This window comes from Sphingobium sp., from assembly GCF_032153725.1.
GTDB lineage: Bacteria > Pseudomonadota > Alphaproteobacteria > Sphingomonadales > Sphingomonadaceae > Sphingobium.
Map to the genome: position 1 here is coordinate 1 of NZ_JALDYQ010000040.1, position 46,175 is coordinate 46,175.

A 46,175-nucleotide genomic window follows, 5' to 3' on the forward strand; every position below is an offset into this window, starting at 1 on the left:
GCGGGATCCCGGATCAAGTCCGGGATGACGAAGCTGTAATGGCAAGAAGCCACCCCTATCTGCCGCCAAGCCAAAGCGTTTCGGGCCTTCCTTGCCAGGCTCGCGGCTTCACTCCGCCGTGTGACGGGGATAGTCGGTATAGCCCTTGTCCTCGCCCACATAGGCATAATCGAAATCCGCCTGTGCCAGCGGATAGCCATGGCGCAGGCGGCTCACCAGATCGGGATTGGCGATATAGGGGCGGCCAAAGGAAATGGCGTCGGCCTTGCCGGACGCGATGGTGGATGCCGCCGTCTCCGCGTCGAAACTGCCATTCTGGATGATCGTACCAGCGAACACGGCGCGCAGATGATCCATGACGGGATAATCGGGCTTTTCCATGAAGCCTGAGGCGATCGGTTCGATCAGATGGATATAGGCCAGGCCATGATCCTGCGCCAAAGCGCCGATCGCTTCGGTGAGGGCGGCGGGGTTGTCGTCGCCCATGCCCTTGCGTTCGCTGGTCGGACTGACCCGCAGGCCGATGCGGCCGGGTTCGACCTCGCCGGCGACGGCTTCTATGATTTCTCCGAGCAGGCGCACGCGATTTGCGATGCTGCCGCCATAGGCGTCGGTGCGACGGTTGGTCTTCGATTGCAGGAACTGGTCGATGATATAGCCATTGGCGCCGTGGATCTCGACACCATCGAAGCCCGCGGCCATGGCGTTGCGCGCGCCCATACCATAGGCGGCAACCACCCCTTCAATGTCAGCCTGGGTCATCTCGCGCGGCACGACATAGGGCTTCATCGGCAGGAAATGGCTTGTGTCCCCTTCGGGGCGCGGCGCGAAAGTTTCGCCTTCGCCCGCGATCGGTGAGGGGCCGATCGGTAGCTGTCCCCCGATATAGTCGGGCAGGACGAGTCGGCCCATATGCCAAAGCTGCGCATAGATGCGGCCGCCCGCTGCGTGCACGGCCTCTGTCACCGCTCGCCAGCCCGCCACCATCTCGGCATTCCATATGCCGGGCGCGCGATACCAGCCCATGCCCATCGGATGAACGGCTGTTGCCTCCGACACGATCAGACCGGCATCGGCCCGCTGGGCGTAATAGACTAGCTGAACAGGTGTCGGGACATGCTGCTCCGTCGCGCGCGCGCGCGTCAGGGGCGCCATGATCACGCGGTTGGGAAGGTCTAATGTGCCGACCTTCAGCGGCTGGAACAGGGCGTCGACGGACATTGCAACCTCTGACGGGGTTTGAAACATGGCATGGCGGGAGGGGGTCTGCATGCCCCCTCCCACGGATCGATCAGGGATCGAGCCATTCGCCGGGATTGATGCCGGCATTATGGCGCGCGAACTTCAGGATTTTCGAGACGCGCTCGCCCAAGACGGTGGGGTCCTTGGAAGCCTCGCAACCCGGCCCATGCTGCCAGCTTTCCGCAACAGTGATGCCATAGCCCCAGACTTCGAAGACGCGGCCGCTGACATGGCTGGACTCCGCGCTGGCAAGCCAGGCGACGAAACCGGCGATCCATTCGGGATCACGGCGTTCCAGCTGCTCTGGCGTCCATTCACGCAATCCTGCGGTCATGCGCGTTTCGGCGCGCGGAGCGAGTGCGTTGACGGTGACGCCAATCCGCTGCAACTCCCGCGCGGCCACCTGGCTGAAGCTGGCGATACCACCCTTGGCCGCCGCATAATTGGCCTGCCCGATATTGGCGAACAGCGCGGAGTGGGAGGTGGTGTTGATGACGCGTGCATCCGGCTGACGCCCGGCCTTGCTCTCCATGCGCCAGTAATTGGCGGCATGATGGGTCGGTGCGAAGGTGCCCTTCAGGTGAACCTTGACGACGATATCCCATTCTTCCTCGGTCATGTTGACCAGCATGCGGTCGCGCAGGATGCCCGCATTGTTGACCAGAATGTCGAGCCGGCCGAAGGTGTCGACCGCCTGCTGCACCATGTCCCTGGCATTGTCGAAGTTGGACACGTCGCCGCCATTGACGACGGCCTCGCCGCCCAGCGCCCTGATCTCGTTCACCACTTCCTGCGCCGGGGTCGTGTCGGCCCCGCCGCCGGCAGCGTCGCCGCCCAGATCGTTGACTACGACCTTTGCGCCATGTTCGGCCAGTTTCAGCGCATAGGTGCGACCGACGCCGCGGCCCCCGCCGGTGACGATGGCCACCCTCCCTTCAAGCAAACTCATGATCTTCCCTCACTTTCAAAATAGGTGATCCGTTCAAAGAGTGATGCGCGTGCCAGAGGCCGCCGAGCGCTCGATCGCATCGATCAGCCGATGCCGCCGCACCGCATCGTCAAATGTAGGGCATGTCGATGTGCCGTCGCGCAGATCGTCGGCCAGCCGGGCATAGGCCTGGGCGACATTCTCCGCGAAGGGGGGCACATCGGGCACCCATTTATAGCTGTCGGGAACCGGAAGCGGCGACAGCGACTGTTCGTCACCCCGCGCGCCGGACAATGTGAGCGGGAACATTTGCGCGTGACCGGCATCTGCGGTGGCCACGATGTCACCTTCCGTTCCGTTGATCTCCCAGCGGAAATTGGTGCCCCTCGACAGGCCGCCACGATAATGGACCGCTGCCGTCGCACCATTGTCGAGTTCGCCGGTGACGATGACCTGATCGGGCGCCGTCATCGGCTGTTCAATGCCGTCCGGGACCAGCGTAAAGCTCTTGCGGCGATTGGCGAGCAGAGCGTTGACGCTCCTGAATTCGCCAAGGCACATCGCAACGGCATCGATGGTGTGACCGAAGGGAATGGTCAGCAGCGTCGCCCCATTCGCGTTGTCGGCGGTATAGGCGTTGGGCTGGTTGATGAACGCGCCCCAGTTCATGCCCGAACCGACCAGAGTGGTGGAAAGGACGGTGCCGACATAGCCGTCGGCGATCAGGTCGCGCACATAATTGAAGCTGGGCGCGGACCGGGCCTGCATGCCCACGGCGCCGATGACATTTTTCGCGCGCGCGAGCTTCGCCATCTGCTCGGCTTCGGCCAGTCCGTTCCCCAGCGGCCATTCGCAATAGACATGTTTGCCCGCGTTCAGGGCGGCCGTGACCAGTTCCCGATGATGCGGCACCTTCACGGTGACGACGACCAGATCGACGGCGGGATCGTTCACCAGGGAATGATGATTGTCATAGGCGGCAGGCACGCCGAATTCGGCCGCGGCGGCGGATGCGCTTTCCTGGCGCGTGGTGCTCAGCGCCACGATGTCATAGGCAGGAAGCGCGCGAAGCGCGGGAATGTGCGAGAGCGCTGCCCAGCTCCGTCCCGGCGCCACCCCGATGATACCTACGCCAATCGTCATCCCGGCTTCCTTATTTGATCGCTATAATGTGATCTGCATGCATACTATATGCTTTAGAGCTATTTTGCAATGGGCAGATTGATCTGCCCTCCGTTCAGCCAATGGCCGCCATGGCCGCCTGAAACTGCGCGGAATCGAAATAGTCGCGCCAATGCGTGATGTAGCCATCCTGCAATTCGAATATGCCCATGACCGGCATTTCCAGCCATGACCCCTTGATGCGGAAACGATCGAGGCGTTCGGTCAGGACGACTCCCTCGGCCCCCTCCGCCATATGATGCAACTGCCAGTCGATTGCCTCGGCATCGGTCACGAACATGGCGAGTCCTTGCCGGATGGCATCATGGCCGACCAGTGGCGGCCAAGGCATGTTGTGGTAGATGCAATCGGGCGCCATGACCGCCAATATCGCATCCAGATCGCGGGTTTCCCATAGTCGGATGAAGTTGCTGATACGCTCGCAATCGGGTGTCATGATCGTTTGTCCTTGCCGCTTTCGATGGGATTATTTGCCGGTCCAGCGTGGCGGTCGGCGTTCGGTGAAGGCGCGCTTTCCTTCCACGGCGTCCTCGCTCTCCATGACCCGCTGCGTCAGAGGGAAGCGGCTGATATCGAGCGCATCGGACAGGCTGGGCAGATCGAAGGAGCCATAGGCGACCTCCTTCGAGCAGCGTATGGAGAGCGGCGCACAGGTCGCCACTTCACTTGCCCAGCGTCTGGCCGCAGCCATCAGATCCTGTCGCGGCACGACTTCGCTGACGAGGCCGATGGCAAAGGCTTCATCAGCCTTCACGACCCTGCCGGTCAGGATGATGTCCATGGCCCGCTTCATTCCAACGGCACGCGGCAGGCGCTGAATGCCGCCACCCAGAGCCGCCCAGCCGACTTTCGGTTCGGGTAGCGCGAAGGTGGCGGTGTCGGCCGCGACGATGAAGTCGCACGCAAGCGCAAGCTCGAACCCACCGCCAAGGGCCAAGCCGTTCACAGCCGCGATCACGGGCAGTGGATAATCGGTTCGCGCATTGAACCCGGCAAAACCGCCGGAACCGATTTCCATCACCCCGGATTCCAGATTGTCCTTCAGGTCATAGCCCGCGCAAAAGGCGCGATCGCCGCCGCCGGTGACCACCACAACCCTAATGCCCTTCATCGACGGCAATCTGTCGAACAGGTCGGATAGTTCGTGATGCGCGGCGGGATGAAGGGCATTCATCCGATCCTGCCGTTCGATGGTCAGTACTGCAATTCCGCCCTCGACTGAGAGCGTGTAATAGCTGCCTCGTTCCACTTTGCCGACTTTCCTGCTTGGCGCAGCCGGGCACGTCCCCTTGCGCATGGCAAGGCATATGATATGCTATGTAACCATATTAATGCAAACTATATTGGGTGGGGCATGGCCGGGACGGTGTTGAAGTTTGAAGGCATAAGAGGAATCATCGCGCAGAAAATGCGCGAAAGTCTGGAAAAGACCGCGCAGCTGAGTTTTTTCTGCGACATAGACGCAAGCGGGCTGGTCCGGGCGCGGAGCGCATGGAAGGAAAGCGGTACGAAACTCGGTTATGAGGATCTGGTAGCGAAAGCGCTGGCGGCGATCGTGCCGGACTTCCCGACCTTCAATGCGATTGAAACAACGCAGGGCGTCGAGTTGCAAGGCGACGTCCATGTCGGTTGCGCGATCGCGCTTCCCGGCGCGCTTGTCGCTCCGGCCATCTTCAACGTCCAGCAGCTTGCCCTTCCCGAAATTGCGGATGCGCGCGCCGATCTGATCAGCCGCGCGAAGGCCAACAAGCTGAGCATAGCCGAACTGACCGGCGCAACCATCACCATCACCAATTTGGGGCTGACCCGCGTGGAACATTTCACGCCGATCCTCACCTATCCGCAGCAGGCGATACTCGGCTTGGGGCGGATCGCGAACAAGCCATGGGTGGATGGAGATTCGCTGGTCGTTCGGCCCGTCATGGGGGTGTCCCTGACAGTCGACCATCGCGTGATCGATGGTGGTCCGGCAGGAGATTTCCTGACCCGTCTGGCCGCCGTTCTGGAGAGCGCCGAGGGATTGGGACATGAGAAGGCAGATTAGCCCACAGGGCGCGCGCCATTTTCCGCCCCATGTGCGCTGACAGGCAGTCCATGCAATTGATGGGGATCGATGGCAAGCCGCTGCTCGCACATTCTCTGCTTGTCATTATGGTATGCTAATGTACCATAATAGGAAACAGTCATGTTGGAGAGCGTAATGCTGTTGCACGAGGATTATCCGCATACCGTCCCTGCGCGTGCCTGGCTGCGGTGGAAGGAAAATTATTTCTGGGTCTTCATGGACCCTGACCGGGATATTTGCTGCCTTGCGCATTGCACCGCCGAGCCGACCTACGATCGTGCCTTTGTCTCTTTCACGGTCCTGCACAAGGGACGAAAGCTGATCAGCGGCAAGGAAGTGCCGATGCCTTCGCCCTTCGAGCATCAGAAAATCCTTCATTATGGCGGCCTGACGTTGCGGTTTCTGAAACCACAGGCTGAATTTCAGATCGAATATGAAGATGAACATGTCGCGGCTACACTCCATTTCACGCGCCGCATGCATCTTTTCGATTTTCAGGCATGTGCGGACGTCAACCCGGACTTGTTCTCGGTTTCCGAAAATACCGCATTCGAACGCAATTCCTTCCGCCATCAGGGCCAGTGCATGAATGCAAGCGGCACCATCACTTTCAGGTCCGGGGAATGGGCGGGGACTTCAATCGACGTCGATGGTTCCGGCTATCGCGACCATAGCTGGGGAATGCGTAACGACCAGCTGACGCTCGACCATAACTGGTCCTTTTTCAATTTCCCCAGCAAGGGTTTCCACCTGATGCAGGTGCGGAACACCATCCGTCCGATGAACATGACCGCCGAAGGATATATGGCGCGGCCGGAGGGGAATGAAGTGGTGAGGGATCTGCGGATCGAAAATATCGGTCACGGGCCGGACGACATGCCCGAAACGGTGGTTTTCCATGCGACGACCTTGAGCGATGAGAAATTCACCCTGGTCGCCGACGTCGGCAACGCCTTTGCGCGTCTGCCGCTGCACTCGCAAAAGCCGGGCTCCAAGGCCTATCTCAACGTCGAGAATATGTGCCGCGTCCGCTGCGAAGAAACCGGCGAAGAGGGGCTGGCGAATGTGGAAATCGGCGCGTTGAAGGACGCCTGAGCCGGAGATCAACCGGGGGCAGCGATATCCTGTAACGGAGAGATAAGGCAAACATGTCGATATGTGAAGCCATCCGCTACGAACATGATGGTCCTGTAGCGACCATCATGTTCAATCGGGCCGACAAATTGAATGCCTTTACCCGGCCGATGGCCATGGAACTGGTGCGAATGTTCGACCGGACCGATGCCGACGATGCGGTTCGGGCTGTTATCCTGACAGGGGCGGGGCGGGCCTTCTGTGCGGGTGCCGACCTGTCGCCTGACGAATCATCTTTGTTTCACGAGGTGCCGGCCCCGGTCGAGGAAGAGGAACAGGAGCAGGATCGACATGATCCTCCCATGCGCGACTTTGGCGGTTTGATCACCCTGCGCATGTTTCGGAGCCTCAAACCGGTCATCGTTGCATTCAATGGCCCCGCCGCCGGGATGGGTGTGACCATGACGTTGGCGGCGGACTATCGGCTGGCGTCCACAACGGCGAAATTCGCCATGCCTTTCACCCGCCGCGGCATTGTTCCTGAGTCGGCTGCGAGCTGGTTTCTCCCGCGGATCGTGGGCATCGCCAAGGCGCTGGAGTGGACGATCGGCGGCTCGACCTTCTCGCCCGAAGAAGCTCTGGCGGCGGGCCTCATCGGATCGTTGCATGCGCCCGAAGCGCTGATACCCGCCGCCATGAGTATCGCTCACGACATTGCTGCTCATACTGCGCCAGTGTCCGTCGCCCTGACCCGGCAGATGCTGTGGCGCGCGTTGGGTTTTACGCACCCTATGGACGCGCATCGGATCGAGAGTCATGGCATTCGCAGCCGTGCCGGGTCAGGCGATGTGCGGGAAGGTGTGGCGAGTTTCCTGGAAAAGCGCTTGCCTCAATTTCCCGATAGAGTCCCGGATGATCTTCCGGGATTTTTCCCCTGGTGGGCGGATGACGACAGTTGGTGACGCATGGATGCTGCGACATTTGTGCGACATTTCCCCAGATTTTATGTCTGATAACCGCTTTTTGGCTAATGGCGATTGACGCCGGGCCAGCGGCGATATAAGTATGCATGTGTACCGTAAACACGAGATCGAAAATCGAATCCTAGTTTGTACATGCGGGCGGCCAGGCGTGTTTTCCTTGGCCGCACCGGCCGAGCCCTTCGGCGGTTAACGAACAAAACACAAAACAGAACATCTGCATATTGGTAATTCTCGGTCATATTCTTGGGGAGGATAAGGTGTTGAATCAGATTTTGGATTCTCAGGCCCGTCGGCGTATTTTTCGTGGCAGCCTGATGATGTCCGGTGCAGCGTTCGCGGTTGCCAATCTCGGTGCCCAGGCTGTCCATGCCCAAGAGACGGGCTTGGCCGATATCATCGTGACTGCGCAGAAAAGCGCTCAGAATGTGCAGGATATTCCCCTTTCGGTCACCGCTGTAACCGGCGACACGCTTCAGTCGAAGGGTATCGCCACCGTTCAGGAGCTGAACCGCATCGATCCCGCTTTGCAGATTGGCCATGCCACCGGGACTGTCACCACCTTCATCCGTGGCGTTGGCAATCCGGTTACCACGGCGGGTAATGAAGCGAGCGTTCCGGTCTATATCGATGACGTCTATTTCATCCGCGCATCGGTTCCGTTCTTCGACCTTGCCAGCATCGATCGGATCGAAGTGCTGAAAGGGCCGCAGGGAACGCTGTTCGGTCGCAATGCCAGCGGCGGCGTGATTTCCATCTTCACCAAGGACCCGAACCTTGCTTCGCCAGAACTGGAAGCACGGCTGGGCTACAGCAATTATCAGACGATGGATGCAAAGCTTTATGCCAGCGTCCCGATCACGGATACTCTGGCAGCCAATATCTCCGTCAGTTATCACAATCAGGATCAGGGCTGGGGACGGAACAAGCGTCTTGTTGATCCGCTCGATACATCCAAGGGTTATCAGCCGGGTGGGGAGGATTACTGGAAGGGGCATAGTTTCAGTACGCGCGGAAAGATACTTTGGGAACCGACGGAAACCACCAAGGTGAAGCTGATCGGCTATTACCAGAAGAGCTGGAATCAGATCGGCATCTATTCGCGTCCTTTCCCCGGCACGCAGGGAGGCACGCCCGATGGCGCGCATAATGGATTTGCCAATCTTCCAGGCGTGTTTCCGATTCCTTCGCAGGTTCTGCCGGAGCTTGGTTTCTACGATGTCGCCCTGGGCGACACTCAGAAGCAATATGACCAATCCGAAGGATATGGATTTTCGGGCCGGATCGACCAGGAACTTGGCTTTGCAGATATCGTCAGCATCACTGCCTATCGCAAAAATGATGAGCTATATGCTTCGGCCGGTAACTATTCGCCATATAACTGGACGCGTTATGACCTGAACGTCGTGGATAAGCAATTTTCGCAAGAATTTCAGTTGAAATCGAAATCGAGCTCCAAGGTCAAGTGGATCCTGGGTGCCTATTACCTGAATGCCGATGGCGGTTTTGATCCCACCACGATTTACGGCCCGGGCGTCGCAGCCAGTGGCATACAAGGCATCAACCTATATGGTCAGCAGAAGGTCAAATCTCTGGCAGGATTCGGTCAGCTGACCTATCCGGTGACCGATACGACGAACATCACCGGTGGCCTGCGTTACACGATCGACAAGGTCCGCGGGGATGGGCGCACCGACATCGTGTTCCTGCCCGGTGTATTCGGTGCGGGATCGGTAACTGTCACCGATCAGATTTTTGACGAAAACAACAATTGTTCCAATATTCTGGCCAATACCTTCTTCGGTGCTCCCCTGAACGGAACCTGCAACGCGCCCAATCCAGATGTGAAAAAGACCACCAAGAAGTGGACATGGAAGGGATCGATCGACCAGAAGATCAATGACGATGTCATGGTCTACGGAACCTACAGCCGTGGATATAAGGCAGGGACGTTCAATACGCTTCCGTTGGACTCGGCCGCACTCGATCCAGAAGTGATCGATGCCTATGAAGTCGGCTTCAAGTCGGAACTCGCGGGCCGTACCGTGCGCCTGAATGCGGCTCTTTTCTGGAACGATATCAGCAATGCCCAGGTCCAGGCGCAGCGCAATGGTCTGGTTTTCCTGCAAAATGCCGGTGTCGCGCGGACGAAGGGCGGGGAATTTGATCTGACCGTCGCTCCTGCCTCTGGCTTGACGCTGCGCTTTGCCGGGACCTATCTTGACGCGAAGTTCCGGAAGTTCGATGGGTGCGCCACTTATACATATTCGACCACGGCGCCGGGCAATCTCGATCAGTTGACGACCAACTGCGCGGGCAATCGCATGCCCTATGCGTCGAAATGGAAGTTCAGCGGCGGCCTGACCTACGAGCATGAAATGTCGGGCGCGGGCAATTTCACGTTCGACCTGAATGGCAACTATGCCACCAAGTTCAACTGGGATGCCGACAACGTCATCAAGGAGCCCGCGCATTTCCTGCTGGACGGATCGATTGCCTTCTCACCCGAAGCGGCGGAGCATCTGACGATCCGCTTGTGGATGAAGAACATCACGGGCGAAAAGTATAATGTGAACTATTATGCGCAGGCGTCTGGGTCTGCCTATTCGAGCGCGCCGGGTGCGCCCCGGACCTATGGCGGTGAGCTGGTCTTCAAATTCTGACCGACATCAAGGGATGAAAAGAAAGTGGGGCGATCGCATGGCGGTCGCCCCTTTTGTTTGAGCGGAGCAAGGTCGATGAAATTCTGGTTGCACATTCACAACACGCCGCCCGAACAGGGGATGGAACTGGCCGTCATGGCCGAGCAACTGGGTTTCGAAGGGGTCGTCAGCGACGATCACTGGTTCATGCCGGCTTCGACCGACACCCACGATCCCAATGAGCGCGCGCCCTTGCCGATGGATTATGTCTTTCCCGATATTTTCGCGTTTGGCGGCGCGGTATTGGCGCGGACCCGAACGCTGAAATTCGGTTCCTGCATCATGGTGCTCGCGAACAGGACCAATCCCTTTCTGGTCGCGAAGGCCGCAGCGACGCTGGCGCGGCTCAGTGACAATCGTTTCGTCATGGGGGTGGGCACCGGATGGATGCGGGATGAATATGATATGGCGGGCGTGCCCTGGGAAAGCCGGGTGCCGCGCACGGTCGAGATGATGGAGATATTGCGCAAATTATGGGCGGAAGGGCCGGTCGAACATCATGGTCGCTATTTCGATTTCCCACCGACCTATGCCGAGCCCCGTCCGTCGCAACCCATTCCGATCTATATGGGTTCGGTTGTGCCCGCCGCGCTGCGCCGTACCGGCATGGTGGCGGATGGATGGATGGGCATGACGTCGCGCCTGTCTGAATTGGCGGACCAGATGGCGCTGATCAATCAGGGCCGGGACGAGGCGGGGCGAGCCGACCGGCCGTTCGAGTTTATGGTCGGGCTGGCCCGCAGTGGCGACGGGTCGCTGCCCTCTGTGGATGATTATGTCCGAGCGGCGGAGCTGGGCGTGACCCAGCATCATGTGGGGCCGATCGACCATGCGCTGGGCGTGCTGCGGTCGGGTTTCGACGACAAAAAGAGGTTCATCGAGGAATTTGCGCATTGCATCATAGGCGCGGTGTGAGAGGGGAGGGGACCGCCCCCCCCGGACACAGGATCAGCGCGCCAAATCCCGGTCGATCAGTTCATGCCAGGCCTGGATCATACCTTCCTGATAGGCGCCAAGACGCGAATGGGGCGCGGCAGGATCGGCCGCTTTCAGGCCGCGTTGAACAAGGGGCAGGTTGCTCATGTCCTGATCGAAGATCATGCCCAGAAAGCCGAAGGCCGGTGCCTTTTCCGCTATGCTGTCATGCTCGCCGATCTCGATCATCTCAGCCGCTGGCGGCAGATTTTCGCCTTCGCGCCAGGGCATCAGCAGGCGGACATCGAAATAGCAATAATTGGGATCGGTTTCGTGTGGCAGGAACTGATAGACGAAGGGAACCGCCTCCGACAGCCACAGGGTGAAATGCGGATAAAGGAAGTAGAGCGAACTGTCGAGCATCACCGCATCGGGCTGATCATTGGGACGGCCATAGGCCTGCTCATAGGCTTCGCGCGTCCACTGCCCCAGTTGCGACCGCACATCCCCGTCTGGATCGATCTCGGGTAACGCTGCCTGAGGATAATGCCACATCTGCTGGACCTGCGCGAAGGCCATGCCGGCCGCCAGGGTCGTGGCCGACGAATCAGCGTGCATGCTGGGAACCGCCGAGGGCACAGCCTCACGCCCCACGGCGCCGAACGGGGTCGTGAATATGTCATATTTCGACTGGCTGTCGCCGTTGAACGGGACCCCCTCCGGGTGCGTCGCATAAAGGTGATAGGATTCCTGAAACGCCTCCTGCGTCGCCTTCCAGTTGGCGGGGACCAGCTTGCGGAAGCGAGCCTTGGTATAGCGGCGCTCGGGCGCGAACTCCCTGAAATGCTCAGCTATGGGGCCGAGCGCTTCGGTGAGCGGCGCCGCATCCTTGTCGGCATTGACGAAGATGAAGCCGCCCCAGCGGTCCAGCCGGATTTCCGGCAACGATCCGTTGAGGCGTGTGATTTCAGGAAAATCCCAGTGGCTGGGTATCTTCTTGAGGCGGCCGTCAGGGTTCCATTCCCAGGCATGATAGGGGCAACGGATGGTTTCGGCCGACTCCTTCTTCGAGCAAAGCAGGGTTCCGCGATGCAGGCAGCTGTTGTGGAAGGCCTTGAATTCATCTTCGCCGGAGCGGATGATGATGTAGGAATGGGGACCGACATTGAGGGGCACCCGGTCGCCGATCTGCGGAATATCCTCTTCGCGGCAGGCGAAAAGCCATTGCTTGCCGAATATCTTTGTCAGTTCCTGCCGGAAGAATTCCGGATCATGGTAGCGGCGATAGTCGACTTCGCGACGATTGGGCTCCATATCGCCGCGCGCCGCCATGGCGGGGGACAGGCCCTTGGAATCGCGTTCCCACAACTCGCCAAGCAATGGTCGGTCCGCGTTGCCGTATCCGCGCAATGTGTCGCGTGGGGCAGTCGCCATGATACTCTCCTTCGATCACCCGCAGGGGCGCTTCATCTTAATATAGTATGCTGGAATACATTTATCGCTTGGGGGCCTGTTTTGCAAGGCCCCCAACCGCTCATGCTTCGGCTTTGTGGATGCCGGGGATGGTCCGTTCATAGCAGCCATAGCCCTGAACCGAGCCATTGAGCGTCAGCGTGACGGATTGTTCGTCCAGCACCAGCGTCGGCCCGCCCTCGCTGGGATAGACGCCGACATATTGGTCGTTGGGCGACACCAGCGACAAATAGGAACTGCCATGATAGGCGGCCGTGTCGATCGTCAGCGTTCCCTTGGCGTAGCTGAGGACGATCCTGATCGGCTCTTCATCGCGCGCGACATCCTCGCAACGGTCGATCGCTTCGATCTTCGCCTCATAGCTCTTGTCGCCTTCATAGACGATCGCTTCGGAGAACACGACCTTGCCGTTGCTCTTGGTCTTGGCGTCGAACAGCATGAAGGAGACGCCATTTTCGAAATAGCCCTGCATCCACTGATGGCTGTGCAGGTCGACATTGTCGCGCGCACCCAGGCTATGGTCGCGGTTGACGATCGCGTCGAAGGGAAAGATCTCGCCGCCCACGCGAATGTCGCCCGTCAGGCGGCCCGGCTGCTCGATATGACCCGCGGGCAGAAAGTCCTGAAGGCTGCCGACCTTATGAAGATCCCAGATTTCGGCGTCCGATTCGAATGTCAGGTCGAATGTCATCGGCGTGCGGCGGCCGTCACCGACAATGCCGTTCAGCATTTCCCCGGCAGGAATCCGCATGACGCCGCCGTTGAAGCTGTAGGACAGTTTGCGGCCGGGTTCGAGGATGCGGATCGCAAAATGGGGGCCGCCCGGGCCGTCCTTCGCCGATCGGGCATTGCCAATGGCCCGGTGCGAGACGACCGACCCGTCGGGCAGGCGAACGATCACCATTTCGCGGAACATGGTCAGGTCATGGCGCCAGCGGCCGATATGGAACCAGAAACCGACGCCGCTTTTGGGATCGAAGCCGGCGAGGCAGAAATTCTCGCTCCAGTTGGCGATGTCCGGGAACGGCCCCTCCCAGGGGGTTTCCTTGACGGGTACCTGCATTACACTCTCCTTGGCTTGAGGCGCCTGCGGTTAAGGGCGGCGCGGTTCGATGGCGTGAAGGGATGTGAGATCCGCTATACAAAAGATGCTAGCATATGATATTCTAGCATCCTATCATGTTTTTCGCCAATGCGTTGGTCAATGGAATCGGGAGAGCAAGCGTGTCTGATACCGACTGGAACAGCAATCTGGGCGGCGGTTTCGGCCAGCATGGGACGCAGGATGAATTTTTCCACGGAACGGGCGAGCCTGTCGATTCGCTGACGGAAACCTGGTTCTGGAATTTCCATGTGCCGCAAGCGGCGATCAATTGTTTCGCTTATTGCTGGGTTCATCCCACGCTGAAGGTCGTGACGTCGGGACTGATGATCTACCAGGGTTTCAAGGCGAGCCATCTGGAATGCGAATTGTTCGAATTTCGCGACTTCATGTCGATGGACGTCATCGGTGACGGCAGCGATATCCAGTTACCCAACGGCCTGCGGGTTCAGGTCGTCACGCCGCTGGAGCATGTGCGCCTGACCTTCGCGGACGAGCAGCGCCAGACCAGCGTGGATGTGGATATCCGCGCCAGCGGCGTACCGATCATGCGGGCCAACAACAAGCATTTCGAGCAGGTGATGCATGTCACCGGCAAGCTGGTCCTGCGGGGTGAAGCGCATCAGGTCGACTGTCTGGCGGTCCGCGACCGCAGCTGGGCCGAGCCGCGCCCCGAAAACCACAATCCCGCGCCGCCCTATACCTGGGTGACGGGCGCTTTTGGCGACGATTTCGCCTTCAATGTGGGCTCCCATGACGACCCGGCGCGCAATCCCGAATGGAAGGACGTCATGCCTGCCCCGGCGCGGATTTTCAACGACGGCTGGGTCGTGGTGAACGGCGAGCAGCGGCGGGTGCGCCATGCGTCCAAGCTGACTCGCCGGCGCGGCGACCGGTTCAGCCCGATATCCCACGATTATCGTTTCGAGGATGAGGCGGGGGACAGCTATCACATCACCGGTGAGCTGGTCGCGCAGACCAATTGGGGCGGCTGGTCCAACATGACATGCCATCTGGGTCTGGTGAAGTGGGACTGGAATGGCCGGACGGGCTATGGCGAGAGTCAGGAAGTCCACTGGAACGACTATGTCTGGAAAATGGCGCAGAGCCGATCCGCCTAACTGCACGAAACGGGGGAAGAGCTGGTGAGAAGCCCGCAGATACTCAGTTGTCTGGTGATCGCGGTCATGGGATCGCTGATGATGAACATCCTGATCCATGACGGCATGGACCATGGCGTCGGATTTGACGTGTTCCTGGCGGGGGCAGGCGATCCATGGCAGCTTTTCATCAATAACGACCTCGTCACCGGCCTGTGGTTCATGTGCGGCTGGATTGTCCTGCGCGAGCGCGGCGGCCGGGTGATGGACGTCGTCGCATGGGTCTGGATGGTGCTGTGGTGGGGCAATATCATCGTCGCCGCCTATGTCCTGCGCGCAGCATGGCAGTCCGGGGGTGATTGGTCGTGTTTCTTCATGGGACGCCATGCGGGCCCGTCGCGGCAGGCGGTCCCGTCCTTCCTTGTCCGGACCGGCTCCGGTCTTGCCGCAATCGCGGTCGCGCTATGGCTCGCACGATCGATCGCCGCCGTACGCTGGGCGGGGATACCGACCACCGGCTATCTGCTGGGTTTTCTCCCGATCATCTTGACCCTGTTGCTACTTGCCTTTCCCGACAGGCCCGCAGAGCAGCGTTGAGATCGGGTTCACGCAGTAAAAAGGAGCATTGGCATGTCCGTACCCACCTTCAGCGACATACCGACAGATATTAATCGTCTGATCGCCGAGCATATCAAGCTGTACCTCACCGATCCGGCGGCCGCTCATATGTGGGACGCGCGCCCTGTGGGCCTTCCGGGAGAGGTGACGACCTTGTTGCTGACCACGATCGGACGCAAAAGCGGCGAACCCCGCCACGTCCCGTTGCTCTATGTCGAGGATGGCGATGGCTATCTGATCATGGGGTCCAAGGGCGGCAATGCCGATCATCCGCTCTGGTTTCTCAACCTTCAGGCCGATCCGGTCTGCGAAGCGCGCGTGGGTGCGCCGCCGGTCAAGGCCCGCGCCCGCATTCTGGAAGGCGATGAATATGCGCGGGCCTGGTCAAAAGTGGCCGAACGGCATGCCACCTACGCCAAATATCAGGCGCGGACGGAGCGGCGCATCCCCATCGTCCGTATCGAACCGATTGCCGCCGGCTGAGAACCGGCTTGCCTGACTAGAGCAAATTCCGATCCGATTGCATCGGCTCGGATGTTTGAACAGGTTCCTTGGGCGGCGCGCCGGGCGGGCAGCCGGACCGTGATGTATCTGTTTGAAGAATAGCGCGCGTCAGCGCGCCGACGGAAAGGCGGGTGGGCGCTTTTCCATGAAGGCGCGGACACCTTCAGCAAAATCATCGTCGCCGACGCACGCGACGATCCCGTCCGTCTCCGAATCCAACATGTCCGCAAGCGACAGTTGCGGTGATGCGTTGACCATCTTCTTGGCGAGCGCGATCGCCTTTTGCGGCGCTTTGGCAAGACGGTGAGCCATTTTCAGCGCCTTGTCCTCCAGCGTTTCGGCCGGGACGATGCGATGGAGCATGCCCAGCCGGAAGGCTTCGTGCGCGTCAACTTTAGCCGCCGTCAGCAGAAGCATCCGGGCCATGCGGACGCCGACCACGAGCGGGAGAACCGCCGTCACGCCGCCATCGGGGGAGAGTCCGACCCGCTGGTGCGCGAAGACGAACATCGCGCTTTCGTCACCGATCGCATAGTCCGCAATCAGGGGATAGAACAGGCCCGCTCCCGCAGCGGCACCCCGCACAGCCGTCACGATCGGCCTGTCGAAACCCGCAACGGCCTCGACCAGCTGTCGTGCCAGCGGAAGCCGCCGGGCAAAGTCGGCCTGGCGGGTTGCAATATCCTGCTCGATGGATTGGGCGAAACCGGCGACGTCACCCCCGGCGGAAAAGACCTTGCCTTCGCCACGGATCAGGATGCAGCGCACCGACGGGTCCTTTTGCGCGGTCTGGAACAGCGCGGTCAGCCCCGGCACAGCCGTTTTGGGAACCGCATTGCCATATTGCGGCCGGTTGAAGGACAGGCGCAATACGCCTTCCGACAGGTCAACCAGATAGCTTTGGTCTTCGGCCGATTGAATCATGCAAATTCCCCCGTCGGAACCATCCGCCGCCCGAAAAGCCGCGGCGGATGGTTCCTGTCATGTCAGGCGAGCGCGGCCTTGATGGCGGCCGCGATCGTGTCAGGCTGCGGCGCGAAGGCGGTTTCGAGCGGTTTGGAGAAAGGCACGGCGCTGAAGGCGGCGCCAACGCGTTCCACCGGGCGCTTGAGCGTGCCCCAAAGCTGTTCGGTGATGACGGAGGCGATCTCCGCGCCGATGCCGAACTGTTTGACCGCCTCATGCACGACGACCGCGCGACCGGTCTTGCGTACCGAAGCAAGCACGGTTTCACGGTCCCAGGGCGAGATGGTGCGTAGATCGACCACCTCCACCGAAATGCCTTCTGCGGCCAGCTTTTCGGCAACTGCAAGGCTGTGCGTCATCATCAGCGAATGGGCGATAACCGTGATGTCGCTGCCTTCACGGCTGACCTTGGCCTTGCCGATCGGCACGAGCTGTTTCGTGACCGGTGCCGGGGTCCAGTAGCTGGGCAGATTTTCGATGAAAAGCACCGGATCGGGATCGTCAATGGCGGCCCGCATCAGGCCGTAGGCATCGTCGGGATTGGATGGGGCGACGACCTTGATGCCGGCGGTATGCGCGAACCACGCTTCCAGATAGTCGCTGTGCTGACCGCCGGTGGAAAAGCCCGCCCCGGTCATGGTGCGGATCACCATCGGCACGCCGGTTTGCCCGCCTGACATGAAGCGCAGCTTGGCCGCATGGTTGACGATCATGTCCATCGACACGGTGATGAAGTTCATCAGCATGATTTCGGCCACCGGCTTGTAGCCGCCGACAGCCGCGCCGATGGCCGCGCCGATGATCGCCTGCTCGGAGATCGGCGTCGATTTTACCCGGTCCTCGCCATATTTGGTGGACAGGCCCTTGGTGACGCCCATGACGCCGCCTTCCTGCGGGTCAGCGACTTCTTCACCCAGGACAAGAACCTTGGGATCGGCCTCCATCGCATCGTGCAGGGCAAGATTGATGGCCTCGACCATCGTCATCTTCTGGATTTCGGCGCTGGCCGCTTCAGGAGCGAGCGCGGTGTTCGTGTCGGTCATGGCAGTCCTCTCACGCAATCTCTTGCGCGAACACGTCGCGCTTCAGTTCGGAGGCGTCGGGGAAGGGCGCTTCGAAGGCGGCAGTGACAGCCGCGTCGATCTGGGCTTCGATATCCTTCTCGATCGTCACCAATGCATCCTCGCTGGCGATCCCTTCGGAAACGAGGCGGGCGCGCAGGATCGGCATCGGATCATTGTCCTTCGCCTTCGCATAGAGATCCTTGTCCATATAATGGCCGGATTCGCCAAGCAGGTGGCCGTTGAAGCGGAAGGTCATCGCCTCGATCAGGGTCGGGCCTTCACCGGCGCGGGCACGCTCGATCGCGACCTTGGCGGCGCCGTACATCTCGTCGGGATCGTTGCCGTTCACCGTGATGCCGGGCATCCCGTATCCGGCGGCCCGATCCGAAATCTTCTCGACCACGCGCGAATAGGCAATGCTGGTATGTTCGGCGTAAAGATTGTTCTGGCACAGGAAGATCACCGGCAGCTTCCACAGCGCCGCCATGTTGAGCGATTCATGGAAGGCGCCGATATTGGCCGCGCCATCACCGAAATTAGCGACCGAGACGCGCTTCTTCCCATCCAGCTTCGCCGCCCAGCCCAGGCCCGTGGCAATCGGCATGGAGGAGCCGACGATGCCGGTCGTCACCATCATGCCCTTTTCGGGGCAGGTGAGATGCATGGGGCCGCCCTTGCCCTTGCAGGTGCCGGTCAGGCGCCCGGCCAGTTCCGCCCAGAGTTCGCCCAGTGGAAACCCCTTGGCAAGCATGTCGTGAATGCCGCGATAGATGGTGCAGATATAATCGTCGTCATCCAGGCTGACGGAGAGTGCTGAAGGAATGATCTCCTGCCCGCGGGGACTATAATAGGGCATGACGAGCTTTCCGGCCATCATCTGCTTGATGACGCGCTCATCATTCTGCTTGATCAGCGTCGCTTTCCTGTAGATTTCCAGAAGCGTTGCCGCATCGGGCTTGGGGTAATTGGACATCTAACCTCTCCTGATTGGCCGGTCAGTAGGACTTTGGCAGATCGAGTACCTTTTCCGCGATGAAGCTGAGGATCAACTGCTCGGTGATGGGAGCGATGCGCAGCAGGATGGATTCGCGGAACAGGCGTTCGACCTGATATTCTGTGGAATAGCCCATGCCGCCATGGGTCATGACCGCGCGGGTGCAGGCTTCGAAAGCGGCCCGGCCGCCAAGGAATTTCCCAGCATTGGCCTCGGCGCCGCAGGACGTGCCCTGATCATAGAGATTGGCGGCCCGCATCAGCATCCAATAGGCCGCTTCCAGATAGGTCCAGTTCTCCGCAAGCGGATGCTGAATGCCCTGATTTTCGCCGATATAGCGGCCGAACACCTTGCGTTCACGGGCATATTGCGCCGCGCGCGACAGCGCGCCGCGACCCAGGCCCACCGCCTCGACGCCGACAAGGATGCGTTCGGGATTGAGGCTGTGCAGGATATAGTGGAAGCCCTTGCCTTCCTCACCAATGCGGTCTTCATCGGGCACGAAATAATCGTCGATGAAGGTGGCGTTGGAATCGACGGCATTGCGGCCCATTTTGGGGATGCGCCGCACCTCGATCTGCGACTTGTCGAGATCGGTGTAGAACAGCGTCATGCCATCGGTCGGCTTACTGCACTGTTCCTTGGGCGTGGTGCGGGTCAGCAGCAGTATCTTGTTGGCGACCTGCCCGGACGAGGTCCAGATCTTGCGGCCGGTGACGCGATAGCCGCCGTCCACCTTGGTCGCAAAGGTCTTGATGCTGGTGGTGTCGAGGCCCGCATCGGGTTCGGTGACGCCGAAACAGGCCCGGTCCGTCCCCGCGATCAACGGCTTCAGCATCCGTTCCTTCTGTTCCGGCGTGCCATGCACCACCACCGAATGCGGTCCGAAAATATTGAGATGGATCGTGCTGGCGGCCGAATAGCCGCCTGCGCTGGCCGACACTTCATGCATCATGATGGCGGCCTCGGTCACGCCCAGATTGGCGCCGCCCAGTTCCTCTGGCATGGTGATGCCGAGCCAGCCGGCATCCGCCATCGCCTTATGGAATTCGAAGGGAAAGGTCTTTTCCTGTTCAAGCTTCGACCAATATTCATCGTCAAACTGATCGCAGATTTTGCGGACGCCATTGCGGATGGCCTCCTGCTCTTCTGACAGATTGATGTCCACGCAATCTCTCCCGTCGGGATCTGGCATAAGGCGCACTCATTTTTGCCGTGCGCTTGGTACGCATTCTTACTATATGCCTGAGTGCTAATGTCAAGGGTGCGGAAGCATGATGCTGCGAGAATCCGGCTTCACGCTACCGCGAGTGGTTTCGCCCCCCACGTATCAGGGAGTGAAGGATGACTGACTGGGAACAAAAGAACTGGTTTATCACGGGCGCTTCGGCTGGATTCGGCAAGGCTATGGCGCGGGCTATTCTGGAGAGGGGAGGACGGGTCATTGCCACTGCGCGCAATATCGATTCACTTGATGAGTTGATTGCTGTGGGCGGCGATCGGGTACTGGCTGTGCGGCTCGATGTCCGGGATAGCGCAGGGGTTGGCGATGCCGTCGGGGCGGCGGAGCGCTTTGGCGGCATCGATGTCCTGCTCAACAATGCGGGCTATGGGTTCATTGCTGGTGTCGAGGAGGCGCAGGACGAAGAGATCGCGGCCCAGTTCGACGTCAATTTCTTCGGCCCGTTGCGGTTGATCCGCGCCGCCTTGCCCGCCATGCGCCAGAGGGGAAGGGGCTATATCGTCAACATGTCGTCAATCGGGGGCATGCGCGGCCTGATGGGGGCGGGATATTATGCAGCCACGAAATTCGCGCTGGAGGGGCTTTCGGAAGCGCTGGCGGGTGAGGCGGCCCGGTTCGGTTTGCGGGTTCTGATTGTCGAGCCGGGCTATTTCCGCACTGATTTTTCGGGCCGTTCGCTGACTTTCCCTGCCGAGCCGCATCCCGATTATGATTTCCTCGTGCGGCAGCGGATACGTGCAGCCTCGGTCGACGGGTTGCAGATCGGCGATCCCGAACGAGCGCTTCAGGCCATTGTGGCGGCCATGAACAGCGATACGCCGCCCATGCGGTTGCTGCTGGGAAGCGATGCGCATCGGTTCGCCGTCGATGCGTTGCAGGCAAGGCAGGCCGATGTCGACAACTGGCGGACGGAGACGGAAAGCACGGACTTTCCGGAAACTTCCCGATGAGCGGCGTCAGCCCTTAGCGCCTTGGCCCCTTATCCTCGAAGGCCGGATGGATGAGGGCGGCTTCCGCCCTCACCTGATACGCCAGATAATCGCGGATCGATGTGCGCGCGGCAAGATAGGCTTGGTCCTCGCCGCGCGTCGCCCGTTCCTGCTGGAGATAGGCGAGGGCATCCTGCACCGACTGGCGCAGGATCATTGCGCTGTCGGCCATCATCCGCAGCGAGGGATAGCGTCCCTTCTCCAATCTGGCGCGCTTCAGGGCTTGGGAGATTTCAGCAGCCTGCGTTCCGTCGCCTGCGGCGTCCAGATAGTCATGCAGCCGGGCCAACAGGTCCTGAAGGGCGCCGATATCGTCCGCGAGCAACTGTCCCTCATCCTCGACACGCAAGGCCACATGACGCAGCAGATGGCCGATCGTGGCCAGCGCGCTGCGCGCCCCTATGTTGACCATCGCCGGTTCCACGACGTCGGCCAACGTCGCTTCTATGGCACGCACGATCTGCACGGCGGAAGGGTGGATCATCGCTTTATCCCATATCCACGGAAATATTCAGCTGGGCGAAGCGCTCCGGCGCGATGGGCGGCATCATGCCCATGGCGGAAGCAAGAACATGCTGGGTCAGGTGGAGCACCTCCGTCGCGGTCCAGCCCTGCCGGATATGCGCATCCGTCCGGCGCAGCGATGCCGCTGAATTATGTGACATGACAAGCAGACGCAGCGAGCGGAGCAACTGATAATATTGCACCTTCTCCCTGGAGAGGCGCAGCCCCGTCAGGCTCTCATAATAGTCGAGCGCCGGTTGCAATCCCCAGAGGGCGCGCCCGTCACGCACGATGTCGACGAGGAACCCCTGCATGAAGGCGAAATCGGCGGCGGGATCGCCGATCGACACTTCCTCCCAATCGCTGAGCGCGGCGATCCTTCCTTCGCGGAAGACTTCCTCGCCATAGCCGTTGGTGCCCTTGCACAGGCACAATCGGTCGGCCGGTGGCGCACGGTCGGACAGCCATTCGATCGCCTCCAGCACCAGGGGGATGGGTTCCGTTGCAAGCGTCAGAAATTGATCGCGCGCATGGCGCAGCGCGGAACGGGCAGCATCCGCTTCATCCCCAGGCACCGCCAGCCGTTCGTGGAGGCCGAGCGCGCGCCAGTCGACGGCATGCACCCGCGCGAGCGTCGAAATATGCTCTTTCGCGATGGCGATGCGCAGTGCGTCATAGGCCGGATCTGGGTCCGAATAATGGGGGATATTCCAGTCCCCCTCGATTTTCTCCCGGGCGTAAAAGGGCCGGTCTGTCCGTGTTGGATTATCCTCCCAGAACAGGGCGCGCGCCGTCGGTATGTCCGCTGCGTTCAGCCGGTCGTAGATGAAATATTCCAGGTCCAGCGGATTGGGATCGGTGCTGCCCGCGGGAAAGTCGCTGCGCAGGACGAGGTTGCGATCCCGTCCATCATCCAGACGATAACGGACAAAGCGCGTTTCGCGCGATGATCCGCGCGCAACGCTTTCGACGCTCAGCACGGTCGCGGCTCCGCCCAGATGATGGGACAGGATCGGCGTCAGTTCTTCGGGGGTGAAGCGCATCGTTCATTCAAACCCGTAGGGCGCATAAGGGCCGTTGATGAACAGCTCGACCTGTGCGGCGCCGCTGCTGACCGATCCGTCGGGGGTATAGGTGGTGACGCGGGCGAGATATTCCGGCCCCTGAATCTTCTGGCCGGGATGTTCGGTGCCGGTGCCCTCGCCGAAATTGGTCGCGGCCTGCTCGCCGGATACCTTGTAGGGGGTATGGACAAAGGGCTGTTCTGAAAAGTCGAACTCGTCCCATTCCAGCGCCAGCTCCTCCGAACCATGATAGGTGAAGAAGGTGCCGCCATCCTTCCAGCTGCCGGGGTGATAGCCCATTGTCTGGACCACCCAGGGCATGCCGATGGCCTCGAACTGGACGCGCCACTCCCGACCCTCGCTGTCTTCCAGATGCACCATCGCGTCCTTCATGATGCGGGTGCCGGGATGAAAGCTGATCTCATGCCGTCCCTTGGCCAGTTGGATCGGATCGCCTTCCCAGCCCCGGAACAGCGTTCCGCCGAAGGGCGTGCCGAACACGTCGTTCATCTTGCACTGCACGCCCTCGGCCGTTTCGTGCATGTGGAAGAAGCCGCTGATGGGATCGCTGCGGAAACAGGTCCAGAAGCGCAGGGCGCGCTTCGGGCCGTCATCCGCCTTGCGCGGCGGCAGGAGCGAGGCGACCGGCGAGAGCGGCGGGCGCTCGGCATAGAGGCCCCAGCTATGATCGCGCGCGCCCGACCAACCGACAGGATCGACCTGCCATTCCCGGCCGTCCAGCCTGATCCAGCCGCGGGCCTTGCCGGGCTGGGAATAGCGGGTCTGGTCGGTCGTCCGCCGCCCGCGATGTTCGGCGATGTGATGTTCCTCCAGAAAGGCGGGCGAGGTACCTTCCCAGATCAGATCGAAACTGAGGCCACTTTCATTGTCGGCCATGCTGAGCCGGATTTCCTTCAGCGGCTTGATGAATTCCACCCGCCACGGGCCGATTTCGATATCGAAATTGCCGCGCCAGCAGCGATTGAAGCGCACCGTCCTCTGCTGGCCGCGCACATTCAGCAGGGCGTAGCCGCCGATCATGTCGCTATTGGGATTGATGCGCGCTCCGGTGGCGAGGAAAATGCCGTCATCCGGGCTGAACACGCCGAAATAATAGCCATCGTCCCAATTATAGTCGGTCGAAGGGATATGGCTGAACGTATAGGGCGCCTGATGGACCGGAAATTCGTCATAGGGGGTCAGCATGCCAAGCTCCTTCAAGATGAAGCAAGAATGCGGGCTAACGCACCGCCTTATACGATCGGACGAAGGGCCCGGCGTCCTTGCTCCGTTGAAAACCTTCTGCGCGGATGATTCTGGTTGCAGATATGGGATGCTAGCATATGATTATATAGATAACCAGCATCGGCGGAGAGGAACACGCAATGGCCAAGGCACCCTATGGAAGCTTCAATCAGGTGGCCTATATGGTGCCTGACCTGCATGCCGCGATCGACTGGTGGACCGAAGTGATGGGCGTCGGCCCCTTCTTCGTCTTCCCCGCTTTCGATATCGTCCGGGGTGATTATCGGGGCCAGCCACACAAGGCGGAATTCGGCGCGGCCATTGCCTATTCCGGCGAGGTCATGGTCGAACTGATCGAGCCGCGCGGCCCGTCCATCTTTCAGGAATTTCTGGCGGATGGGCGCAAGGGCGTGCATCATCTCTGCGCCTTCAGTGACGATATGTCATCGACGCAGGCCTGGATCGCCGCGCGGGGCGGGCGGCGGTTGCAAGGCGCCGGATTTGCCGACGGATCGGAGGTCGCCTATTTCGCGATGACAGAAGATGAGAGCGTCATATTGGAGATCGGCGTTCTGAAGCCCGAAGTCCTTGGGCTGTTCGACGCCATCAAGGCCGCCGGCGCCAGCTGGGATGGCGAAACCAAAATGTTCGATCCCATGGCCGGTTGAGAAGGACGCCTCAGTCGCCGGTAAAATTCAGCTCCAGTCGCAACCCATTGGGGTCGAACACGAAAATCTGGCGGAGGCCGACGGCTTCCACCAGATTGCATTCATAGCTCAATCCCATTGCATCCAGCCGGGCCATGATGATGTCGTGGCCCATGCAATCGAAAGCGACATGGTGCAATCGTCCGGTGTCGGCGTCATCGGCGCGACGGGGTTCGTCGGCAGGTGGCGCGTTGAGATGGATGATGGGGTATCCGGCGCCGTCCAGCATCCAGATCGCCTCCACGCCGCTGAGGCCGGGCGGCTTGCTTTGCGTCAGGCCGAGCAACCGTTCATAAAAGATCGCGCTGTCCTCCATCCGTGCCGTGCGGATGTTGACGTGATCGATCCGGCGGACCTGCCCGGTCATGCTGCGTTCCATCCGGCTGGGCGCGGCCGGAAGCCGGCGATGTAGCGGTCGATCATCGCATGATATTGGGTGATGCGCCGCTCCTGATGGGCAAGAATGGCGCCTCGATAGCCGCGCGAGTGCATGGCCTGCTGTTGCCCCGCCATCACCCAGGCGTCGCCGTCCAGAACCACGCCCAGGCTCTTGTCACCGTAACGGACATATTCGCGGGGGACGTGGTCCTTCGCCGTCTCCCCATCCAGCGTCACCAGCGACTTGTGCGAACTCATATCGCCGAAATTATAGTACCAGCAATCGAACAGGCATTGCTCCGGGTCGGTTGGATGGGGAAGGGCGCGCAGAAACAACATTCCGTCGGCATTCAGGGACGTCGCGAAATTGGGAAACAATGTATAGTGGAAGACGTCGGTCAATTGATCGTCATTAAGCCGCGCATAATGATGCAACCCCCGCTCCGCGTGCAGCGCGCGTTTCTGCTGTTGCACCGCTTTCCGGGCGTCGCTTTCCCGGCCGCGAAATGTTTCGGGATCAAGGTCCCAGCGGGCAAGGTCCGCAGCGATGGGAGCGGTCAACCGGTCCTTGGTGGCGGGCAGACGATGCGATGGCAGACAGCATTTGGTCTGCCCCAATGCATGGCCGTTCTCATACAATTCGATATGCGTTTCGCGATAGCCGTCCTCGGCATATTCGATCCCTTCGGGATGCGCGGTCGGCAGGTGATAGGTTTCGTGGAAATTGTCGAGCAGCAGTTTCCAGTTGCAGGGCATGTGAACGGATATGGCCTGCACCCGCGTCATGGCTTCGAGCGGGTAGGCACTCCATGCTTCCCGGATCGGTCCCAGAAATTCGTGCAGGGGAATGCAATCCGGGTCCATGTTGATCCAGACGAATCCAGCAAACTGGTCGCATGCCAGTTCGACCAGCGACGCATGACGGCAGGGATCGCCGCCCGGAAAGTCCTCCGGGTCCTGCGCATAGCTGCACTGGCCGTCCAGTTCGAAGCGCCAGCTATGATAAGGGCAGGTGAAGGATGGCATGCTGCCCTCGACCGCAGTGACCAGCTTGTTCCCGCGATGCTGACAGACATTGTAGAAGGCACGGATGCCTCCCTCTTCCTGCCGCACGATCAAGATCGATTCCCGGCCGATTTCCTCTGTCCGAAAATCGCCCGGTTCGGGAATTTCGTCCGCTCGAATGGCGATCAGCCAACTGGCGGTCCAGACATTGTCCCATTCCGCGTCCATGAATGCGCGCGAAGTATAACGCTCTCCGCCCAGTGGTCGGGCGGCATATGTTGGACCGGTCATTTCCCTCTCCATCCATGACGCATGTTTTCGGCGCCTGTTGTTGTCTTGCAAGTACACGGTATGGTAGCATATTAAATGAAAAGCGGGCACGGGCCAAGATGGGAATTGATGTCCGGGGAGAAGCTGCACATGGACAAGGCGACGGGCATGGACCTCATCGCGGCGCATTGGCTGCTGGCCGGACAGCGGCCCAGCATAGACCCCGCTCCGTGCCCCTTGCCGCTGGGCGAACGGGCAAGGATGGCGGGACAGACCGGTTATGCAGGCATCGGCCTTCTTGCAACGGAACTGGAGCGTGAAGTCGCGCGGCACGGCATCCATGGCGTGGCGGCGATGCTGGAGGATGCGGGCATTCGCCATGTCGAACTGGAAGCGCTGACCGACTGGTGGCGCGATGATGATGCGTGGCGGCGCAGTCTGGATCAGATGATCCAATGGGGCAGCGCGATCGGCGCGCGCCTTATCAAGGCGACAGGGGACTTTTCCGCAAATCCCTGCGCGCTGGACGACATGCGGGACGCCTTTGCCCTGGTGGCGGGTTCGGCGCGTCAGGGCGGCGTGCCCATTGCATTGGAAATCATTGCCTTTTCCAACATCGCCAATGTGGCTGACGCATGCATGGTGCTGGGCGATCGGGTGGGGAAGGGGGCTGGATTGATGCTGGACAGCTGGCATGTGGCCAGAGGCTGCCTGGCACTGGATTCGATTTCGTCCCTGCCACATGGAGCAATCATGGGCGTCGAGATTTCCGACGTGGGGCCTGTGATCATGGGCGATCTGCTGAGCGATACGCTGGATCATCGCCTTGTCCCCGGGGAAGGCGAAGTGCCGCTGGCGGGCTTCCTCGCTGCGGTTGCCGAGGCCGGATATTCTGGTCCGATCGGCCTTGAAGTTCTGTCGGCCGCGCTCCGCAGAGAAACCATGCCGACCGCCTTGGTCCGCTGCGCGCAGGCCGCCCGAAAAATCCTCTCCAAGGCCATTGAATAAGATCACATTATTACGATAAGCTAAATTATCTTATCTGGAGAGGAAATTGATGTGACCCAGGCGCGCTATCTGTGGAGCGCAGCGGCGGCGCTGCGGACCCGCGTACGGCCGTTTGTGAACGGGAATGCGGCGCGCGACGCGCTGGACAACAGCATTCGCGTTCTGACGACGATGGCGAACGCGCTCGAACCGGGGCCTGATATGCCCGATGCGATGCCGGTCGACATCGCCCTGCTGGCCGGTCCGCCGGAAAATATGGCTGCCCATCGCAACAGCGCCGACGCCATTGCAAAACTGGCCGTGCAGATTGGCGGCGATATCACGCCTCAAAAGCTGCGGGAGGCGGCACGATGGGAGCGGACGCTGCTGGATGAAGCCCTTGCCCGCATTGACAGCGTGGAACGGGCGGAGCCGCTGGAGGAAGGCAAGGGGGTCAATTCCATCGATCCCGATCGGCTGCAAGCCTATCTGCGCAGGCAGCCCGGCTGCGAGGATGTCAACGTGACCGCCTTCCGTCTGGTAGTGGGCGGGCGATCGCGCCAGACGGCGCTGTTCTCGATCAGCGGCCACTGCAATTTGCCGGAAAAGATGGTGATCCAGCGCGGCATACCCGGTCAGGCGGCGGGGGCAGCCTTTCTCGACGAAACCCGGCAATATGCTCTGTTGCGGGAATTGCACGCGGCGGGAATGCGGGTTCCTCGCCCGGTGCTCGTGGAAACGGACGCGCAATGGCTCGACGCGCCTTTCCTGCTGGTGGAGCAGGTGTCGGGAACGCCGGTCCAGCCCGATTACTGGCTGCCCGCCGACAGCGAGGCCATTGTCCTTGATCTGGCGCGGCAGATGGCGCTGCTCCATGCCCAGCCGGCCGATCGGGTTGGGCCAGGGCTGGCGGGCGCGCGACTAGGTCAGGATCGGGCGGCCCGGCAAGAGGAAGTCGAACGGCTGGCTGCCGCCTGGAACGGGAGCGCGCATTGGCCGTCCATCAATGTTTCCGGCGCGATCGCGTGGCTTCGCGATCATGTCGATTGCGTTGACGACCGCCGGGCCATCGTCCATAATGACATGGTTTTCCATAATATTCTGGCGGAAGATGAGCGCATCACCGCTATATTGGATTGGGAGCAATGCGCCATCGGCCATCCGGGCGAGGATCTGGGTTATTGCTATCCGGTCGTGATTGCCGTCACCGATTGGGAACGCTTCATGGCGGCCTATAGGGAGGCGGGTGGCGCCGATATTCCCCAGCGGCAGATCGACTTCTTTGCGCTGCGTGCGGGCCTGCGCTTGATGAGTCTGGTCCTTGCGGGCGGGCGGGACTCGTTCGAAGGCGGGCTGACAGACGATATTTTGGTCGCCAGCGCGGGCGCGCATTTCAGTCAGCGCCTGCTGCATCGCATCGCCGTCGTCTTCAATTCCATTCTGGAGCGGGATCAATGAGCGCGGAAATTCGTCCCTTCATCCTCGCCGTCGATGAGGGTGAACTGGTCGACCTGCGGCGGCGGCTTGATCAGGCGCGTTGGCCCGAGCGGGAGCCCGTGCCCGGCTGGGAGCAAGGTGTCCCCACCGACCCGCTGCGCGGCCTTATGGATCATTGGCGCCACGCTTATGACTGGCGGCGGTGCGAGGCGATGCTGAACGGCTTTGGCCAGTACAAGACGATGATCGATGGCGTAAACATTCATTTCCTGCATATCCGCTCACCGCATGAAGATGCCCTGCCGCTTTTGCTGACCCATGGCTGGCCGGGATCGGTGATCGAATTCCACAAGGTCATCGGGCCGCTGTCCGATCCCGTGGCCCATGGCGGCAATGCCGCCGACGCCTTCCATCTGGTCGTGCCTTCCCTGCCCGGCTATGGTTTTTCGGGGAAACCCGCTGCCAGCGGCTGGGGGGTCGAGCGGATCGCGCGGGCCTGGGCTGAACTGATGCGGCGCCTTGGTTATGATCGCTATGTTGCGCAGGGCGGCGACTGGGGATCGGCTGTGACGGTGCAACTGGGCGTCCAGGCGCCGCCGGGATTGGCGGGTGTCCATTTCAACATGCTGACGGTGACGCCATCGGACCTGGGCGATGATATGGACGATCAGGAACGCGCGGCGGTGACAAAGGCCCGGCATTTCGCGGACGTCGAATCGGCTTATGCCCGGCTTCAGGCAACGCGGCCGCAAACCATCGGCTATGCGCTGGCGGACTCCCCCGTCGCGCAGGCCGCGTGGATTTACGAGAAGCTGAGGACATGGTCCGATTGTGATGGTGAAGCAGAGAATATTTTCACCCGTGACGAGATGCTGGACAATATCATGCTCTATTGGTTGACTAATAGTGGCGCTTCCTCCGCCCGCCTATACTGGGAAAGCATGGGCAGTTTCAGGCCGATGAAGATCGACCTTCCATTGGGCTATACCCAGTTTCCGCGCGAGATATTGTCACCACCCCGAAAATGGGCCGACAGGTTGTTCAGCAATATCATATATTGGAATGCGGTCGACAAAGGGGGGCATTTCGCTGCGTTCGAACAGCCGACCCTTTTCGTGCAGGAAATCAGGAACTGTTTCAGGTCGCTGAGACAGGGATCATCCATATGATAAGTTAGCAAATCGTACGCGGAGAAAGATTTCTGATGCTTTTTTTGCCCATTTGCGCCATCATGACGCAGGAAGTCATATAGGTGAAAACGAAAGAGAATATGCGCATGGTCAACAGTGCAGCGAAACGGAAATCTTCCAAAGGCCGAACTGAGCTTCCGTCGGCGCAGCAATTTACTTTCGGTTATCTGGTTCACGACGTGTCACGCATCCGCCGCACGATGATGGATCTGATCATGCGCCCTTATGATATTACGCGTTCGCAATGGTCGGTGCTCAGCACCCTGTCGCGCGGCGGTAATAATGGCATGACCCAGGTTGATCTGGCCCGGCTGATGGAGGTGGGGAAGGTAACGGTCGGCGGTCTTGTGGATCGCCTGGAGGCTTCGGGCCATGTCGAGCGTCGGGCCGATCCGACCGATCGCCGTGCCAAGCGCGTGTTCATCACCAAGCAGGGCTATGAGATCATCGGGTTGATGATCGACGTTGCCTCGGAAGCGAATGACAAGCTTTTGGCGGATTCGACGCCGGAAGAAATCGAAATTTGCGAATTGGTTCTGGGCCGGGCCAAGAAACGGCTGAAGGCGGTTCTTGCGGAATATGGTCGGTCCGGTGATATGGTCGATAAGGAAGAGTTGGGCCTCGACAGGGAAATATAGATTCCTGAATAAGCGCTATCAGGACAGGGCGTTGCCATTTTTGGGCAAGATGCTCCGGTGCCGAGATTGCGCGTGCCAACTGCCATGACTTGCCGTCCCGCGCCTTCGGTGGTGGACGGTTGCCCTTAAAGATGCGTCAAAGGATAGATCATGTATTTTCTGGTTATGGCTAAGGATAAGCCGGGCGCGCTCGATCAGCGTCTGACGCATCGACAGCGCCATATCGATTATTGGATCAATCAGGGTGAGACGCTGAAGGTCGCGGGTGCGATGCTGGACGGTGATGGCGCCGATGCCAAGCCGATCGGCAGTTCGTTTCTTCTGGAAGCGGCGGACGAAAATACCATCCGGTCGCTGATCGCGGGTGATCCTTTCACCACGGAAGGGGTATTCTCCCAGGATATCCGCATCCAGCCGGTCCGTCCCGCGATCGGAGAGTGGCTGCCGGGCTGAACGGTACAATCGATCGCCTTATTTTTAGTGGCAACAAGCGGGGCAGGTCGGCCGGCCTGATGCGATCGACCCGCAAACCGCTTCAATCCTCGCCAATATAGATCAGCTTCTTGCCGCTATTGGCGCCGGTGAACAGGTCTTCGAGCGCGCCGACGACATTGGGCAGCCCGGCCTCGACGCTTTCGTCATGATGCAATTGGCCCGCGACCATCATGTCGGTCAGCTGTTCCACAGCGGTTCCGAACCGCGCGGCATGATCGAAGATCACGAAGCCCGACCAGGTCAGGGCCCGCATCAATATCTCGCGTTCATTGCGCAGGCCGGTGGGCGGAGGATTCCAGCTGGGCGTTGCCGCGGTGCCGCATTGGACGATCCGGCCCCTGCGGGCCATGGCGCGGATGGCGGTGTCGAGAATGGGGCCGCCCGTATTGTCGAAATAGGTATCGAATCCGTCGGGACGGATCGTTGCGAGCGTGGCAGCAAGATCCACATTCTTATAGTTGAAGGCCGCATGATAGCCGAACCGGTCGATACATCGCGTCACCTTGTCGTCGCTGCCCGTCAGTCCGACCACGAAGGCGCCGGCCTGCCGTGCGATCTGGCCCACCACGCTACCGACCGAGCCTGCTGCGGTCGACACCAGGATCGCCTGTCCGGGCGCGGGCGGCGCAATATCGTGAAGCGCGAGCCAGGCCGTGACGCCCGGCATGCCCAGCACGCCCGCATAGGCGGGCAGCGGCGCGCGGGGGGATGGAATGTGCGAGAGGAGATCGGCGGGAGTTGCCAGCGCATAATCCTGCCAGCCGAAAAAACCGTAGACCACATCTCCTGCTGTTATGGAAGCTTCCCGGCTGTCGATCACGACGCCGACCGCCAGGGCCCGCATCGGCGCGCCAATGGGCGTCAGGGCCGGATTGGTTGCCCAGCCACGCTGGACGGGGTCGGCGGAAAGATAGAGGTTTCGGACAAGGAACGTGCCCTCTTCCGGTACGGGGACCGGCACGTCCCGCTGGATGAAATCATCCCCGCCCGGAGAGCCCGAAGGGCGCCGGTTCAGCACGATCTGGCGGTTGGTGGTATTGGTGGTGAATGCGGGAATAAAGCCAGTCATGGCGCCATGTCCGATTTTGGTAAGCTATAGTACCAATCTGTTAGCCCGCGGTTCGCGCGGCGTCAACTGCTACAGGAAGACGACCGAGGCATGGGCATCGTCAGGATGAACCGCCGACGGGCCTGCGGGATACAGGTCGAAGATGGAGCGGTTGCCCTCCATTCCCGAAAGCAGTTCCATCGTCATCGGTGCGGCGGAGCAGTCCAGCATAGTGCGGACCGCATCGCGGAACGCCTCATTTTTGCGGATTTCGGCAACGACAGATTCATCGCGATAGGATTCGATCGCGACGAACTGGTCGGGATCGCGGCCCCATCCATAATAGACGAAGTGGGTCATGACCTCGATGGCGTCCGCATGGCTGCGCCATAATCCGTCCCAGATGCTGAGAAAGCGATCCCTGTGCGCCGGATCGATGGTCCAGCGCGAGATGAAGAGATTGGGCGTCGTGTGGATGCGGCTTTCCAACGCAATTCTCCCGACCAATGGAAATGAAACAGGATCAGCGGCGGCCGGGTGCATCCTTCGGGTCGTCGCTCAGATAGCGGGCCAGTGTCTGGTGCAGATGGCGGATGCGGACTTCCTGATAGGCGGAATAGATGATGTTGGAATCGCCGCCATCGCGCATGCCCTGCTGGCATTGGCGCAGGCCGTTGACATCCTGATCGTAAATCTCGCCATGCCAGGGTGGCAGGATGCCCGCGCCGGCAAATGTATTCTGCTCGCCCAGATCGACCAGATTCACTTCCGGCACCGGTTGCCCTTCGCCCGGCTTCGGCTTGAAGATCAGGAACTCGAATGTCGCCCGGTTCGTGTCGCCGCGCATCGGAAGGAAGCGATATACATAGGGATAGCCAAGCGCACGGAAAATGATCATGTTCGGAAAGACCGAATATTGGACTGCGTCGGCCGCTTCGGTGTCCGAAAGACCGGAATAGTCGATCCCGTCCGCTTCGCTCATCGCCGCGCGCATGCCCGCCGCCATATAATGGCGCGCCTTGCTGCCCTCGTCGAGCTGGGGCGGTTCGGCTCCCGCAAAGACGACGCCCAGCGCAGCGTTCAGGATTTCCTGTTCGGAAAGGGCGCGGGGCAGCTGGTCGCTCATCACGCCGGTCGGTTCCAGAAAACGGCTGACATGCGGATCATCGGCCCAGACGTCATATTGAGTGCTGGCATCGCCACCGAAGGGCAGTGCCTGCGCGTGGATTCCCGCCAGATGATAGGATTCCAGAAAGGCCTCGATCGCCGTTTTCCAATTGGCGTCGACGGTTTTGCGGATCACCGTCGCCAGATATTTGTCTTCATAGGACCAGTCGGCAAAATGGGCGGGCAGGTGGCCCAGATAAGCGAGCAGCGGCGGCGCTTCGGCGTCGCGATTGATGAACACGAAGCCCTGCCAGCACTCCACCCGCGCTTCGGGCAGGCGCATTTTCTTTTCGTCCAGATCGGGAAAGTCCCAGCGCGCGGGCACATGGGCCAGGGTGCCGTCCAGATTCCAGGTGAAGCCGTGAAAGGGGCAGGCCAGCTTCATGACGCTGGTGTCATGCGTGCAGAGCTTCATGCCGCGATGCAGGCAGCTGTTGTAGAAGGCGCGGATTTCATTGTCCGCGCTGCGCATGATGATGAAGGACGCGCCGGGACTTTCGTAGACGACGCAATCGCCCGTTTCGGGAATCTGCTCTTCCCGGCAGGCGAACTGCCAGACGCGCGGCCACATCCGCTCTTCCTCCAGCGCGGCGAAGGCGGGATCGCGATATTGCGCGCGCGGCGCGCTGGTCACCGGCACGTCGGTTTCCGAATATTCGCGCAATACCCTGGGAGCAGGAGCCGGATCGTCGGCGATCACCTGTTGGTACAGGGGAATGTGACTCTGGCGGTAATCCGGTGCGAATGTCGTTTCGCTGCCCACTATCCATCTCCTTGTATCCGGCGAGCGAGCGCATCGTGGCGTCGGTCGTTTTGCGAGGATCAGGATAGCATCGGGAAGATCGGAGTCAAGATCGTATGCTAGCATAGTATCTAGGGCTGGCGTCTTTCAATAAAGATTGCTAGCATATAATGCTATTACGAACTAATGTGCCGGTTCATTGGCGAGGGGCGACAGAAGATATGGATATCGAGAAAATCCGCACGATGGCGATCGATCCGATCGTGCAGTCCTATGACAAGCGGGATACCATATTATATGCGCTGGGGCTTGGCTTCGGTGCCGATCCGCTGAATGAAGCGGAACTGCCCTTTGTGTATGAGAAGGCACTGACCTGCCTGCCATCCTATGCCAATCTGCTGTGTCATCCGGGTTTTTGGGCTCAGGACCCGCAATTCGGGATCGATTGGGTCAAGATACTGCATGCCGAACAGGATCTGGCGGTTCACAAACCGCTGCCCGCCACAGGCGCCATCCGCGGCGAATATCGGGTCGCGGGAATCGAGGACAAGGGTGAGGGTCGGGGCGCGCTGCTCCATCAGGAAAAAGATCTTTTTGACAATGCGACGGGCGATCATCTCGCTACGGTCCGTTCCACGCTTTTCATGCGCGGCAATGGCGGCGAGGGTGGCTTTGGCACGGCCATGCCGGTCGCCCAACCGGTACCCGACCGGGCGCCCGATCGCACGGTGGAGATCGCCACCTTGCCCCGTCAGGCGCTGATCTATCGCCTGAGCGGCGACTGGAACCCGCTGCACGCCGATCCGGCCATCGCGCAGAAGGCGGGTTTTGCCATGCCCATCCTGCATGGGTTGTGCACCAATGGCATCGCCCAGCGCGCGATCCTTTCGGCCTATTGCGGCAATGACGTCGCGCGGTTCAAATCGATGTTCGTGCGCTTCAGCAAGCCGGTGATGCCGGGAGAAACGATCCGCGTCGAATTTTTCGAGGAAGGCGAAGGACGTTTGCGCTTCAGGGCGATCGCCGTCGAGCGCGGCGACGTCGTGCTGGACCGCTGCTCCGCCACCGTCGCTTGAGGCGATGGCCATGCCCGGAAAGACTTGCCTCATCCTCTATTATTCGTTGACCGGACAGGCTGAAAAGGCCGCGTCATTGGCGGCGGAAACAGCCGCCGTGGCGGGCTGGGCGGTGCGGACATGCCGGATCGGCATGACAGTGCCCGAAGACGCTTTGGCCCGTCCGTTGAAAATCGCCGACTCGAAGAAATGGACCCAGGGCACGCGAAAGGGGATGACGGTGCCGGTCGCCTATTCCCCGCCTGATGCGATCGCGGGGCGCTATGACGCCGTGCTGCTGCTCACCAACACTTGGGGCGATAATCCCAGTGTGCCGATTCGGTCTTTCCTTGAAAGTCCGGAGGCGCAGGCGGTTCTGTCCGATACGCCCTTTGGTGTCTATGTCGTCTGTCGGCGGCTTTGGGAAAAGAACCTCGCCATCGTCCAAAAATTGGCGGAAGCTGCTGGCGGCCGTTTTCTGGCGGGTGAAGCCTTCATGCATCCCGGCGGGCAGTTGGGTAGCCTGATCCAGACCATCAGCTATCTGCATCGGTCGGATGGCGGGTTGCGCCATTTGCTTGGCCTGCCTTTGCCACGTTATGGGTTATCGGATGCTGCGATTACCCGTATCCCTGAATTCACCCTGGAATTGCTAAACACGGTCGAACAAGCGGTGGCGGAACCAGTCGTCGGCCAAGGGGGCAAGAAATAGTCATGACGGATGCAGGTCGGATCGTGCCGATGGATGGCGGACATAATTTCCGCGATATCGGTGGTTATCCTGCGGCCAATGGGCGCCATGTCGCGCGCGGTCTGGTTTTCCGTTCGGGAACGATGTCGGAACTGAGCGATCGTGACCATGCGATACTGGATAGCCTCGGCCTCAAGGTGATCTGCGACCTGCGCTCAACCAGTGAGCGCAGCCGCCGCCCGTCGCGATTGCCGGAGGCGGCGCAATATGAAATCTGGTCCCGCGATCATCTGATGAGCGCAGGTGATCTGACGGAAGCGATGCGCCGGCCCGATGCGACCCCGGAAACCGTGCGTGGCATGATGATCGACGCCTATCGCACGCTGGCCTATGAGCAGGCGCCATCCTATCGCGAGCTATTTCTGCGCATCGCGCGCGGGCCTTTGCCTCTCGTCTTCCATTGCGCGGCGGGCAAGGATCGAACGGGCGTTGCGACGGCCCTGCTGCTCGACCTGCTGGGGGTGGAGCGTGCGCAGATATTCGCCGACTATGCCCTGACCGATGATTTTTTCGCGCGTGGCTGCCAACTGGTAGCCAGCGACCCGGTGGACGATCGTCTCGCGCAGGTCGATCCGGCCATCTGGGAGCCGATGATGCGCGCCGATCCGGCCTATCTGGCGGCGATGTTCGTGGCGCTGGAAGTTCGTCATGGCACGGTCGAGGCGTTCATCCGCGATGAATTCGGCCTGGATGACGAGGACATTGCGGCGATTCGGGACCGATTGCTTGTCTGATCCGTCTCAGGCTCTTGAAGGATCGGCGAAGGACACGACCGTCAGCCCGCCATCGGTGAACAGTTCGGCCGCCGTCATATAGCTGGCGTCATCCGATGCCAGAAATGTCACCAGCTTGCCGAATTCGGCGGGCAGCCCCATGCGGCCCATGGGTATGGCGTTGACCAGAGCGCGCACCTGCGGCATCGCCTGAACCTGCGGATTTTCCAGCATTTCGGTCATATGCGCGCCGGGGTGAATGGAATTGACCCGGATCTTGTCGCCCCGCAGAGCGCAATGCACGGCGGTCGTCTTGGTCAGGTTCGCCAGCGCCGCCTTGCTCGCGCCATAGAGGGAGGTCGTGGGCAGCACCATCTGGGTGGAGTTGGACGCGACGTTGATGATGGAGCCGCCGCCACTCTGCCGCAGCGCGGGCAGCACGGCCTTGGTACCCAGAAAGGCGCCGATCAGATTGACGTCCAGGATCGCACGGAACTGATCGACTGTCGCTTCCTCGATATCGATCGGAATATTGATGCCCGCATTGTTGACCAGGCAGTCTATCCGTCCCCAGCGGTATAATGTGTCGTCAATCAGGGCGGACCAGCCATCCGCATCCCGTACGTCGAGATGCGCGTAACGGGCGCTATGACCGGCGGCGATCTGTTGTGCTGCGCGAGCTTCACCCGCTTCGTCGAGAATATCGGCTATGACGACTTTAGCACCCTCCGCGCATAGGGCGTCCACTGCGCCCCCACCCAGTCCCCGTGCGCCGCCCGTGATGATGACAACCTTGTTTGCAAGTCGTGTCATACAATATCCTCTTTTTCTCGCTGGTCAGGCGCGCGCGGGTGCGTAGGGCGTGTCCGAGGCGAAGGAGAGCGTCTCGTTCACCACAGCGCGGGCCAGCGCACTGACGATCTCCGGAAAATCGGGGTCGGCCTTCAGCGCGTCGACGGCAGCGAAATAGCTGTTCGCGTCAGGAACCTCCCAGATGTGGATGACGGTATTCAGCCTGTCTATGTCCGTCACCATGGCGTGCAGCATGCGGCAACCGCGCGCTTCCATCTTTTCCCTCACCTTGGGCGCGATGGCCATGAAATCCATGACACCGGCATAGGATAGCTCCAGTCGCGCGATCAGATACATTGGCTTGATCCCTTCTTGCCGTTTCCCGTCAACATTGGTCCCGGTCCATGAAATATTTGCGGATCAGGGCGCGCTGCACCTTGCCGGATGCAGTGCGGGGCAGGGGCGTCCCCACCTCGATCCGGCGCGGGATTTTATAGGCGGCGAGCGATTTGCGCGCGAAGGCCATGACCTCTTCGATATCGACTTGATGGCCGGGACGCAGTTCCAGCGACGCCGTCACGCCTTCGCCCCATTTGGGATGCGGCAGGCCGAACACCGCGCAATCGAGGATCGCGGGGTGATCGCGCAGCACGGCCTCGACCTCGGCCGGATAGACATTCTCGCCGCCCGACACGATCATGTCCTTGATCCGGTCGGTCAGGAACAGATAGCCATCCCTGTCGAGCTTCCCGCCGTCGCCGGAACGGTACCAGCCGTCGATCAGAGCTTCCGCCGTCGCTTCGGGCCTGTTCCAATAGGCGATCAGCAGGCTCGGCCCCTTCACCCAGATTTCGCCCGGCGTATCGATCGGCAGCAATTCGCCCTGCGGTCCCCGGATCGCAATGCTGAAACCCGGCAACGGCCGCCCGACCGAGCGAAGCAGAGCGGGATTGGCGGCATCATGTTGATCCGGCCCAAGGATCGACATGGTGCCGGAAATTTCCGTCATGCCATAATATTGCAGGAAGCGGCATCCCAGCCTGTCGACCGACCGTTCCAGCAGGGCCGGGTCCATGGACGCCGCGCCATAATGAATGCCGCGCAGCGTCGGCACGTGGACATTGCGCGCATCCATCTCCCCGATCAGCGCGCGCACCAGCGTCGGCACGATGAAGGTGCGGGTGATCCCGTCGGCCAGACAGTGATTGAGGATCGTCGCGGGATTGGTGTCGGCGATCACATGGGCCGTCGCGCCCCGAACCAGCGCCGTGCAGACCCAGGACATGCCGCCAATATGGAAGGCCGGCAGCGGGGAGAGCAGCACCTCGTCATCGCCCCAGTCATCGAAATAGCCAGACATGGTTTCGATATGCCGATGGATGCCAAAGGCATATTGCGACGTCAGCACGCCTTTCGGCTTGCCGGTGGTACCGCTGGTGTAGAGTTGCAGGCAGGGCGCGCGGGGATCGAGCGGCACACGGGGTGCGGGGGCCGACGCCGCGATGCGCGCGCGAAGCCCTTCCGGTCCCCCCTCATCAACGATGATGCGCGGCAGGCCGTGGCTGTCGGCCTCCGCCACCAGCGCTTCGAATTCGCGATCCGCCACCACCAGCGTCACGCCGCTATCCGCCAGCACATAGCGGGTTTCCGGCGCGGTGTTGCGCCAGTTGACCGGCACCATGACCGCCTGCGCGCGGATCGCGCCGATCAGCAGCAGGAAGAACAGATCGTTGTTCTTGCCCATATAGGCGAAGCGCCCGCCCGGCCCGACACCGAATTCGCGCAGCAGGCTGACCGCCGCATTGCAGCCGCGATCCAGCTCCGCATAGGTCCAGCAATGCGGCCCGAAGACGATGGCGGGCTTGTCCGGTGTTTTCGCGGCGAAGACATTGGGATATTCGGACGGCAGGATCAGCCCCCTTTCGTCCAATGGCGGTCCTTCGGAGAGGGCCATGCCCCGCATGTCCCCCATCCCCTTGCCGCCGCCGATGGCGTCAGAAAGCGACATTGTCCCCGCCCTTTGTCTGCATCATCGCGCGGGCTTCGGCGGGCGTCGCCACCGTCAGACTCAGTTCCTCCAGCACGCGACGGATCTTGGCGACCTGCACGGCGTTGGACGTCGCCATCACGCCCTTGCCTGCATAGAGGCTGTCCTCCAGCCCGACGCGCACCGATCCGCCCAGCAGCGCGGAGAGCGTCACCAGTCGCATCTGATGCTTTCCGGCGGCCAGCGCGGAGAAGATATAATCCTCGCCAAACAGCCGGTCGGCGGTGGTCTTCATATGCATGACATTTTCCGGATCGGGACCAAGGCCGCCCAATATGCCGAACACACCCTGCACGAAGAAGGGCGGTTCGACCATCTTGCGCTCGACGAAATGCGCCAGATTGTAGAGATGCCCGACATCATAGCATTCGAACTCGAACCGCGTGCCCTGCTCGGCCAGTTCGGTCATGGCGCGTTCGATCTGGGCGAATGTGTTGGACAGGATGAAGTCTTTGGTCATGTCCAGATAGGGTTTTTCCCAGTCGAGCTGCCAATTGTCGATCTTCGCGCCCGCGCCGGAGATGTTGAAGTTCACCGACCCCATGTTCATCGAACAGACTTCGGGCTTGAACGTCTTGGCGGGGGCGAGCCGGTCATCCAGGCTCATGCCGAGGCCGCCGCCGGTCGTGATGTTCAATATCGCGTCGCAGGATTGCTTGATCCGGGGCAGGAATTGCCGGAACAGTTCCGGGTCCTGCGACGGCTGGCCGGTTTCCGGGTTCCGGGCATGGAGATGCAGCATCGCCGCCCCGGCTTCCGCGGCGGCGATCGCGTCTGCGGCGATCTGATCCGGGGTTATGGGCAGATGCGGCGACATGGTGGGCGTATGGATCGAGCCGGTGACGGCACAGGTGATGATGACCCTGTCAGTACGCTTCATAGTGATTTGGCGCCTGAAACGCCCCTCCTGATATATCGTTCATTCTCTACCGCCGGTCGGGTGGCAGGCAGTGCGATCAGATGATTTCGCCCAGGATCGTTCCCACCTCATAGGTTTCGCCCGGCTGCCTGAGTATCTTGAGCGTCCCTGATGCTGGCGCCTCGACTTCCTGGGTCGACTTGTCGCTTTCCAGCGCGAAAAGCGGCTCTCCTGCGTTCACCTGTCCGCCGTCGGCAACCAGCCATTCGGCGAGCATGCCTTCATTCATGGAAAAGCCGAGTTTGGGCAGGATGATTTCAGTTGCCATATTTCATTCCCTCTCTGACCGGCTGGCATCGCCGCCGAATATATATGCCTACGTCCCATATAGTATAAAAGCTTACCGCTTTCGTCCAGTGTTTTGCTCTGGCTTCCGCACGCTCCCTCAAGTGGCTGATGGCATGATAGCCTCTGGCGCCGATTCGAATATGCATATATACCATATACAAGCGATCTAAATGCCGCGCGCCCAATTTGAGGAGAGAATATGCTTATCCCGGCCGCCCGCCTGCTGGAAGCCACCCGCCAGGAGTTCGCAAGGCTTTTGCCCCTTCTTGCCGACAGCGGAGTGGATGGATCGAGCGCGGCCTCCATGGCGCACAGTCTCGGGCTGCTTTATGCCAGGGAAAAGGCTGGCCCGGCCTTTCTGCACGCACAGTTCGCCGTGCTTTCCGACACGCTCGACAGGATCGCTTCCACCGTCGATACGGCCGAAACCAGGGCGTTGATCCAACAGTCCGAAGAAATGATCTCCCTTGCCGATCTGGAGGCACTTTGGATTCGCACTCTTGCCAGTGCCCAGGCTGCCGTCCGGTCGACAATGGCGCGCAATCTTCCGGCCGAACAGCGGCTGGCGTTGATCGCCACGCTGGTCGAATGGGAAACGGCTGACCGGGAACGGCAGTTGGCCACGCCCCTTGGTGCGATCGAGGATTCAGCGACGGAAATCACCGTTGATCGATTGACAGCCTATCTTCGCGATCGCTTCGATGAGGCGACACTGACCGTTACCAAGGTGCAGCCGCTTTCGGGCGGATTCGGCAAGCAGACGACGATTTTCGCGGTGGAGGGGCAGGCCCTGTCCGGAGAATTCGTCATCCGCCGCGATATTGGCGACAATGCGGGCCTGGACACGTCATGCCACCTCATCCACCGCGAATATCCCGTGATCCGGGCCGCCTTTGAAAGAGGTTTCCCCGCTCCCGATGCCCTTTGGCTTGATACGGAGCATGAATTGCTGCCCGGGGGCCATTTCATTGTCATGCGGCGCGCGCCGGGCAATGTGGCGGGAAGCTTTTTCGGCGCCCAGACAAGCATTCCCGATGATCTTTCGGACATCCTTGCCGACAGGATGGCGCAGCTTCATGCGATCGAATCATTGCGTGAACTGGGCGACCTGACCGATACGATCCGGTCTGACCTGTGGGATCTGCCGTTGCGTGATTGCGTGGAACATTATATCCGCAACTGGTTCGAATTCTACCTGCGCGAACAGCATACGCCATCGCCTGCCCTTGTGGCGCTCTATGGCTGGCTGCTCGATAACATCCCCGACAGCGAGGGGACGCCCCGCCTGATCCATGGCGACATTGGTTTCCATAATTTCCTGCTTCACGAAGGCCGGATGAGTGCCTTGGTGGACTGGGAATTCGCTCATATCGGCGATCCGGCGGAGGAGCTGGGCTATGTGAAGATGACCGTCGGCCAATCACTCGACTGGGACAGGTTCATTGCCCGGTACCGGGCGGCTGGCGGCAAGGAGGTCAGCGCGGAAACGCTGCGCTTTTATGGTGTCTGGGCCTATGTCCGCAATGCCAGCGGCGCGAATATTCTCTCGACCCGCCTCGTGTCGGGACTGGCTGACGATCTGAAACTCAGCATCTTGCCTTTCCTGCACGTTCCCCCTTTCCTGAAAAATGCGCGGGCGTTGATCGAACAGCCATTGGACTGATGGCGGGCGCTTGAACAGGAGAGTAAAGCCATGGTCGCAATGAAGGAAACTGACGCCATCACGGTTTCAGCCGGGGATGCGTCGCCCGGTATTCGCCTGCTCTGCCTCAATCGGCCCGAAAGCCGCAATGCCATGTCGCCTGCCATGGTCGAGCAAATGATCGCCTGGCTGGAAATGGCCGCGCATGATCCGTCGATCAGCGCGATTGTCATTCACGGCGCAGGAAAAGGATTCTGCGCAGGCAGCGATCTGGCGGGTTTGGCGGCGATGGACGCCGCTGCACGGTCGGCCTTTGAGGCCGCATCGGGCAGACTGGCGCGGTTGCTCACGGCATTTCCCCGACCGGTGATCGCGGCGGTGCATGGTTTTGCCATTGGCGGCGGACTGACGCTGGCCGCCGCATGCGATATTGTCGTCACCACAGCGGATGCAAGATGGAGCCTGCCTGAAGTGCCCATTGGCCTGTTCCCCGCCTGGGGTCTGGAAGCGGTTTCCCAACGCATGGGCCGCGCAAGAGCCAGGCGGTTGAGCTGGGGTATCGACCGGCTCGACGGCCATGGTGCCGTGGCGATCGGTCTGGCCGACGAACTGGCCGATCAGCTTCTGCCTGCGGCGCTTGCCATGGCGCAAAGGCTGGTGGAGCTTCCTCTCGCTCAATCGGCTGCCGTAAAGCAGTATTTCGTGGTTCCGCGCGATGCGGAGGCAGGTGATCGCCAGGCCAATGCCCTCTTCCTGGCGGCATGCGGTTCTGAAGCCGCTAAGGCCAGCTTTGTGAAATTCGGGTCGGATCGTAGCGATGGTGGCAATTCGAATTGAAAGGCTGCCATTGACGGCCGTGGCGCGATCTCCGCCCATTTCCCTGGCCTGGTTTGACAGAGCTTAATGCACTTGGCGATGGTCAGTTCAATGATACCGATGGGGCGGCGCTGCGCATCCTGATCGATGAGGATTGACGACAGCGCCTTGCCGCCCTGCTTGGGACTGCTTCAATCGCGCGGCTCATTTCAGATATCTGCGCCGCAACTGGGTGATATCTTGCGGCGACATGCCCAGGCCGTCGCGCAGATAGGCATCGAATGACCCATAATGGCGTTCGACTTCATCGAAGGCGCTTTGCAGATATTCCGGACGAACCGTCAGCACCGGTTCAAGGAAGGCGGGATCGATCGCGGCGCCCGACGCCGCCAGCGCCTTGACCGTCGCGTCATTCTTGGCCCGCAAATAGGCGTTGCTCAGCAGGTAATCGGCCATCACCGTCTCCCGCGGGACGCCCAGCAGGGTCAGGATCACGGCGGTCGCCCATCCGGTGCGATCCTTGCCTGCGGTGCAATGATAGATCAACGGTCCGTCCTGTCCTTCCGCCAGCCGACGCAGCAATGTGCCGTAAGCCGCGCGGGCGCCGGGCAGCGATACGAAATCCCGGTTGGCGGCCACCAGCATCTCAGCGCCTTGTCCTGCGGCGATGGCCGCCTGCGCCTTGCGCATGTCGCCGCCCAGCGATCCGCTGCCGTCGGCGGCGACATCCAGCACCAACGGCCTGGCATGCGGCGGCAGGCGATCGGGTTCCCGCGCGCGCTCCGACGCGGTGCGCAGGTCGACGATCAGCGACGGTTTCAGCGCGCCGATGATGGCCAGGTCCCGGTCGTCCAGCCGGTCGAGCTGGTCCGAACGATAGATGAGGCCCGGTTTGACCCAATGGCCGTCAGTCGTGCGATAGCCGCCAATGTCGCGAAAATTGGGCGCCGTGGGCAGGTGCAATCCGCGATCGGCAACGACCAGCGGCGCGCCTCGATCCGGGACGAGGGAGAAGAACCAACGCCGGTTCGGGTCCAGGCCGGTGACGGTCGCCTCGCCAGTGGAACCGCCCTCCGCGATGGTCGTGCCTCTGGCAGCGGAGCCGGTGAATATGCGGACCCGGCCCGCATCGGCGGCTCGCCAGCCGATATGATAGGTCCTGTCCGGCAGCTTTTCCACGGACGCCGCAGTGAAGGGGACGGCGGCCCCTCGATGGGCCGTTATTGTTCCCCGTTCGGGAAACGCATGACCAGCGCAACCGGCCAGAGCCAGCGCGATGACGGAAAGGAAGACGGGACGCTTCATGCTCATCCTCGCTGCGACGAAATATTGCCGCCGTCGACGACGATTTCGCTGGCAGTGATATAGCTTGCTTCATCGGAAAGCAGGAAGCGCACCACGCGGCCGATCTCCATCGGGTCCCCGATGCGTTCCAGCAGGATGCGCTTTTCGAAGAAGCCGTCCGGCAGCGCATCGATGGCGGGCCGCATCATGGGCGTCAGGATCTGGCCCGGCGATACCGCGTTGATGCGGATGCCGTCCCGCGCCAGCCGGTCGGCGAAGGAACGGACCAGCGACAGCATCCCTCCCTTGGCGGCCGTGTAGATGGGATTCATGGCATTGCCCAGCGTGGCGTTGATCGAGGCGATGGCGACGATGGCCGATCCCGGCTGGGCGGCGAGATCGGCATGGATCGCCTGAGTGACGAAGGCGAAGGATCGCAGATGGACCGCCATGCCCGCATCCCAGCTTTCCACGGTCAGTCCGTCCAGCGATGCGGTGTCGACGGTGCCTGCCGCATGGACCAGTCCGCCCGGCGCGCCGATTTTCGCCCGGGTGGCGTCAAGGGCCGGGGCGATATTGGCCGGGTCCCGCAGGTCGATGGCGACACCGATGGAGGCTACGTCATGGCACGCCGCGATCATTTCGGCGGCATTGCGCGCGGCCTCGGCATTGATGTCCCACAGCGCGACCGAGCGGCCGACCGCGGCCAGCGCCTCTGCGGAAGCAAGGCCGATGCCCGATGCGCCGCCGGTAACGACGACCGGTGTGCCGGGATTGCCCAGAGCGGGAGATGCAGTCATGCGGAATTTCCTTTCTGTCGGGTCCATTCAGGGTGTTTCGAGTGTAAAATCGGTTCCTACCGTTCGCGGGATGCTCCAAAAATTCGATGCCGAGGTCGACACCATAGGTGCCCGGTTCGCATGGTTTCTCCCCTCGGAAATTCAGGCTTTGTCGCCGCTTTCTCGCCCGGCTTGTCTACCTATGCGTAGAATATCTACCGTCATGAAGGTAGAATTTCAATCTTGAACATTGCTTTTGGAGATCGGCTTGGCCGATAGGAAGGGGCAGGCCCCGGCGGCCGCGGGAAAAGGAGCGATGGTGGCGGACGCAAACAGGCAGGTGACGCGGCAGCCGCGCGGAGACGCCACCCGACAGTCGATTCTGGAGGCGGCGGAAAAGGTGTTCGCTGATCTGGGCTATGCGGCCGCGCGACTGGAGGACGTGGCGCAGGTGGTCGGCATCAGGCGGCCGTCGATCGTCTATTATTTTCCCGGCAAGCAGCAGCTTTACGATCAGGTCGATGCGGACATTTTCGCATCGATGCATGAATTCGTGCTGAAGCGCGTCGAAGGGGTCGATGATCCAATGGCGCGGCTGTTGGCGCTGTTGGATGCCTGGCTGGATTTTTTGGTCGGGCGGCCGACGGCGGCGCGGATCATCCAGCGGCTGATTGCCGATCCGGCGCCACGTGGCGACAATCCGGTGCGCTTTTCGGAATCGGCCCTGCACGACATCGAGGCGGTGATCGCCATGGGGGTGAGCGCAGGGACGTTCCGGCCGGTGTCGGCCATGCACATTCTCAACGGCGTGGCGGCGGGCGCGCTGTTCTATGTCTGCAATGCCGGCCAGCTGGGTGACGCGCGCGCCTATGATCCCGCAAATCCCGCCGAACTGGAGCGCTTTCGCGCGCTGGTCCACAAGCTGGCGGAGGCAGCCGTGATTTCCTGATGGAAGTTCACGGCTGCCGTGGGAGGTCGGGGCGATTTATTCGGCCGCAATGGCCTCCGCCAGGGTGTAATGCGCACTTGTCTTAGCGGCGACTTGCTGCGCCGTCACGCCCGGAGCGAGTT

At 61.0% G+C, this 46,175-nt stretch carries 47 protein-coding genes; 21 read left to right on the plus strand and 26 right to left on the minus strand.

Translation table 11 applies throughout. From position 1 onward, the window contains the following. Positions 1 to 108: 108 nt before the first annotated feature. The 5 genes from RUH75_RS13710 to RUH75_RS13730 form a co-directional block, all read right to left on the minus strand. The gene (locus RUH75_RS13710; RefSeq protein WP_313806847.1) at positions 109 to 1,221 is read right to left on the minus strand and encodes an alkene reductase; all 1,113 of its coding nucleotides are present in this window, start codon (positions 1,219 to 1,221) and stop codon (positions 109 to 111) included. Between the two features lie 70 nt (positions 1,222 to 1,291). Next, positions 1,292 to 2,191, minus strand: coding sequence for an SDR family NAD(P)-dependent oxidoreductase (locus tag RUH75_RS13715; protein ID WP_313806850.1), 900 nt, complete (start codon positions 2,189 to 2,191; stop codon positions 1,292 to 1,294). Positions 2,192 to 2,224: 33 nt separating this feature from the next. Continuing rightward, a complete protein-coding gene (locus RUH75_RS13720; RefSeq protein WP_313806851.1) occupies positions 2,225 to 3,313 on the minus strand; it encodes a Gfo/Idh/MocA family oxidoreductase in 1,089 nt (362 codons plus the stop codon). 94 nt (positions 3,314 to 3,407) lie between these two features. Continuing rightward, a complete protein-coding gene (locus RUH75_RS13725; RefSeq protein WP_313806853.1) occupies positions 3,408 to 3,788 on the minus strand; it encodes a limonene-1,2-epoxide hydrolase family protein in 381 nt (126 codons plus the stop codon). Positions 3,789 to 3,818: 30 nt separating this feature from the next. Then, complete coding sequence (locus tag RUH75_RS13730) at positions 3,819 to 4,601, minus strand: enoyl-CoA hydratase-related protein (protein ID WP_313806856.1); 783 nt, start codon at positions 4,599 to 4,601, stop codon at positions 3,819 to 3,821. 105 nt (positions 4,602 to 4,706) lie between these two features. Between RUH75_RS13730 and RUH75_RS13735 the strand changes: the two genes are divergently transcribed. The 5 genes from RUH75_RS13735 (at position 4,707) to RUH75_RS13755 (ending at position 11,088) form a co-directional block, all read left to right on the plus strand. Further along, the gene (locus tag RUH75_RS13735; protein WP_313806858.1) at positions 4,707 to 5,396 is read left to right on the plus strand and encodes a 2-oxo acid dehydrogenase subunit E2; all 690 of its coding nucleotides are present in this window, start codon (positions 4,707 to 4,709) and stop codon (positions 5,394 to 5,396) included. A 141-nt stretch (positions 5,397 to 5,537) separates the two neighbouring features. Further along, on the plus strand, positions 5,538 to 6,512 hold the full coding sequence (locus tag RUH75_RS13740; protein ID WP_313806860.1) for a hypothetical protein: 975 nt from the start codon (positions 5,538 to 5,540) through the stop codon (positions 6,510 to 6,512). Between the two features lie 53 nt (positions 6,513 to 6,565). Continuing rightward, positions 6,566 to 7,453, plus strand: a complete 888-nt coding sequence (locus RUH75_RS13745) for an enoyl-CoA hydratase-related protein (RefSeq protein ID WP_313806862.1) — start codon at positions 6,566 to 6,568, stop codon at positions 7,451 to 7,453. A 335-nt stretch (positions 7,454 to 7,788) separates the two neighbouring features. Further along, positions 7,789 to 10,134 (plus strand): TonB-dependent receptor, encoded by a 2,346-nt coding sequence (locus tag RUH75_RS13750; protein ID WP_313806864.1) that lies wholly within the window; start codon positions 7,789 to 7,791, stop codon positions 10,132 to 10,134. Positions 10,135 to 10,209: 75 nt separating this feature from the next. Next, entirely contained in the window at positions 10,210 to 11,088 is an 879-nt protein-coding gene (locus tag RUH75_RS13755; RefSeq protein ID WP_313806865.1) for a TIGR03619 family F420-dependent LLM class oxidoreductase, read from the plus strand. Between the two features lie 33 nt (positions 11,089 to 11,121). Here RUH75_RS13755 and RUH75_RS13760 read toward each other — a convergent pair whose 3' ends face one another. Continuing rightward, positions 11,122 to 12,522, minus strand: coding sequence for an aromatic ring-hydroxylating dioxygenase subunit alpha (locus RUH75_RS13760; protein WP_313806867.1), 1,401 nt, complete (start codon positions 12,520 to 12,522; stop codon positions 11,122 to 11,124). A gap of 100 nt (positions 12,523 to 12,622) precedes the next feature. After that, on the minus strand, positions 12,623 to 13,624 hold the full coding sequence (locus RUH75_RS13765; protein WP_313806869.1) for a hypothetical protein: 1,002 nt from the start codon (positions 13,622 to 13,624) through the stop codon (positions 12,623 to 12,625). A 161-nt stretch (positions 13,625 to 13,785) separates the two neighbouring features. Here RUH75_RS13765 and RUH75_RS13770 point away from each other — a divergent pair, with 161 nt between their 5' ends. Genes RUH75_RS13770 through RUH75_RS13780 form a run of 3 tightly spaced genes read left to right on the plus strand, consistent with a single transcriptional unit; the run spans position 13,786 to position 15,864 of the window. Further along, a complete protein-coding gene (locus RUH75_RS13770; RefSeq protein WP_313806871.1) occupies positions 13,786 to 14,784 on the plus strand; it encodes a hypothetical protein in 999 nt (332 codons plus the stop codon). 24 nt (positions 14,785 to 14,808) lie between these two features. Next, on the plus strand, positions 14,809 to 15,360 hold the full coding sequence (locus tag RUH75_RS13775; protein WP_313806873.1) for a hypothetical protein: 552 nt from the start codon (positions 14,809 to 14,811) through the stop codon (positions 15,358 to 15,360). Between the two features lie 33 nt (positions 15,361 to 15,393). Next, a complete protein-coding gene (locus RUH75_RS13780) occupies positions 15,394 to 15,864 on the plus strand; it encodes a nitroreductase/quinone reductase family protein (protein WP_313806876.1) in 471 nt (156 codons plus the stop codon). A 129-nt stretch (positions 15,865 to 15,993) separates the two neighbouring features. On the opposite strand, the gene RUH75_RS13785 is transcribed toward RUH75_RS13780, so the two are convergent. The 4 genes from RUH75_RS13785 to RUH75_RS13800 form a co-directional block, all read right to left on the minus strand. Continuing rightward, the gene (locus tag RUH75_RS13785) at positions 15,994 to 16,809 is read right to left on the minus strand and encodes an enoyl-CoA hydratase-related protein (protein ID WP_313806878.1); all 816 of its coding nucleotides are present in this window, start codon (positions 16,807 to 16,809) and stop codon (positions 15,994 to 15,996) included. Between the two features lie 62 nt (positions 16,810 to 16,871). Further along, complete coding sequence (locus tag RUH75_RS13790; protein WP_313806880.1) at positions 16,872 to 17,894, minus strand: alpha-ketoacid dehydrogenase subunit beta; 1,023 nt, start codon at positions 17,892 to 17,894, stop codon at positions 16,872 to 16,874. Between the two features lie 10 nt (positions 17,895 to 17,904). Further along, positions 17,905 to 18,888 carry a thiamine pyrophosphate-dependent dehydrogenase E1 component subunit alpha gene (locus RUH75_RS13795; RefSeq protein WP_313806882.1) on the minus strand — a complete coding sequence of 328 codons (984 nt, stop codon included), beginning with the start codon at positions 18,886 to 18,888 and terminating at the stop codon, positions 17,905 to 17,907. A gap of 22 nt (positions 18,889 to 18,910) precedes the next feature. Then, on the minus strand, positions 18,911 to 20,077 hold the full coding sequence (locus RUH75_RS13800) for an acyl-CoA dehydrogenase family protein (RefSeq protein ID WP_313806884.1): 1,167 nt from the start codon (positions 20,075 to 20,077) through the stop codon (positions 18,911 to 18,913). A 176-nt stretch (positions 20,078 to 20,253) separates the two neighbouring features. Here RUH75_RS13800 and RUH75_RS13805 point away from each other — a divergent pair, with 176 nt between their 5' ends. Beyond that, positions 20,254 to 21,102, plus strand: coding sequence for an oxidoreductase (locus tag RUH75_RS13805; protein ID WP_313806886.1), 849 nt, complete (start codon positions 20,254 to 20,256; stop codon positions 21,100 to 21,102). Between the two features lie 13 nt (positions 21,103 to 21,115). Here RUH75_RS13805 and RUH75_RS13810 read toward each other — a convergent pair whose 3' ends face one another. Genes RUH75_RS13810 through RUH75_RS13820 form a run of 3 tightly spaced genes read right to left on the minus strand, consistent with a single transcriptional unit; the run spans position 21,116 to position 23,915 of the window. Further along, positions 21,116 to 21,625: a hypothetical protein gene (locus tag RUH75_RS13810; RefSeq protein ID WP_313806888.1), complete on the minus strand. Its 510-nt coding sequence runs from the start codon at positions 21,623 to 21,625 to the stop codon at positions 21,116 to 21,118. A gap of 4 nt (positions 21,626 to 21,629) precedes the next feature. Next, positions 21,630 to 22,688: a phosphotransferase family protein gene (locus RUH75_RS13815; protein ID WP_313806890.1), complete on the minus strand. Its 1,059-nt coding sequence runs from the start codon at positions 22,686 to 22,688 to the stop codon at positions 21,630 to 21,632. Positions 22,689 to 22,691: 3 nt separating this feature from the next. Beyond that, entirely contained in the window at positions 22,692 to 23,915 is a 1,224-nt protein-coding gene (locus tag RUH75_RS13820; protein WP_313806892.1) for a hypothetical protein, read from the minus strand. 179 nt (positions 23,916 to 24,094) lie between these two features. On the opposite strand from RUH75_RS13820, the gene RUH75_RS13825 reads away from it, so the two are divergent. Then, positions 24,095 to 24,622 (plus strand): VOC family protein, encoded by a 528-nt coding sequence (locus tag RUH75_RS13825; RefSeq protein WP_313806894.1) that lies wholly within the window; start codon positions 24,095 to 24,097, stop codon positions 24,620 to 24,622. A gap of 10 nt (positions 24,623 to 24,632) precedes the next feature. On the opposite strand, the gene RUH75_RS13830 is transcribed toward RUH75_RS13825, so the two are convergent. Together RUH75_RS13830 and RUH75_RS13835 are read right to left on the minus strand one after the other, a co-directional pair. Then, entirely contained in the window at positions 24,633 to 25,028 is a 396-nt protein-coding gene (locus RUH75_RS13830) for a VOC family protein (protein WP_313806896.1), read from the minus strand. After that, positions 25,025 to 26,335 carry an aromatic ring-hydroxylating dioxygenase subunit alpha gene (locus tag RUH75_RS13835; protein WP_313806898.1) on the minus strand — a complete coding sequence of 437 codons (1,311 nt, stop codon included), beginning with the start codon at positions 26,333 to 26,335 and terminating at the stop codon, positions 25,025 to 25,027. The genes RUH75_RS13830 and RUH75_RS13835 overlap by 4 nt, the downstream gene beginning before the upstream one ends. A gap of 108 nt (positions 26,336 to 26,443) precedes the next feature. Between RUH75_RS13835 and RUH75_RS13840 the strand changes: the two genes are divergently transcribed. The 5 genes from RUH75_RS13840 to RUH75_RS13860 all read left to right on the plus strand — a co-directional run bounded on the left by RUH75_RS13840 (position 26,444) and on the right by RUH75_RS13860 (position 31,019). Next, on the plus strand, positions 26,444 to 27,322 hold the full coding sequence (locus RUH75_RS13840) for a TIM barrel protein (protein ID WP_313806900.1): 879 nt from the start codon (positions 26,444 to 26,446) through the stop codon (positions 27,320 to 27,322). Positions 27,323 to 27,373: 51 nt separating this feature from the next. Further along, a complete protein-coding gene (locus RUH75_RS13845; protein ID WP_313806902.1) occupies positions 27,374 to 28,759 on the plus strand; it encodes a phosphotransferase family protein in 1,386 nt (461 codons plus the stop codon). Then, positions 28,756 to 29,907: an epoxide hydrolase gene (locus RUH75_RS13850; RefSeq protein WP_313806904.1), complete on the plus strand. Its 1,152-nt coding sequence runs from the start codon at positions 28,756 to 28,758 to the stop codon at positions 29,905 to 29,907. Before RUH75_RS13845 ends, RUH75_RS13850 begins: the two co-directional genes overlap by 4 nt. A gap of 101 nt (positions 29,908 to 30,008) precedes the next feature. Then, entirely contained in the window at positions 30,009 to 30,566 is a 558-nt protein-coding gene (locus RUH75_RS13855) for a MarR family transcriptional regulator (RefSeq protein ID WP_313806906.1), read from the plus strand. Between the two features lie 150 nt (positions 30,567 to 30,716). Further along, positions 30,717 to 31,019 carry a YciI family protein gene (locus tag RUH75_RS13860; protein WP_313806908.1) on the plus strand — a complete coding sequence of 101 codons (303 nt, stop codon included), beginning with the start codon at positions 30,717 to 30,719 and terminating at the stop codon, positions 31,017 to 31,019. An 82-nt stretch (positions 31,020 to 31,101) separates the two neighbouring features. Here the strand turns inward: RUH75_RS13860 and RUH75_RS13865 are convergent, their stop codons facing one another. From RUH75_RS13865 to RUH75_RS13875, 3 genes are all read right to left on the minus strand, one after another. Continuing rightward, complete coding sequence (locus tag RUH75_RS13865; protein ID WP_313806910.1) at positions 31,102 to 32,130, minus strand: NADP-dependent oxidoreductase; 1,029 nt, start codon at positions 32,128 to 32,130, stop codon at positions 31,102 to 31,104. A 69-nt stretch (positions 32,131 to 32,199) separates the two neighbouring features. After that, positions 32,200 to 32,598 carry a hypothetical protein gene (locus RUH75_RS13870; RefSeq protein WP_313806912.1) on the minus strand — a complete coding sequence of 133 codons (399 nt, stop codon included), beginning with the start codon at positions 32,596 to 32,598 and terminating at the stop codon, positions 32,200 to 32,202. A gap of 34 nt (positions 32,599 to 32,632) precedes the next feature. Beyond that, positions 32,633 to 34,039 carry an aromatic ring-hydroxylating dioxygenase subunit alpha gene (locus RUH75_RS13875; protein ID WP_313806914.1) on the minus strand — a complete coding sequence of 469 codons (1,407 nt, stop codon included), beginning with the start codon at positions 34,037 to 34,039 and terminating at the stop codon, positions 32,633 to 32,635. Positions 34,040 to 34,239: 200 nt separating this feature from the next. Here RUH75_RS13875 and RUH75_RS13880 point away from each other — a divergent pair, with 200 nt between their 5' ends. The 3 genes from RUH75_RS13880 to RUH75_RS13890 all read left to right on the plus strand — a co-directional run bounded on the left by RUH75_RS13880 (position 34,240) and on the right by RUH75_RS13890 (position 36,558). Further along, on the plus strand, positions 34,240 to 35,094 hold the full coding sequence (locus tag RUH75_RS13880) for a MaoC/PaaZ C-terminal domain-containing protein (protein ID WP_313806917.1): 855 nt from the start codon (positions 34,240 to 34,242) through the stop codon (positions 35,092 to 35,094). 139 nt (positions 35,095 to 35,233) lie between these two features. After that, positions 35,234 to 35,785, plus strand: a complete 552-nt coding sequence (locus RUH75_RS13885; protein ID WP_313806919.1) for a hypothetical protein — start codon at positions 35,234 to 35,236, stop codon at positions 35,783 to 35,785. Between the two features lie 2 nt (positions 35,786 to 35,787). Next, positions 35,788 to 36,558, plus strand: coding sequence for a tyrosine-protein phosphatase (locus RUH75_RS13890; protein ID WP_313806921.1), 771 nt, complete (start codon positions 35,788 to 35,790; stop codon positions 36,556 to 36,558). Positions 36,559 to 36,564: 6 nt separating this feature from the next. Here RUH75_RS13890 and RUH75_RS13895 read toward each other — a convergent pair whose 3' ends face one another. The 5 genes from RUH75_RS13895 to RUH75_RS13915 all read right to left on the minus strand — a co-directional run bounded on the left by RUH75_RS13895 (position 36,565) and on the right by RUH75_RS13915 (position 40,563). After that, positions 36,565 to 37,350: a glucose 1-dehydrogenase gene (locus RUH75_RS13895; RefSeq protein ID WP_313806923.1), complete on the minus strand. Its 786-nt coding sequence runs from the start codon at positions 37,348 to 37,350 to the stop codon at positions 36,565 to 36,567. Between the two features lie 24 nt (positions 37,351 to 37,374). Continuing rightward, entirely contained in the window at positions 37,375 to 37,686 is a 312-nt protein-coding gene (locus RUH75_RS13900; RefSeq protein ID WP_313806925.1) for an NIPSNAP family protein, read from the minus strand. Between the two features lie 28 nt (positions 37,687 to 37,714). After that, positions 37,715 to 39,337, minus strand: a complete 1,623-nt coding sequence (locus RUH75_RS13905; RefSeq protein ID WP_313806928.1) for an AMP-binding protein — start codon at positions 39,335 to 39,337, stop codon at positions 37,715 to 37,717. Continuing rightward, positions 39,324 to 40,256 (minus strand): 3-keto-5-aminohexanoate cleavage protein, encoded by a 933-nt coding sequence (locus tag RUH75_RS13910; protein ID WP_313806930.1) that lies wholly within the window; start codon positions 40,254 to 40,256, stop codon positions 39,324 to 39,326. Before RUH75_RS13910 ends, RUH75_RS13905 begins: the two co-directional genes overlap by 14 nt. Before the next feature lie 76 nt (positions 40,257 to 40,332). Continuing rightward, positions 40,333 to 40,563 (minus strand): lipoyl domain-containing protein, encoded by a 231-nt coding sequence (locus tag RUH75_RS13915; protein WP_313806932.1) that lies wholly within the window; start codon positions 40,561 to 40,563, stop codon positions 40,333 to 40,335. 219 nt (positions 40,564 to 40,782) lie between these two features. On the opposite strand from RUH75_RS13915, the gene RUH75_RS13920 reads away from it, so the two are divergent. Then, a complete protein-coding gene (locus tag RUH75_RS13920; protein ID WP_313806933.1) occupies positions 40,783 to 42,246 on the plus strand; it encodes a phosphotransferase family protein in 1,464 nt (487 codons plus the stop codon). Positions 42,247 to 42,276: 30 nt separating this feature from the next. Then, a complete protein-coding gene (locus RUH75_RS13925; RefSeq protein ID WP_313806935.1) occupies positions 42,277 to 43,062 on the plus strand; it encodes an enoyl-CoA hydratase/isomerase family protein in 786 nt (261 codons plus the stop codon). A 183-nt stretch (positions 43,063 to 43,245) separates the two neighbouring features. On the opposite strand, the gene RUH75_RS13930 is transcribed toward RUH75_RS13925, so the two are convergent. Both RUH75_RS13930 and RUH75_RS13935 read right to left on the minus strand, forming a co-directional pair. Continuing rightward, entirely contained in the window at positions 43,246 to 44,346 is a 1,101-nt protein-coding gene (locus tag RUH75_RS13930) for a tyrosine-protein phosphatase (RefSeq protein ID WP_313806937.1), read from the minus strand. A gap of 2 nt (positions 44,347 to 44,348) precedes the next feature. Then, a complete protein-coding gene (locus RUH75_RS13935) occupies positions 44,349 to 45,125 on the minus strand; it encodes an SDR family oxidoreductase (protein ID WP_313806939.1) in 777 nt (258 codons plus the stop codon). A 298-nt stretch (positions 45,126 to 45,423) separates the two neighbouring features. Here RUH75_RS13935 and RUH75_RS13940 point away from each other — a divergent pair, with 298 nt between their 5' ends. Continuing rightward, positions 45,424 to 46,053, plus strand: a complete 630-nt coding sequence (locus RUH75_RS13940) for a TetR/AcrR family transcriptional regulator (RefSeq protein ID WP_313806941.1) — start codon at positions 45,424 to 45,426, stop codon at positions 46,051 to 46,053. Positions 46,054 to 46,175: the final 122 nt, after the last annotated feature.

Coding starts and splice junctions, on each gene's coding strand:
- RUH75_RS13710 (WP_313806847.1), bottom strand. CDS start 1,221: ATGTCCGTCGACGCCCTGTTCCAGCCGCTGAAGGTCGGCACATTAGAC.
- RUH75_RS13715 (WP_313806850.1), bottom strand. CDS start 2,191: ATGAGTTTGCTTGAAGGGAGGGTGGCCATCGTCACCGGCGGGGGCCGC.
- RUH75_RS13720 (WP_313806851.1), bottom strand. CDS start 3,313: ATGACGATTGGCGTAGGTATCATCGGGGTGGCGCCGGGACGGAGCTGG.
- RUH75_RS13725 (WP_313806853.1), bottom strand. CDS start 3,788: ATGACACCCGATTGCGAGCGTATCAGCAACTTCATCCGACTATGGGAA.
- RUH75_RS13735 (WP_313806858.1), top strand. CDS start 4,707: ATGGCCGGGACGGTGTTGAAGTTTGAAGGCATAAGAGGAATCATCGCG.
- RUH75_RS13740 (WP_313806860.1), top strand. CDS start 5,538: ATGTTGGAGAGCGTAATGCTGTTGCACGAGGATTATCCGCATACCGTC.
- RUH75_RS13745 (WP_313806862.1), top strand. CDS start 6,566: ATGTCGATATGTGAAGCCATCCGCTACGAACATGATGGTCCTGTAGCG.
- RUH75_RS13750 (WP_313806864.1), top strand. CDS start 7,789: ATGATGTCCGGTGCAGCGTTCGCGGTTGCCAATCTCGGTGCCCAGGCT.
- RUH75_RS13755 (WP_313806865.1), top strand. CDS start 10,210: ATGAAATTCTGGTTGCACATTCACAACACGCCGCCCGAACAGGGGATG.
- RUH75_RS13760 (WP_313806867.1), bottom strand. CDS start 12,522: ATGGCGACTGCCCCACGCGACACATTGCGCGGATACGGCAACGCGGAC.
- RUH75_RS13765 (WP_313806869.1), bottom strand. CDS start 13,624: ATGCAGGTACCCGTCAAGGAAACCCCCTGGGAGGGGCCGTTCCCGGAC.
- RUH75_RS13780 (WP_313806876.1), top strand. CDS start 15,394: ATGTCCGTACCCACCTTCAGCGACATACCGACAGATATTAATCGTCTG.
- RUH75_RS13785 (WP_313806878.1), bottom strand. CDS start 16,809: ATGATTCAATCGGCCGAAGACCAAAGCTATCTGGTTGACCTGTCGGAA.
- RUH75_RS13790 (WP_313806880.1), bottom strand. CDS start 17,894: ATGACCGACACGAACACCGCGCTCGCTCCTGAAGCGGCCAGCGCCGAA.
- RUH75_RS13795 (WP_313806882.1), bottom strand. CDS start 18,888: ATGTCCAATTACCCCAAGCCCGATGCGGCAACGCTTCTGGAAATCTAC.
- RUH75_RS13805 (WP_313806886.1), top strand. CDS start 20,254: ATGACTGACTGGGAACAAAAGAACTGGTTTATCACGGGCGCTTCGGCT.
- RUH75_RS13810 (WP_313806888.1), bottom strand. CDS start 21,625: ATGATCCACCCTTCCGCCGTGCAGATCGTGCGTGCCATAGAAGCGACG.
- RUH75_RS13815 (WP_313806890.1), bottom strand. CDS start 22,688: ATGCGCTTCACCCCCGAAGAACTGACGCCGATCCTGTCCCATCATCTG.
- RUH75_RS13820 (WP_313806892.1), bottom strand. CDS start 23,915: ATGCTGACCCCCTATGACGAATTTCCGGTCCATCAGGCGCCCTATACG.
- RUH75_RS13825 (WP_313806894.1), top strand. CDS start 24,095: ATGGCCAAGGCACCCTATGGAAGCTTCAATCAGGTGGCCTATATGGTG.
- RUH75_RS13830 (WP_313806896.1), bottom strand. CDS start 25,028: ATGACCGGGCAGGTCCGCCGGATCGATCACGTCAACATCCGCACGGCA.
- RUH75_RS13835 (WP_313806898.1), bottom strand. CDS start 26,335: ATGACCGGTCCAACATATGCCGCCCGACCACTGGGCGGAGAGCGTTAT.
- RUH75_RS13840 (WP_313806900.1), top strand. CDS start 26,444: ATGTCCGGGGAGAAGCTGCACATGGACAAGGCGACGGGCATGGACCTC.
- RUH75_RS13850 (WP_313806904.1), top strand. CDS start 28,756: ATGAGCGCGGAAATTCGTCCCTTCATCCTCGCCGTCGATGAGGGTGAA.
- RUH75_RS13855 (WP_313806906.1), top strand. CDS start 30,009: ATGCGCATGGTCAACAGTGCAGCGAAACGGAAATCTTCCAAAGGCCGA.
- RUH75_RS13860 (WP_313806908.1), top strand. CDS start 30,717: ATGTATTTTCTGGTTATGGCTAAGGATAAGCCGGGCGCGCTCGATCAG.
- RUH75_RS13865 (WP_313806910.1), bottom strand. CDS start 32,130: ATGACTGGCTTTATTCCCGCATTCACCACCAATACCACCAACCGCCAG.
- RUH75_RS13880 (WP_313806917.1), top strand. CDS start 34,240: ATGGATATCGAGAAAATCCGCACGATGGCGATCGATCCGATCGTGCAG.
- RUH75_RS13890 (WP_313806921.1), top strand. CDS start 35,788: ATGACGGATGCAGGTCGGATCGTGCCGATGGATGGCGGACATAATTTC.
- RUH75_RS13895 (WP_313806923.1), bottom strand. CDS start 37,350: ATGACACGACTTGCAAACAAGGTTGTCATCATCACGGGCGGCGCACGG.
- RUH75_RS13900 (WP_313806925.1), bottom strand. CDS start 37,686: ATGTATCTGATCGCGCGACTGGAGCTATCCTATGCCGGTGTCATGGAT.
- RUH75_RS13905 (WP_313806928.1), bottom strand. CDS start 39,337: ATGTCGCTTTCTGACGCCATCGGCGGCGGCAAGGGGATGGGGGACATG.
- RUH75_RS13910 (WP_313806930.1), bottom strand. CDS start 40,256: ATGAAGCGTACTGACAGGGTCATCATCACCTGTGCCGTCACCGGCTCG.
- RUH75_RS13915 (WP_313806932.1), bottom strand. CDS start 40,563: ATGGCAACTGAAATCATCCTGCCCAAACTCGGCTTTTCCATGAATGAA.
- RUH75_RS13920 (WP_313806933.1), top strand. CDS start 40,783: ATGCTTATCCCGGCCGCCCGCCTGCTGGAAGCCACCCGCCAGGAGTTC.
- RUH75_RS13925 (WP_313806935.1), top strand. CDS start 42,277: ATGGTCGCAATGAAGGAAACTGACGCCATCACGGTTTCAGCCGGGGAT.
- RUH75_RS13930 (WP_313806937.1), bottom strand. CDS start 44,346: ATGAAGCGTCCCGTCTTCCTTTCCGTCATCGCGCTGGCTCTGGCCGGT.
- RUH75_RS13935 (WP_313806939.1), bottom strand. CDS start 45,125: ATGACTGCATCTCCCGCTCTGGGCAATCCCGGCACACCGGTCGTCGTT.